Here is a 56,474-nt window from a genome sequence, read left to right as displayed (position 1 = left end):
ACTTCGTCGCGCATCAGGATGGTGCGGGCGCGGGCCAGACCCACGATGCGCGGCAGCAGCCAGGACATGCCGCCGTCCGGGGAGAGGCCGATGCCCGGGTAGGCGGGGCGCAGGTGGGTGCCGGGCTCGCCGACGGCGAAGTCGGCGTGCAGGGCCAGGCTCATTCCGGCACCGGCGGCCCAGCCGTGGACGGCGGCAACGGTCGGCAGCGAGGTGGCGTACAGCGCGGAGACGAAGCTGTTGAGGTCGTGGGCGAGGCCGCGCAGAAACTGGCGACGGTCGTCGGCCGCCCCGAAGTGGGCCACGTTGCCGCCGGCGCAGAAGTTGCGGCCCTTGCCGGTCAGCAGGATCGCGCGGGCTTTGCGGTGGCCGCGCATCACCTCGTGCAGGGCTTCGGTGCCCGCCACGATGGCGCCGCCGTCGAGGGAGTTGCCCGCGGACTCGAGGGAGACGGCGATCTCGAGGACGCCGTCGTCGTGAAGGGTGGTCAGTTCATCGCTCATAACCGACACTCTAACGGCGTGGGCCGAGCGGACGCTCGGGACGGGGGAGGGGTGATCGGTCGCGGGCGGTACCTGCCCGGTCCGCAGACGACGAACCGCCGCTCGGCGCGAGGCCGAGCGGCGGTGGTCGTGCTTCGTGCGGCGGTTACGCCGAGACGGCCTTACCTGCCTTCAGGCACGAGGTGCAGACGTTCTTGCGGGTCTTGTTCCCGGAGGCAAGCGCAACGCGGACCGACTGGATGTTCGGGTTCCAGCGACGGTTGGTACGGCGGTGCGAGTGCGAGACCGACTTGCCGAAGCCGGGGCCCTTGCCGCAAATGTCACAAACGGCAGCCATGTCGAACTCCCTTGGTTGTAAATGTCTAGTGGTACTCACCTGTCGCATGCGCAGCGAAGAGCCGCGGTGACAGGCAACCCACCAAGATTAACCGTCCGACGGGCTCGGTGACAAATCGCGACGCCACGGCCTCGCGGCGTGGGCCGGTCGGCCGACAGTGCGGCCGCGGATGGTCCGTGTCACCGGGGCCGCGTAATCTCAGGGACGAACACCGTCCCGGTCGACCGTAGATTGCGGGCCGGTGACGGGGACTCCGGTGCGGTGCCGGACGCCGGGTGGTGAGGAAGGGGTCGTGCCGTGCGACGGATCGGGGAGTCGGTGCCGGTGAATCCCGGGCTGATTCGGGACTGGGCGTATGCCTGCGCGACCGGTTTGGAGGCGCAGCGCGCCGAGATCAACGATCTCAACGTCTTCCCGATCCCGGACGCCGACACCGGCAGCAACATGGCCTTCACCATGGCCGGGGCCGCCGCGGCTCTGGACTCGGTGGACGCCGACGCCGCCTTGAGCATCGTGACGCGCTCGCTGGCCGACGGCGGCGTCGCCAACGCACGCGGCAACTCCGGGATCATCCTGTCGCAGATCCTGATGGGACTGGCCGACGCGTCCGATCTGGCCGCCGCCGAACAGGACGCCAGCTTCAACCGGCTGGTGATCAACGGCCTGCGGCTGGCCTCGCTGTCGGCGCGGCGCGCGGTCAGCGAGCCGCGCGAGGGCACGGTCCTCACGCTCCTGCAGGTGGCCGCCGACGTGGCGGCCGCGGAGGTGGCCAGTCCGCCCGCCGATCTGGTGCGCGCGGTGGCCGACGAATGCGCGGTGGCGCTGGAGGCGACCACCGACCAGATGATCGAACTGTCCAAGGCGGGCGTCGTCGACGCCGGCGCGCGCGGCTTCCTGGTGATGCTGGATGCGATGGTGCTCGTGGTGACGGGAGTGGCGAACCGTCGTCGGGCTTACCGCGGATCGATGGCCCACGTCGGTCACGGCGACGAAGAGTGCAGCGGCTCGGGTGACACCGACTTCGAGGTGATGTACCTGCTCACCGCCGCCGATGGCGCCCGTATCGGCGCGCTCCGCACCGAGCTGGACGACCTGGGCGATTCGGTGGTGATCGTCGGCGACAGTTCGACGGCGGCCGAGCAGTTCTCGGTGCACGTGCACACCGATGAACCGGGCGCCGCGATCGAAGCCGGTCTGCGGTTGGGGGAGGTGCGGGAGATCCGCATCAGCTGCTTCCTGCTCGACGACCACCGCAGCAGGCCCGGGGCCAACGAGCCGCCGCCGCGGAACAAGCGCGCGGTGCTGGTCCTGGCGCAGGGCGACGGCTCGCAGGAGTTGTTCACCGCCGCCGGCGCCGCGGTGGTCCGCACCGATCACGGCGTGCACCCGGCGATGGTCGCCGAGGCGATCCGCTCCGCCGACAGCGCGCACACGATCGTCATGGGCAACGGCATGATCGCCTCGGCCGATCTGGTGTCGGTCGGCGCCAAGGCGCGGTCGGCGCTGCGGTCACTCGTGTTCATCCCGACGTTGTCGATGGTGCAGTGCCTGTCGGCGCTGGCCGTGCACGATCCGGGAGAGTCGCCGGACGTGGATGCGTTCGCGATGGCCGAGGCCGCCGCCGCCACGCGCTGGGGGTCGTTACGTCGCTCCAACAGCAAGATGATGACCCTGGCCGGCACCTGCGAGATCGGCGACACGCTGGGCCTGATCGGCTCCGACGTCCTGGTGATCGCCAAGGAGCAGGCGGAAGCCGCGACCGCGCTGATCGACCTCATGCTCGCCACCGGCGGCGAGATGGTCACCATCCTGGCGGGCGCCGAGCTGAGCGACGACGCCCGCGACCGGATCGGGGACCACCTGCGCCGGGAGTATCCGGGCATCGAGCTCGCGCTCTACCACGGCGGTCAGTCCAGCCAACTGCTGCAGATCGGCGTGGAATAGCGTCATGGCCGAAAGCGAGACGGCGCGCGCCGACGGGGTGCCACTGACGCTGACCACCCCGCTGTCGAAGACGGCGCTGGATCCGGCCCTGGTGGCCAAGCTCGCCGACCTGGAGTTGGCGACGGTGGGCGAGCTGCTGCGCTACGTGCCTCGCCGCTACCTGGCCCGCGGCGACACGTCGGACCTGGAACTGCCCGAAGCCGGCAGCTGGATCAACGTGATGGGACACGTGGTCCGCACCGAGATGATCCCGATGAAGCGCAAACCGGGCAGCTTCCTCAAAGTGGTGGTCGAAGACGGGCGCCGCGAATACGAGGTCAGCTTCTTCAACGCGAAGTGGATGAAGAGCAAGCTGACGCGCGGGACGCGCATGGGGCTCGCGGGCACGGTGAAGTACTTCCGCGGTCAGATCCAACTGTCGCACCCCGAGTGGCTGATCCTGCCCGACCTGGACCACGCCGACCCGATCGGCACCGGACTGCTGGCCGACATGTACGTCGAGCAGGCCGAGCAGGATCCCGACCGCGTCGCCACCGCCGAGGACATGGACTCCTTCTCGCGCGACGTGGTGCCGATGTATCCGGCCACCAAGAAGGTGCAGACCTGGGAGATCTGGCGGGCGGTGCGACAGATCCTGGGCGCGCTCGGGCCGACGCCCGACGCGCTCACCGAACAGCAGCGGACCAGTCGCGGTCTGATGACGAGCGACGAGGCGATCCGCCGCATCCACCTGCCCGATTCGATGAAGGACGTCGCTGCCGCCGCCGAGCGGCTCAAGTTCGACGAAGCGCTCGCGGTGCAGACGGCGTTGGCGCAGAACAGGATCGCCGCGGGCACCGAATCGGCGCACGCCTGCCCGCACGTGCCCGGCGGGCTCGAGGATCAGCTGCTCGAGCGACTGCCGTTCGAGCTGACCGTCGGACAGCGCGCGGTGATCGACGAGATCGCCGCCGACATCGGCGCCGCGCACCCGATGAACCGGCTCCTGCAGGGCGAGGTGGGTTCGGGCAAGACGCTCGTCTCGCTGCTGGTGATGCTGCGGGTGGTGGACAACGGCCACCAGTGCGCGATTCTGGCGCCCACCGAAGTGCTTGCCGCACAGCATCATCGGACCGTCCTGACCATGCTGGGCGATCTCGCGCGCGGCGGTCAGCTGGGTGCCGCGGACGGCGCCACCCAGGTGGCGCTGCTGACCGGCTCCCAGAAGACGGCCGAACGCAAGCAGAACCTGCTCGACATCGTGACCGGGCAGGCCGGGATCGTCATCGGCACTCACGCGCTGCTGGAGGACAAGGTCGACTTCTTCGATCTCGGCATGGTGGTGGTCGACGAACAGCACCGGTTCGGCGTGGAGCAGCGAGACGTGTTGCGCGCCAAGGGCAGAATCAACCGGCCGCACTTCTTGGTGATGACCGCGACGCCCATCCCACGGACCGTCGCGATGATCACCTTCGGCGACCTGGAGACCTCGGTCCTCACCGAGCTGCCGCGCGGTCGGCAGCCCATCGCCACCACCGTCGTTCCGATGTCCCTGGAGAAATGGGTCGACCGAGTTTGGCAGCGCGCCGCCGAAGAGGTGGATCAGGGGCGCCAGGTGTATGTGGTGTGCACGCGGATCGGCGACGAGAAGTCCAACCCCGACGCCGACGAGGTCTCGGTGCTCGACCAGTGGCAGGAGCTCTCCGAGTCCGGACCGCTCGCACACCGGTCGATCGACTATCTGCACGGCCGGATGCCCGGCGACGAGAAGAACGAGGTGATGGACCGGTTCACCCGCGGGGAGCTGGACGTCCTGGTCTCCACCACCGTCATCGAGGTGGGTGTAGACGTGCCCAACGCGACGATGATGGTGATCGTCAACGCCGAACGCTTCGGTGTGAGCCAGCTGCACCAGCTCCGCGGTCGCGTCGGTCGTGGTCGGCACGCCGGTCTGTGCCTCCTGATGACCACCGCGACACCCGGCAGCAGCTCGCACACGCGACTGAAGGCGGTGGCCGACTCCAACGACGGTTTCGAGCTGGCGCGGATCGACCTGGAGGCGCGGCGCGAAGGCGACGTCCTCGGTTCACTGCAGTCCGGCGGCAAGTCGTCGTTGCACTTCCTGTCGCTGCTCGACGACGCCGACGTCATCGCCGATGCGCGTGAACTCGCCACCGAGATCGTGCTCGCCGACCTGCCGCTGGCCGAGCATCCGGCGCTGGCCGCGCTGGTCGACGGCGTGTTGCTGCCCTCCAAGCTGGGATACCTCGAGAAGTCCTGAGGTGCGGCCGCGGGTGTCGCGGGAACCGGAGCGGCGGCCGCCGCGTCTAAATCCCGGGGCCCACTATGCGCGCACTACGGCAGGACATCGCTCGACGGATCACCACCGCGAGCCGTCGGCGCCGCGACGGCCGGATTCCGCTGACCGGGCGGCACTGGGCACTGCTGGTCGGGTTCGCGCTGACCGCGGTGCTCGTCGCCGTCGGCCTCGGTCTGCCGACGCCGCGGCAGGCGCCGTCGGTGCCTGCCGAGCGGGTCGCGCAGGCGCGCGCGGCGTTGGCCGGACTGCACGTGGTGGCCGCTCGGCTGCGACCGCCCGTCGATTATCAACGCTCGGCGTTCGGCCAGGCATGGACCGATCACGGAGGCGTCGGCGCGGCCGGCAACGGCTGCGACACCCGCAACGACATTCTTCGGCGCGATCTCGCGGTCACGAAGTCGGTCGCGACGACCAGCTGTCCGGCCGCGGTCGCCGCCGGCCGCCTGCGCAGTCCGTACAGCGGACGCGAGATCGCGTTCGCGCGAGGAGCGGGCTCCGCGCAGGTGCAGATCGACCACGTGGTGCCGCTGGCCTATGCATGGGACATGGGCGCGTGGGCCTGGCCGGCGCCGCGGCGGATGGCGTTCGCGAATGACCCGGCCAATCTGCTGGCCGTCGACGGGCCCAGCAATCAGGCCAAGTCCGACCTCGAACCGGGCCGGTGGATGCCCGCACTCCGCGGCTTCTGGTGCCAGTACGCGATCGGCTTTCTGACCGTCTCGGCGGCCTACCGGCTCGCGGTCGACGAAGCCTCGCGCCGCACGCTGGCAGCAGCGTTGGGGGAATGTTCAGCGGGGTGACGCCCGGCGGGGCCGCGCGCCTACGGGTTGGTCGGCGGCTGCTCGTCGGGCGTGTGGGGCCGGTAGGCGTCCGGTGCGCCGGGCTGATAGCCGGGCTGGTTCGGGTACTGCTGGCCGGGGTATTGCTGGCCGGGGTATTGCTGGCCGGGGTATTGCTGGTTGGGCTGTCCGGGGTAGCCGCTCATCGGGTACTGCTGCGCGTCGGGCTGCCAGGCGATCGGCGGAGCGTTCTTGGCGCGGCTGGCGCCGACGGCCCACAGGATCACGCCGATCACCAGGAGCAGGCCGCCGAGTCCGCCGCCGAACACGGCGAGCAGGATCCCGCCCGCGCCGGTGACGATGCTCGACGCCGAGATCTCAGGTCCGGCGACCACGCCGGCGGTGTCGCAGTCGATCGTGTAGGTGCCGGCCTCGGGGAAGTGCAGCTTCCCGAACATGGTCACCCTGTCGCTGTTGAAGTCGAAGGACGTATCGCTGGACGCCGTGCTCTGTTGGACCGTGGCGGGACCGGCGGCGGAGCAGCTCGGAACAACGCTGCCGGTGCCGGAGGCGTAGAGCCACAGGCTCGAATTCGCCTCGGCCACGTGCGTGGTCGGGCCGTCGACCCGAAACGACTCGTTGACCGTGTCGGCGACCTTGCCGAGGCCGATGACCGCGAGGACGATGCCGACGATCACCGACACCACGGCGATAGCGAGGCCGGACCAGGTGAGCCATTTACCGATCTTCTTCACCCCGCGATCATGTCACGAAGGCGGCCGTCGGACGTGTCGATCACGTCCTCCAGCCCCGCAGCTGAGGGCGTGCCCGGAGGCGTTGACGTGCCTCGACGGGTGGGTCGGCGGCTGCTGGTCGGGTGGTGGGGGCGCCGGCGCCGGCGAGAACGCTCGACGTGCGGATCGGCCCACCGCGGACGGCGGTCCCTCGTCGTCGACGTCTAACCTGGACGCATGAGTGTGAGCACCCCGGAGATCCGCGACGCGCAGTCCGTCGACGACGTGGTCCGCGCGCAGGCGCAGGCCGCGAAGAAGGCCGCCCGCGAACTGGCCACCCTGACCACGGCGACCAAGAACGAGGTGCTGCTGGCCGCGGCCGATGCGCTCGACGCCGCCGCCGCGGAGCTGTTGGCCGCCAACGCCGACGATGTGGCTCGCGCCGAAGCCGCAGGCACCGAGGCCTCCCTGGTGGACCGGCTGCGCCTGACCCCCGAGCGCGTCGCCGGGATCACCGGCGGCCTGCGCCAGGTGGCGGCGCTGCCCGACCCGGTCGGCGTGGTGGTGCAGGGCAAGACCCTGCCCAACGGTCTGGAACTGCGCCAGGTGCGGGTCCCGCTCGGCGTGGTCGGCTTCGTCTACGAGGCGCGGCCCAACGTGACCGTCGACGGCTTCGGCATCTCGTTCAAGGCGGGCAACGCCGTGCTGCTGCGCGGCTCGTCGTCGGCCGCCAGCTCGAACAAGGCCCTCGTCGAGGTGCTGCGTGGCGTGGTCGCCGAGCACGGCCTCAACCCGGACGCGGTGTCGCTGCTGCCCAGCGAGGATCGTGCGAGCGTCACCGCGCTGATCCAGGCGCGCGGCCTCGTCGACGTGGTGATTCCGCGCGGTGGGGCCGGCCTGATCGCGGCCATCGTCGAGAACGCGAAGGTGCCGACCATCGAGACCGGCTCGGGCAACTGCCACATCTATGTCCATTCGGCCGCCGATCTGGACACCGCGCGCAGCGTCATCGTGAACGCCAAGACGCGTCGACCCAGCGTGTGCAACACCGTCGAGACGGTGCTCATCGACAAGGCCATCGCCGACGTCGCCCTCGCACCGATCGTCACCGCGCTCACCGAGCAGGGCGTCACCGTGCACGGCGAGGAGCCCGGCATGGTGCCGGCCACCGAGGACGACTGGCACGCCGAGTACCTGTCGCTGGACGTCGCCGTGAAGGTGGTCGACGACCTCGACGCGGCTGTCGAGCACATCGAGACCTACGGGACCGGTCACACCGAAGCCATCATCACCGGTGAGTCGTCGGCGGCCCGCGACTTCACCGCCCGCGTGGACGCCGCCGCCGTCATGGTCAACGCCTCCACCGCGTTCACCGACGGCGAGCAGTTCGGCTTCGGCGCCGAGATCGGCATCTCGACGCAGAAGCTGCACGCCCGCGGCCCGATGGGGCTGCCCGAGCTCACCTCGTCGAAATGGATCGTGTGGGGCGACGGACAGGTTCGTCCGGCATGACCGCCGCCGCGGCAGAGGCCATCGTGCCGAGCTTCACGAGCACGACCGACGTGGTGGCCAAGCTCAAGACCACCGGCTACCTCGCCGACGAGGCGACCGCCACCGCCACCTACCTGGCCGACCGGCTCGGCAAGCCGCTGCTGGTGGAGGGGCCGGCCGGCGTCGGCAAGACCGAGCTGGCCCGCGCCATCGCCGCCGCCACCGGCGCGGACCTGGTGCGCTTGCAGTGCTACGAGGGCATCGACGAGGCCCGCGCCCTGTACGAGTGGAACCACGCCAAGCAGATCCTCGCGATTCAGGCGGCCGGTCAGCGCGACTGGGACGCCACCAAAGACGACATCTTCTCCGAAGAGTTCCTGCTGGCCCGCCCGCTCCTCACGGCGATCTCTCGTACCGAGCCGACCGTGCTGCTGATCGACGAGATCGACAAGGCGGACGTCGACATGGAGGGCCTCCTGCTGGAGATCCTGTCCGATTTCGCGATCACCATCCCGGAGATGGGGACCGTCGTCGCGCAGCGTCGTCCTATCGTGTTGCTGACCTCCAACGCCAACCGGGAGCTCTCCGAAGCCCTCAAGCGGCGCTGCCTGTACCTATACATCGACTTCCCCGACGCCGACCTCGAACGCGAGATCCTCGCCTCCCGGGTGCCGAATCTGCCGGAGAACCTGGCCGCCGAGGTGGTGCGCATCGTGGGTGTGCTGCGCGGCCTGGACATCCGGAAGAAGCCGTCGGTGGCCGAGACCATCGACTGGGGCAACACGTTGCTGGCCATGGTGACCGGCACGCCCGAGGAGCACGACGGCCGGGTCTCCGACTCGCTGCTCAAGCGCACGCTCGGCGTGGTCCTCAAGCACCGCGCCGACGTGCTCACCGCGGTGCGCGAGCTGAAGCTGGACTGACGTGGCCGACTCCGCCAGGCCCGCCTCCACGGCTCTCCCACAGGCGGCTTCCGCCCAGGAACTGGTCGACACCCTCACCGGGTTCGTCGAGGACCTGCGCGGACGGGGCATCGTGGTGGGGCCGTCGAACCTGATCGACGCCGGGCAGGCGATGGAAGTGCTCGACCTGCTCGACCGCACCAGCCTGCGGGAGGGGCTGGCCGCGACGCTGCTGTCCGATCACCTGCACCGCGACACCTTCGACCTCTGCTTCGAGCTGTGGTTCCCGTTGGGGCACAGCGCACGGGCCGGCGCGGTCGACGTGCCGCGCACCGACGACGGCGAGGTGGACGTGGCGGCGCTGCGCGAGCTGACCGCCGAGATCCTGGCCGACGAGGAGGCCGTCGCCGACGGCCGTTTCGATCAGCTGGTGGCTGCCATCGTCAACGAGGTGGGCCGATATGAGTCGGCGCGCGGCGAGAGTTTCTCGGTGTACCAGGCGATGTCGGCGATCTCGCCGCAGACGCTGATCGCCCGGATCGCGGCCGCCATGGCGGCCGGCATCCCCCGCGAGGAGGGGGAGCGGGCCGGCACGGACGCGTTGACCCGTCGGGCCGCGCGGGATGCGACGCTGGCGCTGCGGGCGGCGGTGGAGACCGAGGTGCAGCGTCGGATGTCGGCGCTGCGCGGGCGCGACGAGGTGGCCGCGTACGCGGTGCCGAAGCTGCCCGAGCAGATCGACTTCTTCTCGGCCAACCCCCAGGACATGGTCAAACTGCGGCGCACCATCGACCCGATCGCCCGGCTGCTCGCGGCGAAGCTGGAGTTCCGTCGACGACGCAACAACCGCGGCGCCGTCGACATCCGTTCCACGCTGCGGGCGTCGATGTCGACCGGCGGCGTGCCGATCGACCTGCGGCGCCGCAAGCCGCGTCCCGGCAAGCCCGAACTGGTGGTGATCTGCGACGTCTCCGGTTCGGTCTCCGGGTTCAGTTCGTTCACCCTGCAGCTGGTTTACGCACTGCGCCAACAGTTTTCGAACGTGCGGGTGTTCGCGTTCGTCGACACCGTCGACGAGGTGACCGACTACTTCGACCGGTCCAACGCCGACGACCAGTTCGGCGAGCGGATGACCACCATGCTCAGTGAGGCGCGGATCAGCACGCGCGACGGTCATTCGGACTACGGGCACATGCTGCGCGGCTTCGTGGAGCACTACCTCGACTCGCTGACCCATCGCGGCGCCCTCCTGATCCTGGGCGACGCGCGCAACAATTACGCGCTGTCGAGCGTCGATGCGCTTGCGGCGCTGCGGGATCGGGTGCGCAACGCGTACTGGCTCAATCCGGAGCGCCGAGAGAACTGGGACACCGGCGACTCCATCGCCGGCCGGTACGGCGAGGTGATCGAGATGTACGAATGCCGCAATGCCGAACAACTCGGTCAGGTGATCGGAAAGCTGCTGCCGGTGTGATGCCCGGCGCGGGGGCGCATCCGGCCCGCGTAAGCTCTGCATCCATGTCCGACGTGCCGTACACCCCGCGCCGCATCGGTGTCATGGGCGGCACCTTCGATCCGATCCACAACGGACACCTGGTCGCGGGCAGCGAAGTGGCGCACCGGTTCGGCCTCGACGAGGTGATCTTCGTGCCGACCGGACGACCCTGGCAGAAGGAAGGCACCGAGGACGGCGGCGTCTCCCGGTCGGTGTCCCCGGCCGAGCACCGCTATCTGATGACGGTCATTGCGACCGCGTCGAACCCGGACTTCACCGTCAGCCGGGTCGACATCGACCGCTCCGGCATCACCTACACCGTGGACACCCTCGGCGACCTGCGCCGCGAGTACCCGGACGATGAACTCTTCTTCATCACCGGAGCCGATGCGCTGGAGACCATTCTGACCTGGCAGAATTGGGAAGCATTATTCGAGCTGGCGAACTTCATCGGGGTCTCGCGACCCGGATACGCCCTCGACGCTTCGCATTTGGACGACTATCTGGCGACCAAGCCGGCCGACGCGCTGCAGACCATGGAGATCCCCGCTCTGGCGATCTCGTCCACGGACTGTCGTGCTCGGGCCCGGGAGGGCCGCCCGGTCTGGTATCTGGTGCCCGACGGGGTGGTCCAGTACATCAGCAAACACGGCCTGTATCGAAAGGAAACCACGTGACCGCTACCCAAGAGGCACGCGCGCTGGCGACGATCGCCGCCCACGCCGCCGCCGCCCGCAAGGCCGAGAACGTCGTCGTCATCGACGTCTCCGAACTGCTGGTGATCACCGACCTGTTCCTGATCGCCTCGGCCGACAACGAACGTCAGGTCAACGCGATCACCGAGGAGATCGAGGATCGCCTCCGCGAGGCCGGCCACCAGCCGCTGCGCCGCGAAGGCACCCGCGAGGGTCGCTGGGCGCTGCTCGACTACGGCGATGTCGTGATCCACGTGCAGCACGGTGATGAGCGCGAGTTCTATGGCATCGAGCGACTCTGGGCCGACGGCCCGATCGTGGAGATCGAGGGCCTCGAGCAGGCTGCCGCCGGTGGTTCCGACACGGACGAGGCATGAGTTTCGGGCCCGATGAGGGAGACACCAGCGTCGAGCGCCTCACGCCGATCGTGCGGCGGCTCGTCCTGTTCCGCCACGGGCAGACTGAATACAACGTCGCCCGTCGCATGCAGGGACACCTGAACACCGAACTGTCCGAGGCCGGCGTGGCGCAGGCCGCCCGCGCGGCCAAGGTCCTGGCGGCCCGCTCGCCGCGGATGATCCTGTCGTCGGATCTCAACCGCGCCTACGACACCGCGCTGGCGCTCGGCGCCGAGACCGGTCTGGACGTCATCACCGATTCGCGCCTGCGTGAGACGCACCTGGGCTACTGGCAGGGCTTGACGCATCACGAGGTCGACGCCGCCATGCCGGGGGCGCGCCGTATCTGGCGCGACGACGCCACGTGGACCCCGCCCGGCGGGGAGAGTCGCGTCGACGTCGCCGCCCGCGCCGTGCCGGTGGTGACCGAACTCGTCGACGAGATCCGCGACTGGGGCCAGGGCGACCGCCCGGAATCGCCCGTGGTGCTGGTGGCGCACGGCGGCGTGATCGCCGCGATGACCGCCCGCCTGCTGGATCTGCCGGTCGCCAACTGGCCGGTGCTCGGGGGTCTGGCGAACACGAGCTGGGTGCAGTTGTCCGGCCACAGCTTGCCCGGCGAGAAGCCGACCTGGCGGCTGGACGTCTGGAACGCCCTGGACGTGTGGAACCACGCGCCCGACACCGCCGATCCGGGCGTGCAGTGAGCCCGGAGACCGCGCCGGGCTGCGAACCCGGATCGATCCTGGTGCTCGCGGACTCACTGTCGTTCTATGGGCCGGTCGGCGGGCTGGCCGCGCACGACCCGCAGATCTGGCCCAACCGGGTCGGTGCCGCGCTGGGGCGCCACGTGGAGCTGCACGCGCGCATCGGGTGGACCAGCCGCGACATCTGGTGGGCGGTGACCCAGGATCCGCGCCTGTGGTCAGACCTGAGCACGGCCGACGTGGTGGTGCTGGCGTACGGCGGGATGGACTCGTTGCCGTCGCCGCTGCCGACGGCGCTGCGCGAACAGATCCGCTACGTGCGGCCCGCGAGCCTGCGCGAGCGGGTGCGCGGCGCGTACGGCTGGCTGCAGCCGCGCCTGTCGTCGCTCGGCTGGCCGATGGCGTTGCCGCCCGCGGTGACCGTCGGCTACTACGAGAAGGTGCGCGCCTCCCTGGCGCACCTGCGTCCGGAGTTGCCGATCGTCGTCGCGCTGCCGCCCACGCATGCGAGCCCGTACTACGGCTACGCCCATCCGGGGCGCGTGCCGACCAGTGCGGCCATCGAGCGGTGGGCGCACGAGCATGACCTGGCGGTGGTCGACTTCTTCCCGATCACCTCCGTCGATTTCACCGACGCGCCGGAGACGATGAACCCCGACGGCATCCACTGGGGCCTGCGCACCCACGCGGCGATCGCCGAGCTGGTCGCGCCCGCGGTGGCCGCACAGCTCCCGGGCGGCGCGAGCGAGGTTGAGCGCTCCGGCTAAGTTGTAGGGGTGCCTGTCATCGTCGTCACCGACTCGTCGTCGCGGTTGCCCGCGTCACTGGCCGACCGCTACGGAATCGTGCAGGTCCCGCTGCATGTGAGCATGCCCGACGGCACCGAGTATCTCGAAGGTGTCGACGACATCTCCAGCGACGTGATCTCCACGCCGGGCGCCACCACCTCCGGTGCGAACCCACAGGACCTCATCGACGCCTACCGCGAGGCCCTCGAACGCAGCGACGGCGACGGCGTGGTGGCCGTGCACATGTCCCGTCGACTGTCGGGCACGTGGGCGGCAGCGCGGTTGGCGGCCGAGGAGTTGGGTGACGTGCTGCGGGTGGTGGACTCCCGCGCCGCCGGGGTGTCCGTCGGGCTCACCGTGCTGGCGGCCGCGCAGGCGGCCGAGGCCGGCGCCGACCGCGATGCCGTGTACGAGGCGGCGGTGCGCGCCGCGGCGACCGCCGAGTCGTTGATGTGCGTGCAGACCCTGGAGAACCTGCGCAACAGCGGCCGGATCAGCACCGCGGGCCATCTGCTGGCGTCGGCGCTGTCGATCAAGCCGATCCTGCAGATGTCCGACGGCGTGCTCGCCCTGCTCGAGCGGCAGCGGACCATGACCAAGGCCGTCAAGAAGATGGTCGACACCATCGTCGAGTCGGTGGGCTCCGACGAGGTGACGGTGGCGATCCAGCACTGCCACGCGCCCGAGCTGGCGGTGCAGGTGCACCAGAGCGTGGTGGATCGGCTGCCGAACGTGACGTCGTCGCTGGTGGTGGAGTTGGGCCCGGTGCTCGGCATTCACGTCGGCCGCGGCGCCGTCGGCGTCACGGTCGGCCGCGGTCTGCAGCCCCTCGACTGACTCTCGCGCGACTTCACTGGCACAGAGCGACCCTCCTTGGTCATATTGACCACGGAGGGTCGCTCGGTGCCAGTGAACTCCGAAGTCGACTAGCCCGCGGGTGCTCGGGCGGGGAAGTACGCGCCACCGGTGGGGTCGGGACCGTGTGGACAACGGCGGCTGTCCACAGGAGGCCCCGTGACGGCCTCGTAGCGGCGGCTGGGGCGGTCTACCGTCGCGGCATGGCCAGGCGATCTTCCACCGCAGCGAACAGTCCACTCGATCGGGTGCTGCCGCGTCCGCGCCTCGTCCCGGGACCGCGTACCGAACCGGTCGAGTCGTCCGCGCGCCGGTCCGACGATGAGCAGTCGGCCGAAGAATGGGGTGCGGACGAGTGGGGCGCCACCGCGATTCCGGCCTGGTTGGACACGCCGGCGGGCCGTCGGGCGTGGGCCGGGCGCGGCGATCCTAGCGGAGGCGCGGAGGCCTGCGACGAGAACTCCAGCGCGGCGAGCGAGAGCGGCTGGAGCGAAGTGCTCGACGCGCGCGACGGGGACGCGGAGTACGACGGGAACGGGGACGATCTCGACGAGCGCGAACTCGTTGGGGAGGAGCCCGATGAGGACGATGAGGACGACTGGGGTGCACCGCCGAAGCGGCGGTTGACCATGCTCCCGCCCGCGGCGCTCGCCCTGATCGGTCTCGGGGTCATTGCCTGTGTCATCGCGGGCTTCACCCTGCTGCGGAACACCGAGCCCGCGGCGCCGCTCGTGAACTTTCCGGCGTCGGCCGGGCCGACGCCCACCGCGGAGTCCGGCGGATCGCCCGGCGCGGAAGGCAGCCCGTCGGCGAGTAGTGCGCCCTCGAGCGCCGCGGCGACCGAGATCGTGGTGAGCGTCGCCGGTCTGGTGCACAAGCCGGGGCTGGTCCGGCTGGCGCCCGACTCTCGGGTGGCCCAGGCGCTGGAGCAGGCCGGGGGCGCACGCGCGCAGGCCGACGTGCTGAGCCTGAACCTGGCGCAGATCCTGCACGACGGCGATCAGGTCCTCGTCGGCACGCGCGATCCCGCGGTCGGCTCGGTGCGCAGCGCCGTGGTGTCCTCCGGCGCGGGACCGGTGGCCGGCGACGGTGCGAGCGCCGGCCGCTCGCCTGTCGCACCCGGGGCCGGCGGCGCCGCGGCGAAGGTCGACCTCAACACCGCCACCCTCGCCGAGCTGGACACCCTGCCCGGCGTCGGACCGGTCACGGCGCAGGCGATCATCGCCTGGCGGGAGCAGCACGGGGGCTTCACCTCGGTGGACCAGCTCGCCGACGTGGACGGCATCGGCCCCGCACGACTGGCCAAGCTCCGCGACGCGGTGACCGTGGGCTGATGGCCGTCGACCTGCGCCTCGCGGGACCGGCCGCGGCGTGCTGGGGCACCTGCGCGATCGCGCTCGCCACACCGCTGCCTGTCACGCTGGTGCTGACCGCGACGTGGACGGTCGCCGCGGCCGCGGGGTGGTTCGGCTGGCGTCACCGGCGGGCGGCGCTCGCGGCCACCGTCCTGGGCGTGTGCGGAGTGGCCGCTGCCGCCGGTGCGGTGTGCGCGATCCGGATCGCACTGGTGGAGTCGTCGCCGGTCCGGGACCTGGACGGCAAACCGCCGGTCGTGCTGCAGGTGTCCGGCGATCCGCGGGTCTTCGCCGGCAACGGGGGAGCCGCGCTGCCGGTACGGGTTCTGGAGGCGGGTGGGCGGCAGTTGCGGGCCGTCGACGCAGTGCTCCTGACCCGTGCCACGCAGCTGCCGGAAACTGTTCCGGGACAGCGCCTTTCGGTCCGCGTGCGGGTGCGACCACCGCCGCCGGGGCCCGCGAACCGATTGGTGGCGGCGCGCCTCACCGCCGTCGACGAACCGCGGGTGGTGGCGCAGGCGCCGCCGTGGCAGCGGTGGGCGGGTCAGGTCCGCTCCCGGTTGCGCGAGCTGTCGGCGCGAGCCCTGCCGCCGCAGGCGGCCGGTCTGTTTCCGGGACTGGTGCTCGGCGACACGGGGCTGCTCGATCAGCAGTTGCGCACCGACTTCTCCGCGGCCGGCCTCACCCACTTGACCGCGGTCTCCGGTGCCAACTTCTCCCTCGTGTGCGGTGCGGTGGTGCTCGCGGTCCGACTCGCCGGGGCGTCGACGCGGCTGACGGTGGCGGTGGGCCTGGCGACCATGTTCGGCTTCGTGATCCTGGTGCGGCCCACCGACAGCGTGCTGCGGGCGGCGGTGATGGGCGGGGTCGGCCTACTCGGGGCGTTGGCGGCGCGGCGCGCGCAGGCGCTGCCCGCGCTGGGGGCGGCGGTGGTCGTGGTACTGCTGTTCTGGCCGCAGATGGCGGTGGGGCCGGGTTTCGCGCTGTCGGTGGTGGCCACGCTCGGGCTGGTGCTGTGGGCGGCACCGCTGCGGCAGTGGTGGATGGTCCGCCGCGTGCCCGAGCCGGTGGCAGTGCTGTTGGCGATGACGATGGCGGCGCAGATCCTGACCACACCGCTGGTGATCGCGATCTCCGACCGCGTCAGCCTGGTGTCGCTGCCGGCGAATCTGCTCGTGGCCCCGGTGGTGGGGGTGATCGCGTTGCTCGGGACGGTGGCGGCCCTGGTGGGGGCGATCGGTGCGATGTCGGGGGTCGGCGCGCTGGTCGCCGAGTGGCTGATCCGGGCGACCGGACCGGAGATGTGGTGGCTGGTCGCCTGCGCGCAGGGGCTGGGCGGGCACGCGTGGTCGGCGCCGCAGGTGCCGGGGTGGCAGGCGGCGATCGTGGTGACGCTCATCGGGATCTTCGCCGCGCTGGTCTGGCGGGCCCGCGAGCGCGCCGGGGAGCGACTGGGCGGCGCTGCCGTCGGGGGTGCATGGCACGATGGTCGACGTGAGCGATCGGCTGTATCTGCTGTTGGGCGACGACGACTTCTTGACCGGTCGGGTCATCAAACAGGTCGCGGCGCAGCAATCCCGGGACACCGGGGAGGACGTGCCGGTGACGCGCGTGCGGGCCGGCGAGGTGACCGGGCCGGAACTGGCCGAGCTGCTGAGCCCGTCGCTGTTCGCCGAGGACCGCATCGTGGTGGTGGAGTCGGCGGCCGAGGCGGGTAAGGAACCCGCCGGGCTGATCACCGCCACCGCGAAGTCGCTGCCCGAGGGCATCACGATGATGGTGATCCACACCGGCGGCGGCCGACAGAAGGCGATGGTCGGGGAGCTGCGCACGGCGGGCGCCGTCGAATTCGAGTGCGCCGCCCCGAAGTGGCCGTCCGAGCGCGTCGACTTCGTCCGCACCGAGTTCCGCGGCCTGGGCGTGCGGGTCAGCGCCGACGTGGTGGAACTGGTGACCGATCTGGTCGGCTCGGACTTGCGCGAGTTGTCGGCGGCCTGCCACCAGCTGGTGTCGGACACCGGCGGCAAGGTCGACGAGGCCGCGGTGCGGACCTATTACGTGGGGCGCCCGGAAGTGACCGGTTTCGAGGTGGCCGACAAGGCGGTGACCGGCGACCTCGCCGGAGCACTGGAAGCGCTGACCTGGGCCCAGCACCGCGGCACCGCACGGGTGCTGCTGGCCGACGCGCTCGCCGAGGCCGTGCACGCGATCGCCCGGGTGCGTTCGTTCGGGCCGGGCGACAAGTACTCGATCGCCTCCGAGCTCGGCATGCCGCCGGGCCGGGTGGGGAAGGTGCAGACGCAGGCGCGCGCCTGGGACTCCGCGTCGATCGGTCAGGCCGTCCTCGTCGTCGCCGATCTCAACGGCGCGGTCAAGGGCCAGGCCGCTGACGCCGACTACGCGCTCGAGCACGCGGTGTCCACCGTCGCCCAGCTGCGTCCTCGCCGCGGTCGCTGAGCCGGTCCCGGCGCGCCGGAGGCCGTCGGGACACCATCGCGTCTGTCCCGGAGACGACGAACACCCCGACGACCGCGTGGATATCGTCGGGGTGAACGCAGGAAGCTATGCGAGACCGCGGGGGCCTCATGCAGGGTGCGGCGTGAGCCGCGGGCCGATCAGAGCTTGTTGACTGCCACAGCCATGGCCGACTTCTTGTTGGCGGCCTGGTTCTTGTGGATGATGCCCTTGCTGGCGGCCTTGTCGAGCGCGCGGCTGGTTGTGACCAGCTGAGCTGCGGCCTGGTCCTTGTCGCCACCGGCGACGGTCTCGCGGAAGTTGCGGAGAGCGGTACGGAGGGCGCTGCGCACCGACTGGTTGCGCTGGCGGGCAGCCTCGTTGGTCTTGTTCCGCTTGATCTGCGACTTGATGTTTGCCACGCGTATTTCCTTACATCCTTGGTCAGCCGCGTCTGCGACTGCGCTTTTTCTCGTTTGACGTGCGGTGGGAGATCGCCGAACGACCTGCCCGATCGGACCGTTCGCCAGGCTCGCGGTCCGATGTCACTGCAACAGCGTTCTAGATTACCAGCGGGGTAGGGCCGCCCCAAATCCGCCGGTGCGCGCCCGCCGGCGCGCGGCGGGTCCGTCGGTCGACGCGGTGCGCCGCGACCTATGCTGAGCAGCATTATGTCGATTGTCTACGTCCACGTCGGACTGCCCAAGACCGGGACCACCCACCTGCAGGATCGGCTGTGGGTGAATCGCGACCTCGCGCTGGAGAAGGCCGACCTGCTCTACCCGGGCGTGACGATGGAGGACCACTTCCACGCGGCCGCCCACCTGCAGCCCGAGCGCTACCTGGCGTGGGCCACCCCGGAGCGGGCCGGCGCCTGGCCGCGGATGGTGGCGCAGATGAAGGCCTGGCCCGGGAAGTCGGTGGTCTCCCACGAGCTGTACGCCAACGCCAAGGATCAGCACATCGCGACGCTGATGGACGATCTGTCGTTCGCCGACGAAGTGCACATGGTCCTCACCGTCCGGGACCTCGCGCGCCAGCTGCCGTCGGTGTGGCAGGAGAACGTCAAGAATCAGCGACCGGCGTCGTTCGACGACTTCCTGGCGTCGGTGGCGCGCTACCGGCACGCCGATCCGGTGGCCGACGGCTTCGCCGAGGAGCCGTTCTGGGAGTACCAGGACTACCTGGCCGTGGTGGAGAAGTGGGCGAAGGTGCTTCCGCCCGAGCGCATGCACATCGTCACCGTGCCGGCCGCCGGTACCGCGCAGCCGGGCGACGGCCTGTGGGAGCGGTTCCTGTCGGTGCTGGGCGTCGACCCGGCGGTGCTGCCGAAGGTCGGCGAGCGCGACAACACGTCGCTGTCGGCGGCGCAGACCGAGTTCCTGCGCCGCCTCAACAGTCGGATCCAGCCCGCCGACATCGACTGGTGGCGCTACGAGGGCATCGTCAAGCGCCGCTTCATCGGTGAAGCGCTGCGGGCGACCAGCGCCGGCAAGCCGCTCGGGCTCACCGCGGAGCAGCGGGTCTGGGCCGCCGAGCAGTCCAACGACATGATCGCCACCCTGGAAGGTGCGGGCTACGCGGTCACCGGGACGCTCGACGACCTGCGCGTGGATCTGTCCGTCGACGTCGACGAGGCTCCGCCGCCCACCCCCGAGCAGGCGCTGGAAGCCGGACTGGACGCCCTTGCGTACTGGATCAAGACGATGCCCAACCCGGAGCCGCGGCCCGCGCTGAAGACGCAGGCGCGCGACGTGGCGCGACGGGTCAAGCGTCGTGCGATCGGATTGCGCGATCGCCTGCAGCAGCGCTGAGCGGCCGAGCGTTCAGCCCCAGTTGTAGCGCGACCGGAGTTGGTCGGCGACTGCCTCGAACGCGTCGCGGGAGCAGATCGCGCCTTCGCGACGGATGCCGTGTTCCTCGACGACCAGCACGCGGTCGAGACGGACGAAGCTCTCCCGCTCGTTGCGGTCCCAGGCGCCGGAGCCGACGCTGAGCCAGTCGTCGTCGTTCCGGTGGTAGTCCTGCGAGGACAGCATCAGGCCGAGCAGTTCCGGACCCTGCCGTCCGACGACGAGGACCGGTCGGTCCTTGCCCTGCGTGGCGTCCTCTTCGAACGGCACCCACGTCCACACGATCTCGCCCGGGTCGGCGGCACCGTCCAGGTCGGGGGCGTAGACGATCTCGCGCGCGAGGTCGCCGGTGGGCCGGGTGGCGAGCGGGCCGCGGCGCTGCGTGGTCACGCGTGATCCTCCTCGAGTTCGGAACGGGGGAAGAACTCGTCGACCGCGACGGCGGTCAGCTCGCCGACGCCGCTGCGTTCGGGTTTGAGGCCGTGATCGGCGCGGTCGACCTCGACGACGCGCACCGGGCCCGCGAAGAGTGTTGCCGCGGCGGCGATCTCGTCCGAGGTGGCGAAAGCATCGCTGCGGCCGTGGATGATCAGCGTCGGCGTGGTGATGCGCGACAGGTGCTCGGTGCGGGCCTTCTCCGGCTTGCCGGGCGGGTGCAGCGGATAGGACGTCAGCAGCAGACCGGCGGCCACCGTCGGATCCTCCGCCAGCAGCATGGAGGCCTGCCTGCCGCCGTACGACTGCCCGCCCACGATGAGTGGGCCGTCGGGCACCGACGGGCGGAGCGCGGCGACGGCGGCCCGGATGCCCTCGCGGTCGGCGGCCGCCTTGGACGGCGACGGCGGACCCTTGGGGCGCTGCTGTCGATACGGCAGGTCGATGCGGGCGACGGCCCACCCGCGGGCGGTCAACGCGTCCGACAGTGTGCGCAGCAGCACCGAGTCGCGGTCGCTGCCGGCTCCGTGCGCCAGGATCACCAGGCCGCGCGGACTCTTCGGGCAGGCCAGGGCAGCGGCCACTCCGTCAGCGTGGACGAGCGCGTCGGGCGTAGTCATGGCGTTCACCCTATCGGCGCCCAGACCTCCATCGGTGCCGCGTCGAGCGCGGCGCGGCCGGTCCGCTGCTGACGCTGGTCGGGGTCCGACAGTTCTCGTGAGAGAATGACGACGAACCTTCGCCCCAAGGAGCAGTTGCCATTTCCACCTTCGCCGACAAGACGTTCACCGATCCTTCCCGGATCCGGAACTTCTGCATCATCGCGCACATCGACCACGGCAAGTCGACGCTGGCCGACCGCATGCTGCAGCTGACCGGCGTCGTCGCCGATCGCGACATGCGGGCCCAGTACCTCGACAAGATGGACATCGAGCGCGAGCGCGGCATCACGATCAAGGCGCAGAACGTGCGTCTGCCGTGGACCATCACCGAGGACGACGGCACCAAGACCGACTACGTCATCCACCTCATCGACACCCCCGGCCACGTCGACTTCACCTACGAGGTCTCGCGCGCACTGGAGGCCTGCGAAGGTGCGATTCTGCTGGTCGACGCCGCGCAGGGCATCGAGGCCCAGACGCTGGCGAACCTGTACCTGGCGATGGAGAACGACCTCACCATCATTCCGGTGCTCAACAAGATCGACCTGCCCGCGGCCGACCCGGACCGCTACGCCGCGGAGATCGCGCACATCGTCGGCTGCGAACCCGAGGACGTCCTGCGGGTGTCCGGCAAGACCGGCGTCGGCGTCCCCGAGTTGATCGACGCAGCGATCGCGCAGATCCCGGCCCCGGTCGGCGACGCGGACGGCCCCGCGCGCGCCATGATCTTCGACTCGGTCTACGACACCTATCGCGGCGTGGTGACCTACGTCCGCGTGGTCGACGGCAAGATCCTGCCGCGCGAGAAGATTGCGATGATGTCGACCGGCACCACCCACGAGCTGCTCGAGGTGGGCATCGTCTCGCCCGAGTCCAAGGCGTCGGCCGGCCTGGGTGTCGGCGAGGTGGGCTACCTCATCACCGGCGTGAAGGACGTGCGCCAGTCCAAGGTCGGTGACACCGTCACCACCGCCCGGGGCGGCGCCCCCGAGCCGCTCACCGGCTACCGCGAGCCGCAGCCGATGGTCTATTCGGGCCTGTACCCGCTGGACGGCTCGGACTATCCGGTGCTGCGCGAAGCGCTGGAGAAGCTGCAGCTCAACGACGCGGCGCTGACCTACGAGCCGGAGAGACGTCGGTGGCCCTGGGCTTCGGCTTCCGCTGCGGCTTCCTCGGCCTGCTGCACATGGAGATCACCCGCGAGCGCCTGGAACGCGAGTTCGGCCTCGACCTGATCTCCACCGCCCCCAACGTGGTGTACCGCGTGGTGCTCGACGACGGTTCCGAGCGCATCGTCACCAACCCGTCGGACTGGCCGGAAGGCAAGACGCGCAGCATCTTCGAGCCGGTCGTCAAGACCACCGTCATCGCGCCGAGCGAGTTCATCGGCGCCATCATGGAGCTGTGCCAGTCGCGGCGCGGCGAGCTCGGCGGCATGGACTACCTGTCCGAGACCCGCGTGGAGCTGCGCTACACGATGCCGATGGCGGAGATCATCTTCGACTTCTTCGACGCGCTGAAGTCGCGCACCCGCGGCTACGCCAGCCTCGACTACGAGGAGGCCGGCGAGCAGGAAGCCGATCTGGTGAAGGTCGACATCCTGCTGCAGGGCGAAGCGGTCGACGCCTTCAGTGCGATCGTGCACAAGGATGCCGCCTACGCCTATGGCAACAAGATGGCGCTCAAGCTCAAGGACCTGATCCCGCGTCAGCAGTTCGAGGTGCCCATTCAGGCCGCCATCGGCGCGCGCATCATCGCCCGCGAGAACATCCGCGCCATCCGTAAGGACGTGCTCGCCAAGTGCTACGGCGGCGACATCAGCCGTAAGCGCAAGCTGCTGGAGAAGCAGAAGGAAGGCAAGAAGCGGATGAAGACGATCGGCCGCGTCGACGTCCCGCAGGAGGCCTTCGTGGCGGCGTTGAGCACCGAGGCGGGCGACAAGCCGAAGGGCAAGTAGTCCCCGGCGCGGCGGTCCCCGCGCGAATGGCAGAGTGGGGCGTATGAGTGATTACGCCGCCTCGCCGGTGCTGGCCGACTCCGGACTCCCGTACGACCTGCCGGACTTCGCGCGGATCTCCGACGACGACTTCCTGCCCGCCTACGACCTCGCGCTGCCCGCGCACCTGGCCGAGGTGGCGGCGATCGCCGAGGATCCGGAGCCGCCGACGTTCGCGAACACGGTCGGCGCGCTGGAGGCGACCGGTCGACTGCTGGCCCGCGCCAACGGCATCTTCTTCAATCTCGAAGGGGCCGACAGCAATCCGCAGCGCGCGCGGATCGCGCAGGAACTCGCGGTGCGCCTCACCGAGCACCACGCGACGATCGCGATGAACCCGGCGCTGTTCGCGCGCATCGCGGAGGTCTACGACCACCGCGACGCACTCGGGCTCAGCGAGCCGCAGCGGCGCCTGACCGAACGCAAGTATCGCGACGCGGTGCGGGCCGGGGCGGCGCTCGATGCGGCGGGGCAGGCCGAGATGCGCGCCATCGCGGCGCGGTTGGCCACGCTGACCACCGAGTTCTCCCAGAAGCTGCTCGACGATACCAACGCCTCCGCGGTGCAGGTGCTCCAGGCCGCCGACCTGGACGGGCTGTCGGCCGGGGAGATCGCGGCGGCACGACGGGCCGCCGAGCAGGCGGGCGTCGACGGCCACCTGATCGCCCTGGAACTGCCCACCAGCCAGTCGTCGGTGGCCAAGCTGACGGTGCCGGCGGTGCGCGCCCGCGTCTTCCAGGCATCCATCGACCGGTGTGCTCGCGGCAACGAGAACGACACGCGCGCAATGATTCTGGAGATCGTGCAGCTGCGGGCCCGGCGGGCGCAGTTGCTCGGCTACGCCAACCACGCGGAGTTCGTGATCGCCGAGGAGACCGCGCCGGATCCGGCGGCCGTCGCCGATCTGCTCCGCGACCTGGGGACGGCGGCGATGGCGGCATCCGAGCGAGAGCTGGCCCGGCTGACGCAGCGGCACGGCGCAGCGCTGCGCCCCGAGGACGTGACGTTCGCACTGGCCGCCGAACAGCGCGCCACAGCGGACGCACCGGGCGCGGCGGCGGCGGGCGGCGTCGACGAGTTCGAGCAGTACTGCGAGCTCGACGCCGTGCTGAACGACGGCGTGTTCGCCGCGGCCGGTGCGCTGTACGGCCTGGCGTTCACCGAGCGCCCCGACCTGCACGGCTACCACCCCGACGTGCGGGTGTGGGAGGTGTCCGACGCCGACGGCGCCGGGATCGGCCTGTTCGTCGGCGACTTCTTCGCCCGACCGTCCAAGCGCGGCGGCGCGTGGATGAACACGGTGGTGGACCAGTCCACGCAGCTCGAGACCCGGCCGATCGTGGTCAACGTCCTGAACCTGACCAAGCCGGAGGCGGGGGAGCCGTGCCTGCTGTCGTTGGACCAGCTGGTGACCGCCTTCCACGAGTTCGGGCACGCGGTGCACGGTCTGCTGTCGGCGGTGGAGTTCGTGTCGCAGTCGGGCACGTCGGTGCCACGGGACTTCGTCGAGTTCCCCTCGCAGGTCAACGAGATGTGGGCCCTCCACCCGGACGTCGTGACGCGGTACGCGCGGCACGCGGAGACCGGTGCACCCGCTCCCGCCGCACTGCTCGACGCGGTGCGGGCGGCGGGCGACGTCGACTCGGCGCACTCGACCATCGAATACCTCGCGGCCGCGGCCCTCGACCTCGCCTGGCATCGGCTCGGTGTCGACGAGGTTCCCGCCGACGTGCTCGCCTTCGAGGCGCAGGCGCTCGCCGATGCCGGTCTGGCGTCGCCACTGATCCCGCCGCGCTACCGAAGCAGCTATTTCAATCACATTTTCGGCGGCGGGTACTCGTCGGCGTACTACAGCTACATCTGGTCCGAGATCCTGGATGCCGAGACCGAGCAGTGGTTCCTGAAAAGCGGTGGGCTGCAACGGGAACTGGGCCTGGCCTTCGCCGATGCGGTGCTGTCGCGCGGCGACAGCGTCGACCCGGTGGCCGCGCACGCCGGGCTCCTGGGGCAGCCGGCGACGATCGAGCCGCTCCTGCGTCGGCGCGGGCTGGTCGCCGCGACCGAGTAGCCTGGTTTAAGTCAGCGTGGGATTAAGTGGACGGGCAAGGCGGAGGTGGCGGTGAGCGGTTTCCTGTCGTGGTGGGACGGCATCGAGGAATGGCTGACCGGACTGTCGTTCGTGCCGCAGCTGCTGGTGACGCTCGTCGTCCTGATCCCCCTGGCCACCGGAGTCGCCTGGGTCGTGAATCTCCTGGTCGTCTGGGTGTTTTCGCAGTTCGATCGGCGCGATGTGAGCGACGATCACGGAGTAGGGGTCTGACGCATGTTTCGTTCCAAAGTCACCTGGGCGCTCGCCGGGCTGATGGTGCTGGTGCTGATCGCCTGGCTCTTGACCTGACCTAGCACAAGGCAGCGGGTACGCCGGACCAGTGTGACGCCGCACTTCGTCGTTCGTTGAGCGACCCCGCGGCGGTTGCTAGCTTTTCCAGGTGTCCTCAATCGGTATGCGCCAGCGCCTTCGACAGGCGAGCGCCCTCGCCCTCGTCGTGACGCTGGCCGCGGTCCTGACCGCCTGCGGCGGCGGATCCACCGACACCCCCGGCGGCGTCGACATCTCGTCCGGTGACCGCCATGTGAACCTGGTGGCCTACGCGGTGCCCAAGACCGGCTACGACAGCGTGATCCCGGCGTTCCGGGAGACGCCGCAGGGCCACGGCATCGGCTTCTCTCAGTCGTACGGCGCCTCCGGCGACCAGTCGCGCAAGGTGGCGCGCGGACTGCCCGCGGACGTCGTGAACTTCTCCGTCGCCCCGGACATCACCCGCCTGGTGAAAGCCGGTGTGGTGGACCAGGATTGGGCGCAGCAGGCCCCCAACGACTCGGTGCCCTTCGGTTCCGTGGTGGCCCTCGTCGTCCGTGCGGGCAACCCGAAGAACATTCACGACTGGTCCGACCTGCTGCAGCCGGGGATCTCGGTGGTGACGCCGAACCCGGGCAGCTCGGGCGCGGCCAAGTGGAACCTGCTGGCCCCGTACGCGGCGGCCAGCGCGGGCGGCACAAGCCCCGCCGCCGGCCTCGACTACGTCCGCCAACTGGTCCGCGACCACGTGCAGGTGCTGCCCAAGTCGGGCCGCGAGGCGACCACCGCCTTCGAGCAGGGGCAGGGCGACGTGCTGATCAGCTACGAGAACGAGGCGATCATGCTGAGCCGCCACAACGCGAGCGCGCCCGCCGAGCAGCGCGTGGAGTACGTGCTCCCGCCGCAGACCTTCAAGATCGAGAATCCGGTGGCCGTGGTGAACACGTCTCAGGACAAGGCCGCCGCGCGCTCGTTCATCGACTTCCTGTTCACCTCGGAGGCCCAACGACTGTGGGCGCAGGCCGGTTTCCGGCCCGTCGATCCCGCGGTGATCGCCGAGACCGCCGGGCTGTTTCCGGGACACATCGACCGACTGTGGACGGTCGACGACCTCGGCGGCTGGCCGCTGATCGACACGACGCTGTTCGGCCCGAACGGCGCGATCAGCACGATCTACGACGAGGAGTCCCGCCGATGACGGTCGTCGAACACGCCGCGCCCGGCAGCGGGCGGCGCTGGCGCGCGGACAATCCGCTGACCCTCGGCGTCGCCGGGCTGTGGCTGACGGTGATCGTGCTGCTGCCGCTGATCGCGATCGGCTCGAATGCCTTCGACGACGGCTGGTCCGGCTTCTGGGACGCGGTGACCGCGCAGGGCGCGCTCGACACGCTGCGGATCACCGTGCTGATGTCGGTGGTGGTGGCCCTGATCAACGTGCTCTTCGGAACCATCATCGCCTGGGTCCTGGTGCGCGACGACTTCTGGGGCAAGGGCTTCGTCAACGCGATCATCGACCTGCCCTTCGCGCTGCCGACCATCGTGGCGTCGCTGGTGCTGCTGTCGCTGTACGGGCCCAACAGCCCGATCGACGTCCACCTGGCCGCCACCCAGCCCGGCGTGGTGATCGCGCTGACCTTCGTCACGCTGCCGTTCGTGGTGCGCCAAGTGCAGCCGGTGCTGATGGAGATCGACCGCGACGTGGAGGAGGCCGCGGCCGTCCTCGGCGCGGGCAACGGCGTCATCTTCCGTCGCATCGTGCTTCCGGCGCTGGCGCCGTCGATCCTGACCGGCATGGGCCTGGCCTTCACCCGGGCCATCGGCGAGTTCGGCTCGGTGGTGCTGATCGGCGGCAACATTCCGGACAAGACGCAGGTGGCCTCGCAGTACATCCAGCAGCAGATCGAGGTGGACCAGCCGGTCGCCGCCGCGGCCGTGTCGGTGGTGCTGCTCGCGATCGCCTTCATCGTGCTGCTGTTGCTCCGAGTGGCCGGCCGCACCCAGCAGCGTCGTGAGGAGGCTTCCGCATGATCGTCTCGCGCTGGACCAAGTACGGGCTCCGTACCGTCGCCCTGGTCTACCTGACCATCCTGCTGGTGATCCCGGTGGGCCTGATCTTCTGGCGCTCCTTCGAACCGGGCCTCGGCCAGTTCTGGGAGTGGATCACCACGCCGGCGGCCATCTCGGCGCTGCAACTGTCACTGATCATCGTGGCGATCGTGGTGCCGCTCAACGTCGTCTTCGGTGTGCTGACCGCCCTCGCGCTGGCCCGCGGCCGATTCCGCGGCAAGGGCCTGATGCAGGCGGTGGTGGATCTGCCGTTCGCGGTGTCGCCGGTGGTCGCCGGCGTCGCGCTGATCGCGCTGTGGGGGAGCCAGGGCTGGTTCGGCGGGATCGAGTCGCTCGGCTTCCGGGTGATCTTCGGGGTGCCCGGCATGGTGCTGGCGACGCTGTTCGTGACGCTTCCGTTCGTGGTCCGCGAGGTGGAGCCGGTGCTCCACGAGATCGGCACCGAACAGGAGGAGGCGGCCGCGACGCTGGGCGCCAGCGCCTGGCAGACCTTCTGGCGGATCACGCTGCCCGCCATCCGGTGGGGCCTCACCTACGGCGTGGTGCTCACCATCGCGCGGTCGCTCGGCGAATACGGCGCGGTGACCATGGTGTCGTCGAACATGCCGGGGGTGTCCCAGACGCTGACTCTGCTGGTGCATTCGCGGTACACCGACGACTACAACGAGTACGGCGCCTACGCCGCGGCCACGCTGCTGATGATGGTGGCGATCGCCGCACTGGTGATCATGACGCTCATCGAGCGACGCTCCCGCGGCCGCGTGGTGGACGCCGGTGCACTGATGGCGCCGGAGGCGATCGTCGAGGCCTCGTTGCCCCACGACGAGGCCGTCGACCACACTGATGACGAACGCCCCGTGGGCGAGAAGAGGTAGTCGTGTCCATCTCAGTTCGAGGCGCCAACAAGCACTATGGAGACTTCGCCGCGCTCGACGACGTCTCGATCGACATCCCGGCCGGATCGTTGACCTCACTGCTGGGCCCGTCCGGGTCCGGCAAGTCGACGCTGCTGCGCGCCATCGCCGGCCTGGACGGGCTGGACTCGGGGACCATCGAGATCAACGGGCGCGACGTCTCCAAGGCCTCGCCGCAGCAGCGCGACATCGGCTTCGTCTTCCAGCACTACGCGGCGTTCAAGCACATGACCGTGCGCGAGAACATCGCCTTCGGGCTCAAGATCCGCAAGCGGCCGAAGGCCGAGATCGACAAGAAGGTCGACGAGCTGCTCGAGATCGTCGGCCTCGGGTTCGTCCAGAAGCGGTATCCCGCACAGCTGTCCGGCGGTCAACGCCAGCGCATGGCGCTGGCGCGCGCCCTCGCGGTGGATCCGCAGGTGCTGCTGCTCGACGAGCCGTTCGGCGCCCTCGATGCCAAGGTGCGCGACGATCTGCGCCGTTGGCTGCGTCAGCTGCACGCCGAGATGCACGTGACCACCGTCCTGGTGACGCACGACCAGCAGGAGGCACTCGACGTCAGCGACCGCATCGCGGTGCTGAACAAGGGGCGGATCGAGCAGGTGGGCACACCCGACGACCTGTACGACCGGCCGGACAACGTCTTCGTCGCTTCGTTCCTGGGCTCGGTGTCCCGCCTGAACGGACAGCTGGTGCGCCCGCACGACATCCGCATCGCGCGCACCCCCGAGATGACCTATCCGCCGACCGACGTCTCGCTCGACACCGGTGTGGTCCGGGCGTCCATCAAGCGCGTCGTGAACCTGGGTTTCGAGACGCGCATCGAACTGATCGCCGCGAACACCGGCGAGGAGTTCATCGCGCAGATCACCCGCGGCGACCAGAACGCCATGGAACTGGAGGCCGGGCAGACGGTGTACGCCCGCGCCACCGCGGTCCCGCATCTGGCCGCGGACTGAGTTCGGGGTCGGTCGCCGCCGCCCGTCGCAGCAGGCGAGCCGTTGGTCGCAGATCCAACTGATGACTGGTGTGGCACGTAGTGCCACGGCTACTGTGATGAGGGATACCTTCTCGCCTCGCTCACAGAGAGAATCACGCCGATGACTCAGCCCGCCCGCTCCGGACTCAACACCGCACTCACCCCCCTCCACTTCCTGGAGCGAGCCGCACAGGTGCACCCGAACAAGCTGGCGGTGATCGACGGCGGTCGTCGTCTGACCTACGGTGAGCTGGCCGCCGACGTGCAGCAGCTGGCCAGTGCGCTGCAGGCGTCCGGCGTGACGCCCGGCGATCGCGTCACCTACCTCGCGAGCAACTCGCTGGAACTGCTCGAGGCGCACTTCGCGGTGCCGCTGATCGGCGGCGTGCTCGTCGCGGTCAACACCCGCCTCGCCCCCGAGGAGATCCGCTACATCTGCGACCACTCGCAGTCGGTGCTGCTGGTCGGCGAAGGCCCGCTGCTCGCCGCGCTGAACGACGTGACCTTCGAGAGCGTGCGCGAGATCGTGGAGACCCCGAGCCAGGACGGCGAGTACGAGGGCATCGCGGTCCGCTACGACGAACTGGTGGCCCGCGGCAGCGCCGACGCGACCTTCGCCTGGGAGGTCGACGACGAGGACACCGTCATCTCGATCAACTACACCTCCGGCACCACCGGCCGGCCCAAGGGCGTGATGTACACCCACCGCGGCGCGTACCTCGGCTCGCTGGGCAACATGGTGACCCAGAAGTTCTCCATCGACACCAACTACCTGTGGACTCTGCCGATGTTCCACTGCAACGGCTGGTGCGGACCGTGGGCCGTGACCGCGGCCGCCGGCACCCACGTCTGCCTGCGTGCGGTGCGCGGCGACGACATGTGGCGCCTCATCGACACCGAGAACATCAACCAGATGTCCGGCGCCCCGACCGTGTTGAGCACGCTGGCGACCGCGCCGGAGGCGCACCGCATGGAGAGGCCGATGGCGATCGCCACCGCAGGCGCCCCGCCCAGCCCCACCATCATCAAGGCGATCCACTACCTCGGCATCGAGATCATCCACGTCTACGGCCTCACCGAGACCTACGGTCCGTACGCGGTGTGCGAACCCGATCCCAGCTGGTCGTCGCTGTCGGCCGACGAACTGTCGGTCCGCATGTCCCGCCAGGGCGTCGGTATGCTGACCGCTGATCGTCTGCGAGTGGTGCTCCCCGACCTGCAGGACGGCGAGCTCGTCGACGTCGCCGCCGACGGCGTCCAGATGGGCGAGATCGTGATGCGCGGCAACGTCGTGATGAAGGGCTACCTCGACGATCCCGAGCGCACCGACGAAGCCTTCGAAGGCGGCTGGTTCCACTCCGGCGACCTCGGCGTGATGCACCCGGACGGCTACGTCCAGCTGCTCGACCGCGCCAAGGACGTGGTGATCTCCGGCGGCGAGAACATCTCCACCATCGAGGTGGAGCAGGCCGTGGTGAGCCACCCGGACGTGCTCGACGTCGCCGTGATCGGCGTGCCCGACGACAAGTGGGGCGAGCGCCCCAAGGCCTACGTGGTGATCGCCGACGGCTCCGCTCTCACCGAGGCCGACGTGATCGCCCACGTCAAGACCAAGATCGCGTCGTACAAGGCGCCGCGCGAGGTGGAGTTCCTGGCCGAACTGCCCAAGACGTCGACCGGCAAGATCCGCAAGAACGAGCTGCGCGACGAGGCCTGGGGCGACACCCGCACCCGTATCCAGGGCTGATCGTCGCTGAATCGCGCGTCACTTCGGATCCGCGCACTCTGCCGAGTGCGCAGATCCGAAGTGGCGCGCGTTCTGCTTAGGTGCCGGGCGCGGGGGAGTGACGCAGGGAGCGCAGCAGCGGGAGGCCGAAGGCCACCGAGGCCACCAGCGCGCCCAGGGAGAACCACGCCACGGAGCTGTACCCGGCCTGCTGGGCGAGCAACGACGGCACGATGGCGCCGATGATCGCGCCGGCGGCGACCCCGCTGTTGAACAGGCCCATGGCGGCGCCCTCGCCGCCGGGGGCGATGTCGGCGGCGAGCAGCGTCGCACCCATGTACTGCGCCGGGTACAGACTGGCGATGGTGACCAGGCACAGGCTGCCGAGGACGGCGCCGACCTCGCCGCGCTCGAAGGTGGCCAGGGAGAGCACCAGGAACGCGCACAAGGTGCCGACGATGCCGATGCCGAGCACGCGCGCCGAGCCCCAGCGTCGCGCGAGCGTGCCGCACACCGGATACAGCACGGCGCCGATGGCCGAACCGATCAGGAAGACCAGCGACGTGGTGCTCGGATCGATGTCGAAGGTCTCGTGCAGGATCAGCGGGACCACGTTGTAGAAGGTCATCAGGCCGATCATCGCGAACAGCCAGCAGCCGAGGAACACGCCGAACCGGCTGAGCAGCAGGGAGCGCAGATCGGCGTCGATGCGGGCCCGTCGGGTCTCGCCGGGCTCCGGGGCGGGCGGCGTGTGCGCGATCCTCGGGAGGTGGATCCAGCCCAGGAAGGTGCCGACGAGCATCAGGACGCCGACCACGATCCAGCCGGTCTCCAGTTGGTGCGCGAAGAAGATCGCCACGCCCAGGCCGAGGACCTGTCCGGCACCGAACGCCAGCCGCAGCCATCCCATGCGCGACGGCCACTCCTGTTTCGGGCGGCCTTCGACGATGAACATGCTGGCCGTGGTCTGTGCGGCGCCGGCCGAGGCGCCGACCAGCAGCATGCAGAGAAACATCGCCCATGTCATGCCGGCGAAGGCGAACAGCACGGAACCGGCCGCGGCCGTGGGGAAACTGGCCAGGAAGACCAGCCGCTGCGTTCCGGTGCGGTCGGCGACGGAGCCGAAGAACGGCGCCATCAGCATGCCGAGGTAGAAGCCGGCCACCACGAGGCCGACGGCGATCGGACCCTTGGCCGTGACGCTCAGCGGGAGCAGGACCGGAACGATGCCGCTGACCACCAGGCCGACCATCGAGTAGCCGCCGAACCACGGCGCCAGATAGCCTGCTCGCCACCAGGAACGCAAGGCTGAATGGGTGCCCGGCGGGGGCGGGGAAGTGTGATTCACCGCTACATTCTGGACGACGCCCAGCCGGAGAAGTCGGACAATCGCCCCACTCCGCGGCCCTCCACGGAGGACTGGACCAGGCGGGTGATCGCCGAGATCAGCGCGGGATGATCGGCGAGGGGTCCGGCCACCAGGGAGCCCGGAGCGATCTCGTCGAGCTGCCGTTCAACGCGTTCGGTGAGCAGGCCCGCGGACAGGAACAGCGGGGACGCCGCGATCCGTTGCGCGCCGCGTGCGGTCAGAGCGTCGACGGCCGCGCGCACCACGGCGCCCTCGGTCCCGAGCCGGGTGGCGAAGACCGTCTCCACCTGGACGCCGAGCACCGCAGACAGTTCGCGACCGCGTTCGACGATCGACGCGTCCGAGCCCGGATCCGAGGAGCCGACGGCGTACATCAGCACGCCGTCGCCGGCCCGGAGTCCGGCCTCGGCGAGGCGGTCGATCAGGGCGGGCACCGGGGAGTAGCGGCCGAGCACCGGGGTCGCGGCGGGGCGCAGACGCGGGCTCTGCTCGACGGCGCGCGCCAGGAGCGCAGGCAGATCCACCTTCGAGTGGAAGCCGTCGCCGAACAGCAGCGGGACCACCGTGACCGCGCCGCGGAGCTCGGCCAGGACGTCGTCGAGCAGCGGCTCGTTGAGGTCGAGGTAGGCCAGGTCCACGTGCGCGTCGGGCAGGGCCCGCCGAGTGGCGGCGGCCACGCGCCGGGCCGTCGCGGCGAACCGCGGGTCCCGGCTGCCGTGCGCCGCCAGTACGACCTGCGCAGCAGACGACATCAGCTCAGATTGAGACTGGTCAGCACGTCGCCGACCAGACCCGCACCCAGGGTGTTGCCGCCGACCGGGTCGATCAGCAGGAAGCTGCCGGTCTCCCGGTTCACCCGGTAGTCGTCGGCCGCGATCGGCTCGGCGGTGGTCAGCGAGATCCGGCCGATCCGGTTGAGCTCCACCGACTCCGGCGCGTCGACCAGGGCGAGGTCCTGTTCGTCGAACAGCGTCTCGAGGCCGCCGATGATCACCGGGGTGGTCTTGGTGCCGTGCTTGAGCAGCAGCCGGGCGCCGGCGCGCAGCGGCTTGTCGCCGAGCCAGCAGACGGTGGCGGTGAACTGCTGGATCGGTTCCGGGGCGTCGCCGGCGGCGGCGATCAGATCACCGCGGGAGACGTCGATGTCGTCGGCCAGCAGCAGCGTGACGCTGCGGCCGGTGTGCGCGGTCGCGAGCTCGCCGTCGGGGGTGTCGATGGTGACCACGCGGGAACGCTGACCGGACGGCTGCACCACGATCTCGTCGCCCACCGACACGCGGCCGGCGGCGATCTGCCCGGCGTAGCCGCGGTAGTCGGGGTACTCCGGGGTGCGCGGACGGATCACGTACTGCACCGGGAAGCGCAGACCCACCTCGCGGCGATCCGGCTGATTCGGCACCGATTCCAGGTGCTCGATCAGCGTGGGGCCGCTGTAGTACGGGGTGTTCTCGCTGCGGCGGGCGATGTTGTCGCCGTGCAGGGCCGAGACCGGGATGGGCAGCACCTGATCGTCGGCGTAGCCGAGCGACCGGGTGATCTCGCCGAACTGCTCGGTGATCTCGGCGAAGACGGCCGCCGGGTCGTCGACCAGGTCGATCTTGTTCACGGCCAGCACCAGGCGGGGCACCCCGAGCAGCGCCATCACGGCGGCATGCCGCCGCGTCTGGGCGACGATGCCGTTGCGGGCGTCCACCAGCAGGATCACCAGCTGGGCGGTGGACGCGCCGGAGACGGTGTTGCGGGTGTACTGCACGTGTCCCGGCGTGTCGGCCAGCACGAAGCTGCGCGCCGGGGTGGCGAAGTACCGGTAGGCGACGTCGATGGTGATGCCCTGCTCGCGTTCGGCGCGCAGGCCGTCGACCAGCAACGACAGGTCGGGGGTGTCCATGCCGCGATCCACCGACGCCTTGGTGACGGCGTCGATCTGATCGGCGAGCACCGACTTGGTGTCGAACAGGAGGCGTCCGACGAGGGTGGACTTGCCGTCGTCGACGCTGCCCGCAGTCGCGATGCGCAGCAGGTCGGCGCCGGTCGCGGTGGCGGGGGAGTCGAGGGTGGGGGTGCTCATCAGAAGTATCCTTCGCGCTTGCGGTCTTCCATGGCGGCTTCCGAGACGCGGTCGTCGCCGCGGGTGGCGCCGCGTTCGGTGAGGCGGGAGGCGGCGACCTCGGCGAGGACCGCTTCGTTGTCGCGGGCTTCCGACAGCACCGCGCCGGTGGTGGAGCCGTCGCCGACGGTGCGGTACCGCACCGTGCGGGTCTCGACCGTCTCGTCCTCGCGGGGACCGCCCCACGAGCCCTCGGTCATCCACATGCCGTCGCGCTGGTACACCTCGCGCTCGTGGGCGTAGTACAGCGGTGCCAGCAGCACCTGCTCGCGAGCGATGTACCGCCAGATGTCGAGCTCGGTCCAGTTGCTCAGCGGGAACACGCGTACGTGCTCGCCCGGCGCGTGCCGCCCGTTGTAGAGATTCCACAGTTCCGGGCGCTGGCGCTTTGGGTCCCACTGGCCGAAGGCGTTGCGCAGCGAGAAGATCCGCTCCTTGGCGCGGGCACGCTCCTCGTCGCGACGTGCGCCGCCGAAGACCGCGTCGAAGCGGTTCTCGGCGATGCCGTCGAGCAGCGGGATGGTCTGCAGCGGATTCCGGATGCCGTCCGGGCGCTCGGCCAGGCGGCCGTCGGCCAGGTAGTCCTCCACCTTCGCCACGTGCAGGCGCAGGTTGTGGCGCTCGACGATCTCGTCGCGGAACTCGATGATCTCCGGGAGATTGTGGCCGGTGTCCACGTGCAGCAGCGCGAAGGGCAGCGGCGCCGGCCAGAAGGCCTTCAGCGCCAGGTGCAGCAGCACCGTGGAGTCCTTGCCGCCGGAGAACAGGATCACCGGGCGCTCGAATTCTCCGGCCACCTCGCGGAAGATGTGGATGGCCTCGGACTCGAGGGCGTCGAGGGTGGTGAAATCGTCCCGCTCGACGGGCACCGGCCGTGCGGTCTCGGCGGCGGTGATGTCGGTGTCGTTGATGATGCTCATGAGGCGTGCAACCCGCATTCTGTTTTGGCGCTGCCGGCCCAACGGCCGCTGCGCGGATCGGCTCCGGCGGCTGGTTTGACGGTGCACGGTGCGCACCCGATCGACGGATAGCCGTCGTCGACCAACGGATTCACCAGGACTCCGTGGGCGTCGATGTAGTTCTGGAACTGCTCGTCGGTCCAGGCCGCGAGCGGATTGATCTTGACCAGGCCGAACCCCTCGTCGAACGAGATGAGGGGAGCGTTGGCACGGGTGGGCGCCTCGACGCGGCGGATCCCGGTGACCCAGGCGCGGTACGGTGCGAGCGCCGCCTTCAGCGGAACCACCTTGCGCAGACGGCAGCATTCGGCCGGGTTCGTGGCGAACAGGTCCTTGCCGAGCGCGGAATCCTGTTGCGCCGGAGTCTGATCCGGCTGCACGTTCACCAGGTCGAGGTCGTAGATGTCGACGACGGCGTCCCGGGTGCCGAGGGTCTCGACGAAGTGGTAGCCGGTGTCGAGGAACAGCACCTTGAGCTTGTCGTGGTCGACGGCGGCCGGCTCGATCGCCTTGCTGGCGACGTCGACCAGCACGGCGTCCTGCATGTTGGCGGCGATCAGGAAGTCGCTGCCGAAGGTGGCGGCGGTCCACGCCAGCAGGTCCTCGGCGGTGGCGTCCGGGCCGAGGTCGGCGGCGCCGGTCTCGGCGATCTCGCGCAGTGCGGCGAGGTCTTTGGCGGTGGTGGTCATTGCTACTGCCCCCCTCACTGCAGTTGGGCGTCGTCGGCGCGGACGGCCCACTCGGCGAAGCGTTCGCCCTCGTGGCGTCCATCGATGAAGTTGCGCACGAGGCGTTCGATGTACGTGGTGGCGTCGTCGGCGAGGATCTTGTGCTGGCGCAGCTTGCGGCCGAACCCGCTGTCGAAGCCGAGGGAGCCGCCCAGGTGCACCTGGAAGCCCTCGACGGCGTTGCCGTCGGCGTCGTTGATCAGCTGACCCTTGAGACCGATGTCGGCCACCTGCACGCGGGCGCAGGAGTTGGGGCAGCCGTTGAAGTTGATGGTGATCGGCACGTCGAGCTGCTCGTTCAACTCGGCCAGGCGGGACTCCATCTCCGGCACCAGCGCCTGCGAGCGGCTGCGGGTCTCGGTGAAGCTGAGCTTGCAGAACTCCAGGCCGGTGCAGGCGATCAGATTGCGGCGCCACCGGGACGGACGCGACGTGAGGCCGACGGCCTCCAGGTCGGCGTCCAGGCCGGCCAACTTGTCGTCGTCGACGTTGACGATCACCAGCTTCTGGTACGGCGTGAAGCGCACCGAATCGCTGCCGGCGCGCTCGGCGGCGTCGGCGAGGGCGAACAGCACCGTGTCCGACAGTCGGCCGGACACCGCCGAGAAGCCCACGGCGTTGCGGCCGTCGACCTGCTTGGTGACGCCGACGTGGTCGATCGGGTGCGTCGGCGGCACCGGGGCCGGGCCGTCGAGCAGCGGACGCTCGAGGTACTCGCGCTCGAGGACCTCGCGGAACTTCTCCGGGCCCCAGTCCTTGATCAGGAACTTCAGGCGCGCCTTGGAGCGCAGGCGGCGGTAACCGTAGTCGCGGAAGATGGCGATCACGCCCTCCCACACGTCGGGCACCTCGTCGAGCGGGATCCACGCGCCCAGGCGCTGCGCGAACATCGGGTTGGTGGACAGTCCGCCGCCCACCCAGAGGTCGAAGCCCGGGCCGTGTTCGGGATGCTCGACGCCGACGAACGAGACGTCGTTGATCTCGTGCACCACGTCCTGCTGGCCGGAGATTGCGGTCTTGAACTTGCGCGGCAGGTTGGAGTACTCGGGGTTGCCGATGTAGCGGCGCTTGATCTCCTCGATCGCGGGGGTCGCGTCGATCACCTCGTCGGCCGACAGCCCGGCCAGCGGCGAGCCGAGCATGCCGCGCGGGCAGTCGCCGCAGGCCTCGGTGGTCTGCAGCCCGACTTCGTCCAGGCGACGCCAGATCTCCGGCACGTCCTCGATCCGAATCCAGTGGTACTGCAGGTTCTGGCGGTCGGAGATGTCAGCGGTGCCGCGCGCGAAGTCGCGGGAGATACCGGCCAGGGTGCGCACCTGGTCGAGGGTGAGCTGACCGCCGTCGGTGCGGACCCGCATCATGAAGTACGGGGCCTCGAGGTAGTCGATGTTGTCGTCGTGCGTGTGCGTGCCGTCGTACCCTTCGGCGCGCTGCGTGTACAGACCCATCCAGCGGAAACGGCCCCGCAGGTCGGCCTTGTCGATCCCGTCGAAGCCGATCTTCGAGTAGGTGTCGATGATCCGGGCCCGGACGTTGAGCGGGTTGTCGTCCTTCTTGATCTGCTCGTTCGGATTCAGGGGCTCGCGGTAGCCGAGCGCCCACTGGCCCTCGGTGGCCTTCTTCCGCGGCGCCCTCTTGCGCGGTGCGGGCGCGGCGACAGCGGGTTCGTCGGTCTGCGGGGCGGGGGTGGTCAGAGTCATGGTTCTCCTCGCGCATCGAGGGTGCGATGCGCCACGGGGGCTGGCGGAAATGCGAAGGGATCAGCGCTGCGGCAGGCACCGCGGGGCGTCCGGAAAGGCATACGGAATCGACGAACGGGGGGAGAGTCAGGCTCGACACGATGCGCTGTCGCAGCGCATGAGGTCGATGTGCCGCCGTGCGATGAGGCGGACTCCCGTCGTGGTCATGCCGACCATGGTGGCACGGGCGGGGGCCGTTCGCCTAGTCCGCGGGCCAATTATCTGCACCGTGATTTTAACTTCGCGCCGCGGTGGTGAGCCATGATGGAGGCATGAGTCTGCGTGTGCCCCCGACGGTGTTGCCCAGTGATGCGGCCGCTCGTCTGACCGCCGTGGACCCGGAGCGGCCGCTGAGTCTGTACCTGCATGTGCCGTTCTGTGCGACGCGCTGCGGCTACTGCGACTTCAACACCTACACCGCCGGTGAGCTGGGGTCTTCGAGCTCCCCGGAGTCGTGGGCGCAGGCGGTGCGCCGGGAACTGGACGCTGCGGCCGCGCTGCTCGCGCCGGACCGACCGGTACAGACCGTGTTCGTCGGCGGCGGCACGCCGTCGCTCCTCGGTGCGGACGGTCTGGCCGATCTCCTCGGGGCCGTCCGGAACTCCTTCGACCTGGCGCCCGGCGCCGAGGTGACCACCGAGTCCAACCCGGAGTCGACGTCGCCGGAGTTCTTCGCCGGACTCGCCGACGCCGGGTTCACGCGGATCTCACTCGGCATGCAGTCCGCCGCGCCGCACGTGCTGCAGATCCTGGATCGACGGCACACGCCGGGCCGGGCGCTCGCGGCGGCGCGGGAGGCGGCCGAGGCCGGGTTCGCGCACGTGAACCTCGACCTCATCTACGGCACGCCGGGGGAGACCGATGACGACCTGGCCGCCTCGCTCGACGCGGTGCTGTCGGTGCCGGTGGACCACGTGTCGGCGTATGCGCTGATCGTCGAGGACGGCACGGCCTTCGCGCGGAAGGTGCGCCGCGGCGAGGTCCCGATGCCCGACGACGACGACCTCGCCGCTCGCTACGAACAGATCGACGCGCGCCTGTCCGCGGCCGGACTGCACTGGTACGAAGTATCGAATTGGGCTGCGGCAGAAGCAGATTCGATTCCGACGGAGACGGCCTGCCGACACAACGAGGCCTACTGGCGCAGCGACGACTGGTGGGGCATCGGTCCGGGCGCGCACTCGCACGTGAACGGCGTGCGGTGGTGGAACCAGAAGCACCCCGCCACCTACGCCGACTCGCTGACCGCCGGGGCGCTGCCGGTGGGCGGCTACGAGATCCTGACCGACGAGGACGCGCACACCGAGACGGTGATGCTGCGGCTGCGCATGCGGACCGGACTGCCCGCCGACGAACTGTCCGCGGAGGAGGCCGAACGGGCGGGGCGCGCCGTCGACAGCGGACTGCTGACCCTGCGCGACGAGGCCTACGTCCTCACCGACCGCGGTCGGTTGCTGGCCGACGGTGTGATCCGCGACATCCTCGTCGACTGAGCGGCTCTACTCGCCGGCGCGGTGGGCGCCGCGGCCGACGCGCCGCGGATTCACCGGACGGGCGGGCACCGGGGCCAACTGGTCGGTGCTCTCCATCGGTGTCGCGAGGGCCGGATCGGCGTCGAGGTCGAGGAGCCGGGCGTGGATGATCGTGCGATTACGCAGGGCGGAGCGGACGGCGCGGTGCAGCCCGTCCTCCAAGTACAGCTCCCCGCGGTACTGCACCACGTGCGCGAACAGGTCGCCGTAGAAGGTGCTGTCCTCGGACAGCAGCTTGTCCAGCGCGAGGACGGTGGTCACCGTGGTGAGTTGATCCAGGCGGAATTGGCGCGGCGGAATCTGCGCCCACTCCCGTGTCGACAGGCGCTGTTCCGGATACGGCCGACCCTCTCGCACGCCCTTGAAGATCATCGTTGCCGGTTCTTCCTGTCGAACTACTAGAATTGGGGGAGCACCATCGTCGATGGTTCCGATCCACTTTATGCACAAGTCTGTTCAGGAGGCGCCCGAGTGTCGAGCACAGACGACCGCCGCTTCGAGATCTTGCGCGCGATCGTGACCGACTTCGTCGCCACGCAGGAGCCGATCGGCTCCAAGGCTCTGGTCGACCGGCACCAGCTCGGCGTCTCCAGCGCCACCGTCCGCAACGACATGGCGGTCCTGGAGGCGGAGGGCCTGATCATCCAGCCGCACACCAGCTCCGGGCGGGTGCCGACGGACAAGGGTTACCGGCTCTTCGTCGACCGCATTCACGACGTGAAGCCGCTGTCGAAGCCGGAACGCCGCGCCATCCTGTCGTTCCTCGATCACGCCGTCGACCTCGACGACGTGCTCCGCCGGTCGGTGAAACTGCTCGCCGAACTCACCCAGCAGGTGGCGGTGATCCAGTACCCGGTGCTGTCGACCGCGCGCGTGCGCCACCTCGAAGTGGTCGCGCTGACGCCGCAGCGACTGCTGCTGGTGGTCATCACCGACACCGGCCGGGTGGAGCAGCGCATGGTGACGCTGCGCGAACCGCTGGCCGACGAGTCGCTGGCGAAGGTGCGGAACCTGTTCGGCGCGGCGCTCGACGGCAAGCGGCTGGACGAGGCGACCGCGGAGGTCTCCGCCCTCACCGAGGACTCACCGCCGGAACTGCAGCGCCCCATCCTGGAGATCGCGACCGTGCTCATCGAGACCCTGGTGGAGCGGCCGGAGGATCGGCTGGTGCTCGGCGGGACGTCGAACCTGGCGCGCAGCGCGGGCGACTTCGCGCTCGCGAGCAGCGGAATGGACACCGTGCTCGAAGCGTTGGAAGAGCAGGTCGTGGTCTTGCGTCTGCTGGCGCATGCCCGCGAGAACGACAGCGTCACCGTGCAGATCGGTGAAGAAACGCTGGTGGAAGACCTGCGTGGCACCTCCGTGGTGTCGACCGGGTACGGTGCTTCGGGCACCGTTTTCGGCGGCGTGGGCGTGGTCGGGCCGACCCGGATGGACTATCCGGGCACCATGGCTTCGGTCGCGGCGGTGGCGCGATACGTCGGCGAAGTGCTCGCCGGCCGCTAGTTGGAAGTAAGTAAAGGACTGTCTGCACGTGGCTCGTGATTACTACGGCATTCTCGGTGTGTCCCGGGATGCCTCCGACCAAGATCTCAAGCGCGCCTACCGGCGTCTGGCCCGGGAACTGCACCCCGACGTGAACCCGGACGAGGAAGAACGCTTCAAAGAGGTCACGACCGCTTACGAGGTGCTCAGCGATCCGCAGAAGCGCAGCATCGTCGACGCCGGCGGCGATCCGCTGTCCTCGGGCATGGGCGGCTTCGGTGGCGGCGGCGCCGCCGACTTCGGCGGCCTCGGCGACATCTTCAACACTTTTTTCGGGGGCGGCGGCGGTGGCTTCGGCGGCAGCCGTGGGCCGCGTGGCCGCGTCCGCCCCGGTGAGCCCGCGCTAGTCGGACTGACACTCGATCTCGACGAGATCGCGGCGGGCGCCGATCGCGAGATCACCGTCGACACCGCGGTCCTGTGCGAGCTCTGCGAGGGCGCGGGCACCCGCGACAACTCCCGACCGGTCACCTGCGGCACCTGTAAGGGCCAGGGCGAGATCCAGTCCGTGCAGCGGTCCTTCCTCGGCCAGGTCATGTCGGTGCGCGAATGCCCGGAGTGCCACGGCGCGGGCGAAGTGATCCCCGATCCGTGTACCAAGTGCGGCGGCGACGGCCGCGTCCGCGCCCGGCGCACCCTGACCGTGAAGATCCCGGCAGGCGTGGAGCAGGGCATGCGCGTCCGGTTGGCCGGACAGGGTGAGGTGGGCCCCGGCGGCGGCCCCGCGGGCGACCTGTACGTGGAGATCAGCGAGAAGCCGAACGACGTCTTCATCCGCGACAAGGACGACCTGCACTGCACCCTCCGGGTGCCGATGGTCGACGCCGCGCTCGGCTCGGAGATCGAGGTGGACACCGTTCTCGGCAGTACCGCGAAGATCACCATCGAGCCCGGCACCCAGCCCGGCACCGTCGTGACCGTGAAGAGCCGCGGCCTGCCGCACCTGAACACCGGTCTGCGCGGTCACCTGCACGCCCACCTGGAAGTGGTAGTGCCGAGCAAGGTCGACAGCACGCAGGCGGAGCTGCTGCGCAGCCTCCGGGACAGCACCGACGACTCCGTGGAACTGGTCACCGCCGGATCCAAGGGGGCAGGCAAGGACGGACTGTTCTCCCGCCTCCGCAACGCGTTCGCAGGCCGATGAGCCCGCCGGTCTTCTGGGTCGACGAGGTGCCGCGCGCCGGAGAGAGCGTGCTGGTCACCGGCCCGGAAGGCCGCCATGCGGTGACCGTGACCCGGCTGAAGGTCGGGGAGTCGGTGGTACTCGGCGACGGTCGCGGCACCACGGTGGCGGGTACCGTCAGCGAAGTGAGCGGCAAAGATCGGCTCACCGTGCGTGCCGGTCAGGTCGAGTTCGTCGCGCGACCCACGCCCATCGTCACTATCGTGCAGGCACTGCCGAAGGCCGAACGCTCCGAGCTGGCCGTCGACCTGATGACCGAGGCCGGAGTGGACGTGATCGTGCCCTGGCAGGCCGCGCGCAGCATCGCCCGCTGGTCCGGGGTGAAGGCCGCCAAGGGCGTCGAGAAGTGGCGCACCGTCGCGGCCACCGCCGCCAAACAGGCCCGCCGCCCGTGGATTCCCGAGGTGCGGGAATTGTCGACCACCATCGACGTCCGGGAGCTGTGCGGGCGGGTGCACGCCGCCGGCGGCGTGGTGGCGATGCTGCACGAGGACGGCGCCACCCCGTTCGGCGCCGTCGACTTCCGCGGTGCGCCCGAAGTGGTGCTGGTGATCGGACCCGAAGGCGGCCTCACCGACGAGGAAGTGGCCGACCTGTCCGCGCTGGGCGCCCGCTCGGTGGTGCTCGGCCCGGAAGTGCTGCGCACCGCGGCGGCCGGGGCGGTGGCGCTCGGTGCGCTCGGCGCGGTGACCGACCGGTGGGCACGTCGACGATGAAGCGTCGCAAGATCGCCTACGGTGAGCACGCGTCCCAGTTCGGCCACCTGTACCTGCCCGACGTCGAAGCAGGCGAATGCGTACCGCTCGTGGTGATGATCCACGGCGGCTCGTGGTCCACCGAGTTCGGTCTCACCATCGCCGGCGCCGTCTCCCGCGATCTCGCGAAGCGTGGCGCGGTGGTCTGGAACATCGAGTACCGCCGGGTCGAGGAGGGCGGCGGCTGGCCGCAGACCGGACAGGACGTCCTCGCCGCGCTGCGCCTGCTCGACGGCCCGATCACCGAGGAGCTCGCGTTGGCGGGCATCACCGTCGACCGGCAGCACGTCGCCGTCGTGGGCCACTCGGCCGGCGGTCAGTTGGCCGTCTGGGCGGTGGCGAATCTCGGCGCGCGCACCGAGCGGTACCGGATCACCACGGTGATCCCGCAGTCGGCGGTGCTCGACCTCACGATTCCCGGTCTCCACGACAAGCCGTCCGTGGTGCGCTTCCTCGGCACCTCCTACGACGAGGCGCCGCAGCGCTTCGCCGCCGCCTCCCCGGCGCAGGCTCCGGTGGTCGACGCGCTGATCGCCGTGGTGCACACCACCGAGGATCGCGCGGTGCCGGTGGAGTTGAGCAGACACTACGTCGAGGTGATGCGCGAGCGCGGGCAGCGCGTGACGCTGGCCGAGGTGCCCGGCGACCACGCGGCCTTCCTGGATCTGTCCAGCCGTGCACACCGGCAGACCCTGCGTGAGCTCGGCCTCTGACCGCGTCGCGGCCCGCTTCGTCGGGCTAGGATCAAAGCAACCACCAGCGATTTCTCAGGAGTGAATACCTTAGTGAGCGACGACGACCGGCCCGGCCGCCCGGTGACTTCGAGCATGGAGATCGGCCAGCAGGAGATGCTCGGCCTGCTGGGTCCCGCGGACGTCAACCTGCGGACGCTGGAATCGCAGCTGCCCGCGTCGATCCATGTCCGTGGCGACCGACTCTCCCTGAGCGGTCCGTCGGCCGAGGTGGCCGCCTCCGAGCGGGTGATCGCCGAACTGCTGGCGCTGGTGCGCACCGGCACCGAACTGACTCCCGACCTGGTGCGGCAATCGATGTCGATCCTCTCCGACGACGAGGTGGAGGCGACGCCGGCGCAGGTGCTCAGCCTGGACATCATCGCGCGCCGCGGTCGCGCGATCCGGCCCAAGACCCTGAATCAGAAGCGGTACGTGGACGCGATCGACGCGAACACCATCGTCTTCGGACTCGGCCCGGCCGGTACCGGCAAGACCTATCTCGCGATGGCCAAGGCCGTGCAGGCCCTGCAGCGCAAAGAGGTCAGCCGCATCATCCTGACCCGTCCCGCGGTGGAAGCCGGCGAGCGTCTGGGCTTCCTGCCCGGCTCGCTGAGCGAGAAGATCGATCCCTACCTGCGGCCGCTGTACGACGCGCTGCACGACATGATGGATCCCGAAGCCATTCCCAAGCTGATGGAGGCCGGGGTGATCGAGGTGGCACCGCTGGCCTACATGCGCGGCCGCACCCTCAACGACGCGTTCATCATCCTCGACGAGGCGCAGAACACCACGGGCGAGCAGATGAAGATGTTCCTCACCCGACTCGGTTTCGGCGCCAAGATGGTGGTCACCGGCGACACCACACAGGTGGATCTACCCGGCGGCAAGCAGAGCGGCCTGCGGACCGCCACCCGGATTCTCGACGGTATCGACGACATCTACTTCGCCGAACTGACGAGTGCCGATGTGGTGCGGCATCGATTGGTGGCCGACATCGTCGACGCCTACGGCCGCGCCGAAGAAGGCGACGTGCTCGCGGGTAACCGCGCCCAGCGTCGTGCCCAGGGCGGACAGACAGGTCGTCGTCGATGAGTATCGAATTGTTCAACGAGTCCGGCATGGATGCGCCGGAAGGCCAGATCATCGAGGTGGCGCGTTTCGCCCTCGGTGCGATGGACGTGCACCGCGCCGCGGAACTGTCGATCCAGTTGGTCGACAACGACACCATGGCCGACCTGCACATGCAGTGGATGGACCTGCCCGGTCCCACCGACGTGATGAGCTTCCCGATGGACGAGCTCACCCCCGGCGGCCGTCCCGACGCCGACGATCCCGGTCCCGCCATGCTCGGCGACATCGTGCTGTGCCCCGAGTTCGCGGCCGAACAGGCCAAGACGCAGCGCCACAGCTACGAGCACGAACTCGCGGTGCTGACCGTGCACGGCGTGCTCCACCTCCTCGGCTTCGATCACGCCGAGCCGGAGGAGGAGAAGGAGATGTTCGGTCTGCAGAACCGGATTCTCGCCGACTGGTACGACGCCCGGGAGCTGCGGGTGCGCACCGAGCGGCAGGCGGAGAAGGACGCGCGGCTGCTGCGCAACATCGGCTTCGACGCCACCGGCGACTCCGCCGACGATCGCTGACGCATGGTCCTCGACATCATCTTTCTGATGGTCGCGGTGCTGTGCACCGTGGTGGCCGGAGTCCTCGCGGCCACCGACTCGGCGCTGAACACCGTCTCGGTGGCGCGCATCGACGAGATGGTCAAGGACGAGCGGGGCGGCGCGAAGCGGCTGGCGCAGGTGGTGCGTCAGCGCCCCACCTACGTCGGCTTGTCGGTACTGCTGCGTATCGGCTTCGAAACGGCCTCCACCGTGCTGGTGGCGATCGTCGCGGTCGACGGTCTCGGCCTGACCTGGGGCATCGTGGTGGCGATCCTCGCGATGATGGTGGTCTCGTTCGTTGCCGTCGGCGTCGGGCCGCGCACGATCGGCCGCCAGCACGCCTACTCCATCGCGTTGGTCGCGGCGCCCTTCCTCACCGGTATCGGCGTGCTGCTGCGGCCGGTGACCCGCCTGCTGATCCTGCTCGGCAACGCGATGACACCCGGCCGCGGCTACCGCAACGGGCCGTTCGCGACCGAAGTGGAAGTGCGCGAAGTGGTGGATCTGGCGCAGGTGCAGGGCGTCGTCGACGACGATGAGCGGCGGATGATCCAGTCGGTCTTCGAGCTCGACGAGACCAACGCCCGCGAGGTGATGGTGCCGCGCCCGGAGGTCGTCTGGATCGAGTCGGACAAGTCGGCCACCCAGGCGCTGAGTCTGGCGGTGCGGTCCGGGCACTCGCGCATCCCGGTGATCGGGGAGAACCCCGACGACATGGTGGGCGTGGTGTACCTCAAGGACATCGTCGAGCACATGCTGCCGCGCGGCACCGTGCAGAACGAGTTGACCGTCGCCGACGTGATGCGCGCGCCGTGGTTCGTGCCCGACTCCAAGCGGCTCGACGACCTTCTCGAAGAGATGCAGGCGCACCACAATCACATGGCGCTGCTGGTGGACGAGTACGGCGGTATCGCCGGGTTGGCGACCATCGAGGACGTGCTGGAGGAGATCGTCGGGGAGATCGCCGACGAGTACGACACCGACGAGGTGGCCCCGATCGAGGAGGTCGAGCCGGGTGTGTACCGCGTGTCGTCGCGGCTGCCGGTGGAAGACCTCGGTGAACTGTTCGACGTCGACCTGCGCGACGACGAGGTGGAGACCGTGGGTGGGCTGATCGCCTGGAAGCTCGGCCGCGTGCCGTTGCCGGGCACCCGGGTGAAGACGGCCGGCCTGCGGATGACCGCCGAGGGCGGGCCCAATCGCGTCGGTCGCCAGCGCATCACGACCGTCCTGGTGCGGCGCGAGGACGCGGACAAGGCGAAGGCGCAGGGCGATCAGGCCCGGGGCGAGAAGGCCCCGGGGGAGAAGTCCCGGGGCGAGAAGAAGAGCGGCGGCGCCGCGCGACGAGGAGACCAGCAGTGACCGACACCGAGTTCCGTTCCGGATTCATCTGCCTCGTGGGGCGCCCGAACACCGGCAAGTCGACGTTGACCAACGCGCTGGTGGGCGACAAGGTGGCGATCACCTCCAATCGGCCGCAGACCACGCGGCACGCGATCCGCGGCATCGTGACCCGACCGGACGCGCAGCTCGTGCTGGTCGACACCCCGGGCCTGCACCGGCCGCGGACCCTGCTCGGTAAACGGCTCAACGACCTGGTGCTCGACACGCTCTCCGAAGTGGACGTGATCTGCCTGTGCATCCCCGCCGACGAGCCCATCGGCCCCGGCGATCGGTGGATCATCGAGCAGATCAAACCGCTGTCCCGACGCACCAAGGTGGTCGGCATCGTCACCAAGCTCGACAAGGTGGGGCCGGCGAAGATCGCCGAACAGCTGATCGCCCTGGCCGACGTGCTCGGTCCGGAGGCCGAGGTGATTCCGGTGTCGGCCAAGTCCGGCAAGCAGCTCGACGTGCTCGCCGACCTCCTCGTCTCCCTGTGCGAGCCGGGGCCGGCGTTCTACCCGGACGGTGAACTGACCGACGAGCCCGAGCAGGTGCTGATGGCCGAGTTCATCCGCGAGGCCGCCCTCGAAGGCGTCCGCGACGAGCTGCCGCATTCGCTCGCGGTGACCATCGAAGAGGTCATCGACCGGGAGGGCTCGGATCCGCCGATGGTCGACGTCCACGCGGTACTGTACGTGGAGCGCGACAGCCAGAAAGGCATCATCATCGGGCACCGCGGGGCACGCCTGAAAGAGGTCGGCACCGCGGCGCGCGCGCAGATCGAGAAGCTGCTGGGCTGCCGCGTCTATCTCGACCTCCACGTGAAGGTGGCCAAGGATTGGCAGCGCGATCCGAAACAGCTGGGGCGTCTCGGCTTCTGATCGGCGCGTCGGCAGGCATGATGTGAGACGAACACTCACGCGAACGCGACGCGCGGTCGGCGAAGAAGTGTCGTCCTAGAAGGAGAATTGTTGTGATTCGGTTCCTCTTGAGCATCGCCGTCAACCTGGTGTCCGCGGCGATCGCCTTTCTGATCTGCTACCTCGTGGTCGGCGGATTCCACATCTCGCTCGGCGGCTTCTTCATCGCCGTCGCCATCTTCACCGCGCTGCAGTCGCTGCTGGGGCCGTTCATCTTCAACATCGCGCGCAAGTACGCGTCGGCCATGCTCGGCGGCATCGGTCTGCTGTCGACGTTGGTGGCGCTGTGGATCACCACGCTGATCTCCGGGGCGTTGCGCATCGACGGCTTCAGTTCCTGGTTGGCCTCGACCGTGGTGGTCTGGTTCGCCAGCGCGCTGCTGACCTGGTGCCTCGGCTTCCTGATCCTGCAGCGCTGGTGGGACCGCAAGCAGGAGGCCGCGGCGAAGAACAGTGCCGCCGACGCCGCACTGGTCCGCCGGGAGGCGAAGGGCCGCAAGGGCAAGAACTGAGCCCCGCGCCGGCGGTCGGCGTCGGGGGCGCGCGTCGGGGTGCGCCTCTGTCGTCGTTCGGTGAGAGAATGCAGCGGTGAGGAACTATCAGGACGAAGCGGTGGTGATCCGCCAGCACAAGCTGGGCGAGGCCGACCGCATCATCACCCTCCTCACCGCCGAACACGGGCTGGTCCGTGCTGTCGCGAAGGGCATCCGACGTACCCGGTCCAAGTTCGGGGCCCGGTTGGAACCGTTCGCGCACGTGCACGTGAATCTCTATCCCGGCCGCAATCTGGACATCGTGACGCAGGTGCACACGCTCAACGCCTTCAGCGAGGCGATGGCGCGCGACTACACGCGGTACACCACGGCCTGCGCGGTACTGGAGACCGCCGAACGCCTCGCCGGTGAGGAACGGGTGCCCGCGTTGCAGCTGTACCGGCTGACCGTCGGCGCGCTGACCGCGCTGGCGGAGGAGCGGCGGGAGCAGCAGCACATTCTGGACGCCTTCCTCCTGCGCGCCATGGGCGCGGCCGGCTGGATGCCGTCGCTGGACGCCTGTGCGCACTGCGCGAACCCGGGGCCGCACAAGGCTTTCCACGTCGCGGCCGGCGGGGCGGTGTGCGTGTACTGTCGTCCGGCCGGGGCCGCGACCCCGTCGGTCGGCGTGCTGGAGCTGATGGAGGCGCTCGCCCAGGGGCACTGGGACCACGTCGCCACCACCACCGCGTCGCAGCAGCGGCAGGCCACCGGTCTGATCGCCGCGCACCTGCAATGGCACCTGGAACGACGACTCCGGACACTGCCGTTGATCGACCGGTCCGTTACCGCCGACCGCCTCGGCCCGGCCGCAAGCACGGTCACCACGGCCACCACTGCCTGACCCGAGATCACCGAGACACGCCACCGACACCATGGGAGAGGCCCCCGATGGCACGACTGACCCGCCGCTCGCAGCCCGCCGCCGCACCGCGCGCGATCCGGCCGCCGGATCCGCACCCCTCCGGGGCCACCCCGCCGGCGATCCCGGCGCAGTTCGTGCCGAACCACGTCGCCCTGGTGATGGACGGCAACGGCCGGTGGGCGCAGGAGCGCGGCCTGCCGCGCACCGAAGGCCACAAGCGGGGCGAAGCCGTCCTGATGGACTCGGTGTGCGGATCCATCGAGATCGGCGTCAAGTGGCTCTCGGCCTACGCCTTCTCCACCGAGAACTGGTCGCGCAGCCCGGACGAGGTGAAGTTCCTGATGGGCTTCAACCGGGACGTGATCCGTCGTCGTCGCGACGAGATGCACGAGATGGGCGTGCGAGTGCGCTGGGCCGGTCGTCGTCCGCGTCTGTGGCGCAGCGTCATCAAGGAACTCGAGGTGGCCGAAGAACTCACCAAGGACAACGACGTGCTGACCCTGGTGATGTGCGTGAACTACGGTGGCCGCGCCGAGATCGCCGACGCGGCCCGGGAGATCGCCCGGCGGGCCGCGCGGGGCGAGATCGACCCGGAACGCATCACCGAGACGTCGTTCGCCCGGTACCTCGACGAGCCGGACATGCCCGACGTCGATCTGTTCCTGCGTCCGTCGGGGGAGCAGCGGCTCTCCAACTTCCTGCTGTGGCAGTCGGCATATGCCGAGATGGTGTACCAGGAGAAGCTGTTTCCCGACTTCGACCGGCGCGACCTCTGGGAGGCGTGCCTGGAGTACGCCAAGCGCGACCGCCGCTTCGGCAGCGCCTGACGCACCGGGCGCAGTAGGACCTACTCGGCCACGTCGGGGCCGTGCCGATGTCAGTCGGCCGCGGCACAGGCGGCGCACGTGCCGAAGATCTCTACGGTGTGCGCGATGTCCCGGTAGCCGTGCGTCTTGGCGATGGCGTCCGCCCAGCGTTCCACCGGGTCGCCCTGCACCTCGACGGTCGCGCCGCAGGATCGGCACACCAGGTGGTGATGGTGCTCGGTGGAGCAGTGGCGGTAGCGGGTCTCGCCGGAGCCGTCCCAAATGGCGTCCACCTGACCCGCATCGACCAGGGCCTGGAGGTTGCGATAGACCGTGGTGAGGCCGATGGAGTCGCCGCGCGCGGTGAGCAGGTCGTGCAGCTGCTGCGCGGAGAGGAAGTCGTCGTTCTGGGTCAGCAGGTCGGCGATCGCGGCGCGCTGTCGGGTGGTGCGCTGACCGGTGACCGGTTTCGGGTCGGTCATGCCGGGACCTCGGACTGGCCACCCGCCTCGCGGTCGCCTACCCCGTGGCTGCCTTCCCCGTGGCTGCCTTCGGTGACGTGAATCAGGGCATCGGTGACGATGTGGGCGATGTGGTCGTCGACGAGGGTGTACTCCACCTCGCGGCCGCGGCGATGGCCGACGACGACGCCGGAGTTCTTCAGTACCCGCAGGTGCTGGCTCACCTGCGGCTGATTGAGGTGCAGGGTGTCGACGAGCTCGTGCACGCACATCGCCCGCTCGTTGAGGGCGAGGACGATCGCGACGCGCGCCGGGGCGGCGAGAGCGCGCAGCAGTTCGCCTGCGGCGGCATGGCCCGCGGTTGCGAGGTCTGCGGTTGCGAGGTCTGCGGTTCCGAGGTCGGGCTGCGTCACTGGGTCCCCTTCCGGACGATCTTCCGCCAGCTTATTAGCATCGGTTCCCAATTGCACGGGTCGCTGCGCGGCCGCGACGTGCTCAATAGCATGGGTGACATGGCGAGCCGGGCGTCGAAGATGCTGCACACGCGATGGCTGGTGCGGGCGCCGATCCCGCTCTTCCGTGCCGGTCTCGGCTTCGTCTTCGGCGGGCGGCTGCTCTTGCTGGAGCACCTCGGGCGCACGTCCGGCGAGCACCGGTTCGTCGTGCTCGAGTGCGTGGAACGCCCGGCCAAACACCGGGTGGTGGTCGCCTCGGGGTTCGGTGAGACATCGCAGTGGTACGCCAATCTCCAGGCCGATCCGCACTGCTGGGTGTCCATCGGCTTCGCGCGACGTCGACCGGCGATCGCCCGAACCCTGCCGCCGGAAGTCGCCGAGGGCGTCATCGAGCGGTACCGGGTGGCCCACCCGAAGGCGTACGACGAGCTGGCCGGCGTGATCGAGGAGTCCATCGGCAGCCCGCTCGAGGCGATCCCGTACGTCGAACTCATCCTGACGTGAGCGCGGGTGGTTTGCGCGGGGGAGATACCCTGTAGGTCGTGGTGCGCGTGCCGAACGGCACGGTGCGCCGCGGATGAGTCCAACCCCTCAAGCGTGGAGAACAGTAACCGTGGCTGTGCAGTCCAAAGTCGATGCCGTCGTCAACCTCGCCAAGCGTCGCGGCCTGGTGTTCCCGTGCGGTGAGATCTACGGCGGTACGCGTTCGGCGTGGGATTACGGCCCCCTCGGCGTGGAGCTGAAGAACAACATCAAGGACCAGTGGTGGCGCAGCATGGTCACCTCGCGCGACGACGTGGTGGGCCTGGACTCCTCGGTGATCCTGCCGCGCCAGGTGTGGGAGGCGTCCGGTCACGTCGAGGTCTTCACCGACCCGCTGATCGAGTGCACCAACTGTCACCGTCGTCACCGGCAGGACCACCTGCAGGAGGCGTACGCCCTGAAGAAGGGCCTCGACAACCCCGACGACGCTCCGATGAGCGACATCGTCTGCCCCGACTGCGGCACCCGCGGCGAGTGGACCGAGCCGAAGGCGTTCTCGGGTCTGCTCAAGACGTTCCTGGGACCGGTCGACGACGAGCAGGGTCTGCACTACCTGCGTCCGGAGACCGCGCAGGGCATCTTCGTGAACTTCAAGAACGTGATGACCACGACGCGTAAGAAGCCGCCGTTCGGCATCGCGCAGATCGGCAAGAGCTTCCGCAACGAGATCACGCCGGGCAACTTCATCTTCCGCACCCGCGAGTTCGAGCAGATGGAGATGGAGTTCTTCGTCAAGCCGGGCGAGGACGAGAAGTGGCACCAGTACTGGATCGACGCGCGGATGGACTGGTACACCGACCTCGGCATCGCGCGCGACAACCTCCGCCTGTACGAGCACCCGTTGGAGAAGCTCTCGCACTACTCCAAGGGCACCACTGACATCGAGTACGACTTCGGTTTCAGCGGCAACTCGTGGGGCGAGCTCGAGGGCATCGCGAACCGCACCGACTACGACCTGGCGACGCACAGCCGCGAGTCGGGCGAGGACCTGAGCTACTTCGACCAGGCCAGCGGCGAGAAGTACACGCCGTTCGTGATCGAGCCGGCGGCCGGTCTCGGCCGGTCGATGATGGCCTTCCTCTGCGACGCGTACACCGAGGAGGAGGTGCCGAACGCCAAGGGCGGCACGGACACCCGCACGGTGCTGAAGCTGGATCGTCGTCTGGCGCCGATCAAGGTGGCGGTGCTGCCGCTGTCGCGCAACGAGTCGCTCTCGCCGAAGGCCCGCGATCTCGCCGCCGAACTGCGCAAGCACTGGGCCATCGATTTCGACGACGCGCAGGGCATCGGCAAGCGCTACCGCCGCCAGGACGAGATCGGCACGCCGTTCTGCGTCACCGTCGACTTCGACACCCTCGAGGACGACGCCGTCACCGTGCGTGAGCGCGACACCATGTCGCAGGAGCGAGTCTCGCTCGACCGGGTCGCCGAATACCTCGGCGGCAAGCTGCTCGGCGCCTGACGCTCCACCCTCTACCGCACGTGTCGCGACCCTGATCCCGGGTCGACCCCGGAGCCCCGGGATCGACCCGCAGACAGCGTCGCGACACGGCAGGTCGGCGGGGTGGGCGTCAGCCGGCCAGGCGTCGCCAGGGCGGCGCCCCGCGCTCGGGACACGGAATGAAGACCGCCCGGAGGATCTCCTCGGGGCGGTCTTCGTCGTCGAGGGCGCAGATCGCCGGGTCGCAGTCGTACGGGGCGGCCCAGTAGTCGTCGTACGGGTCGTAGTCCGGCGGCAGCTGGGCGCGGAGCTCGGCGAGCAGGCGGTACACGTCGCCCGGGCTGAGTTTGCGGTTGAGTGTCATGATGATCCCCCGATCAGGGCCGCCGCCGGATGCGACGGCGCCTGAACGCAGTGAACCACCCGGGTACGACGTCGCACGCGGCCCACTTCGTGGGGCGGTCTACTCTTTGGGGCGGCGCAGCCGACTCAGCAGGTTGACCTCGGCGAGGTCGATGAGCTCGTTGCCGCGGCCGGACAGCACGGTCCGCAGCGACCAGAGCGTGAACCCCTTGGCCTGCGCGGCGGTGATCGCCGGCGGGATGGACAGCGCTTGGCGAGCCACGGTCACGTCGAGGACGGCCGGGCCGTCGTGCGCGAGGAACTCGGCGACGGCGGCGGGCAACTCCGACGACGTCGTCACCGCCCAGCCGCGGATGCCGACCGACTCGGCGACCGCCGCGAAGCTCGGATTGGTCAGGTCGGTGCCGAAGTTCACGAAGCCGTCGGCCTTCATCTCCAGCTCCACGAAGTTCAGCGACGAGTTGTTGTAGACGACGGTTTTGACCGGCAGATCGTTCTGCACCAGGGTCAGCAGTTCGCCGAGCAGCATCGCGAACCCGCCGTCGCCGGACAGCGAGATCACTTGCCGCCCAGGCGAAGCCGCCGCGATCCCGGTCGACATGGTCAGTGCGTTGGCCATGGAGCCGTGGTTGAACGAGCCGAGGAGGCGTCGGCGCCCGTTCATCGTGAGGTAACGCGCCGCCCAGATGATGGGGGAGCCGACGTCGGGGACGAAGATCGCGTCGTCGTCGGCGAGCCGATCGAGCAGTGCCGTCAGGTACTCGGGCCGGATCGGAATGTGATCGTCGGGGACGGCCAACTCGTCGAGCAACGTGCGGGTCGACGCGTAGTGCTCGATTGCCGCGTCGAGATGGGTGCGGTCGCGGTCGTCGTCGATCAGCGGGGTCAGCAGGGGGAGCGTGTCGACGACGGAACCGACCAGCGGCAGATCGACACGGGTGCGCCGGCCGAGCTGGCTGCCCCGGATATCGAGCTGGATGGTGCGCGCGTGCCGGGGCAGGAACTGGGCGTACGGGAAATCCGTGCCGAGCATCAGGAGCGTGTCGCAGCTCTCCATGGCGCGGTAGCCGGAGGAGAAGCCGACCAGGCCGGTCATCCCGACGTCGCACGGATTGTCGTACTCCAGGTGCTCCTTGCCGCGGTAGGCGTGCACCACGGGCGCCCGTAACCGCTCTGCGAGCGCGACCACGTCGTCGTGGGCGCCCGCGCACCCGGCGCCGGCGAAGATCGTCACCCGCTGGTCGGCGTTGAGCATGGCGGCGGCCAGGTGCACTTCTTCGTCGGACGGGCGGATCACCGGGCTGGTGGCGCGGATTCGGGGCACCCGCTCGGGACGATCGATCTTGGCGGTGAAGAGTTCGCCCGGAATCACCAGGACGGCGACGCCGCGCTCGGAGATCGCCGTGCGGATCGCGATCTCGAGGATCCGAATGAGCTGTTCGGGAGTGCGGCCCACCTCGCAGTACACGCTGCACTCGCGATACAGGTTCTCCGGGTGGGTCTCCTGGAAGTAGTTGGTGCCGATCTGGTCGCCGGGGATGTGCGATGCGATGGCCAGCACCGGGACGCGGGAACGGTGGGCGTCGTACAGACCGTTGAGGAAGTGCAGGTTGCCCGGCCCGCAGCTGCCGGCGACGACGGCGAGTTCACCGGTCATCGCGGCCTCGCCGCTCGCCGCGAACGCTCCGGCTTCCTCATGCCGCACATGCATCCACGGCAGTTCCGGATGGGTGCGGAGCGCGTCGGTGAAACCGTTCAGCGAATCACCGGGAATGCCCCAAACTCGTTGTGCCCCAGCCTCTCGGATGGTTTCCACGATCAGATCGGCGACGGTGTACGCCATGGTTTCCTCCAGTCAACGACGCTGGCCTCCACCGTAGCGGCGCGCGGCTACTCCTTCACCTCGTCGCCTACTGCACGTAGTCGCTGCCGTTCCAGCGATACCTGGTCTTGGTGATGGTGCCGCCGGCGCAATCCGGGGCGCAGTCGTTGCTGCTCTGCTCGATGACGTACTGGCCGTTGGCGCCCGGCCCGATCAGCTCGGCGCCGTAGAAGTTGCGGACACCGGTAGAGGGTTCACCGAACTTTTGCGGTGTGAGGGGCTGAAAACCGGAGTCGGTCGGCACCAGGATGAGAACGCCGTTGTACCGGCCGGGGTTGTAGTTGACGAAGGCGTTGCCGGTGGAGTCGGAGACCGGTTCGGCGAGCGTCAGCTCGTCTTTGTAGACGGACATCTTGTCGACGACGATCGGTGCGCGGTCGGCATCGGCGGGGACCGCCACGACGCAGCTGTTCCCGTCCCCGCTGGAGGCGCCGCGAGTGAGGGTGAACAGCCGCATCAGGCCGAGCCGAGGATGCGTGTAATCGGCCTGGCTGGTCACATGATTCGCCGAGCACAGGCCGGTGGGCGGGGTGCTCGGCAGGTCGGCCGCGGTGGTCGGCAGGCAGCGGCAGACGACGATCCGGGTGATGACGGCGGAGCCGTCGGTACCGGACGCGGTGACCTGGTAGGCGGCCTTGTCGCCGCCCGCGTCGAAGGTCAGCGTGTACGTGCCGTCGGACTCTTTCACCGTCGCCACCGGTGGGCCGTAGAACCGCTGCGCATCGCCCACGGTGCTGCCCGCGCCGACGCCGTCGATGGTGCGGACCTCCTCGGCCGGGCGGATCTGTACCAGCTGCTGGGAGCGGTCGAAGGCCCAGTCGCAGTCGTGCCAGTGCACAATCGTGAGGTCGTCCTCGACGATGCCGGTGTTCGGGAAGTCGGGGTGCTGCCGCCGGATGTCGGTGAGGGACTGGCCGAGGTCGATGCCCTCGAACGCGGCGCCGTTGACCGTGGCCGCCGCGCTCCCGTTCTGGGTGGCGAGAAGACGCGCGGCCAGTTGCGCCTCGTTCGCGGCTTCCACGAAGAGGCCGCCGGTGACGTCGGCAATGCACCGGAGCTGATCGGACGCGGCGCCTTCGGTGCGGAAACCGACGGTGGAGATCTGCAACTGCGCGTTGGCCCGCTTGAGTTCACCGGCGACGTCGCACGGCGGGGTGCCGCAGGTGTCCTCGCCGTCGGAGATCAGGACGATGGCCGCGGCGCTGTCCGCGGGCAGCAGTGCCGCGGCGCGGCGCAGGGATTCGGCGATCGGGGTGAATCCGCGGGGCGTGATCGCCTCGATCGCGGCGGTCATCGGGGCGCGGTCCAGCGGCCCCAGCGGCACCAGGGTGGTGACATCGCGGCAGCCCGCCGCCGCCTCGGCGGGCGTCGTGCCGGTGCCGGTGCCGTACGAGAGAAGAGCCAGGTCCGAGCCGTCGGGCAGGGCGTCGATCAAACCGGTCGCGGCGCGTTTGGCCGCCGCTATGCGCGGTCCGGGGGCGTCGTCGCTCGTCATCGAGTCGGAGGCGTCGAGAATGATCGCTGTGGGGGCGATCGCGGTGATCGCGGGTGCCGTATTCGACGAGCGCGATGGGGTGCCGTCGACGGAGGTGCAACCGGCGACGACGAGGGCGGTCGTGAGCGCGACGACGAGGCCCGCAAGGTGAGCGGCCGATCGACGCGAGACGGGGCTCAGCATTCGTCGAGCCTAGGCATGAGCGCGAGCGTCCCAGGTGGGGAATCGCCGCAGACGACACGAATCCGCCCGTACGGAGGAACGTCACGGCGGGGTCGCCCG

Annotated in this window: 54 protein-coding genes and 2 pseudogenes (1 of these 56 only partly in view); 37 read left to right on the top strand and 19 right to left on the bottom strand. The window is 69.7% G+C overall.

Translation table 11 applies throughout. The annotated features are described in order from the left end of the window. Nucleotides 1–503: the 5' portion of an enoyl-CoA hydratase/isomerase family protein gene (locus MUG78_RS00550; RefSeq protein ID WP_246991234.1), read on the bottom strand. It extends 292 nt beyond the left edge of the window; only the first 503 of its 795 coding nucleotides appear in the window; the start codon lies at nt 501–503; its stop codon lies off the left edge, out of view. Nucleotides 504–648: 145 nt separating this feature from the next. Next, the gene (gene rpmB / locus MUG78_RS00545; protein WP_246991232.1) at nt 649–840 is read right to left on the bottom strand and encodes a 50S ribosomal protein L28; all 192 of its coding nucleotides are present in this window, start codon (nt 838–840) and stop codon (nt 649–651) included. A 297-nt stretch (nt 841–1,137) separates the two neighbouring features. Between rpmB and MUG78_RS00540 the strand changes: the two genes are divergently transcribed. The 3 genes from MUG78_RS00540 to MUG78_RS00530 all read left to right on the top strand — a co-directional run bounded on the left by MUG78_RS00540 (nt 1,138) and on the right by MUG78_RS00530 (nt 5,883). Then, nucleotides 1,138–2,784 carry a DAK2 domain-containing protein gene (locus tag MUG78_RS00540; RefSeq protein ID WP_246991230.1) on the top strand — a complete coding sequence of 549 codons (1,647 nt, stop codon included), beginning with the start codon at nt 1,138–1,140 and terminating at the stop codon, nt 2,782–2,784. 4 nt (nt 2,785–2,788) lie between these two features. After that, nucleotides 2,789–5,044 (top strand): ATP-dependent DNA helicase RecG, encoded by a 2,256-nt coding sequence (locus MUG78_RS00535; protein WP_246991227.1) that lies wholly within the window; start codon nt 2,789–2,791, stop codon nt 5,042–5,044. A gap of 65 nt (nt 5,045–5,109) precedes the next feature. After that, a complete protein-coding gene (locus tag MUG78_RS00530; RefSeq protein ID WP_246991224.1) occupies nt 5,110–5,883 on the top strand; it encodes an HNH endonuclease family protein in 774 nt (257 codons plus the stop codon). A gap of 20 nt (nt 5,884–5,903) precedes the next feature. On the opposite strand, the gene MUG78_RS00525 is transcribed toward MUG78_RS00530, so the two are convergent. After that, entirely contained in the window at nt 5,904–6,617 is a 714-nt protein-coding gene (locus tag MUG78_RS00525) for a hypothetical protein (protein WP_246991221.1), read from the bottom strand. 216 nt (nt 6,618–6,833) lie between these two features. Here MUG78_RS00525 and MUG78_RS00520 point away from each other — a divergent pair, with 216 nt between their 5' ends. The 11 genes and pseudogenes from MUG78_RS00520 to holA all read left to right on the top strand — a co-directional run bounded on the left by MUG78_RS00520 (nt 6,834) and on the right by holA (nt 17,739). Beyond that, nucleotides 6,834–8,108, top strand: a complete 1,275-nt coding sequence (locus tag MUG78_RS00520) for a glutamate-5-semialdehyde dehydrogenase (protein ID WP_246991218.1) — start codon at nt 6,834–6,836, stop codon at nt 8,106–8,108. Then, nucleotides 8,105–9,010: an AAA family ATPase gene (locus tag MUG78_RS00515; protein WP_246991215.1), complete on the top strand. Its 906-nt coding sequence runs from the start codon at nt 8,105–8,107 to the stop codon at nt 9,008–9,010. Before MUG78_RS00520 ends, MUG78_RS00515 begins: the two co-directional genes overlap by 4 nt. 1 nt (nt 9,011) lies before the next feature. Further along, nucleotides 9,012–10,463, top strand: coding sequence for a VWA domain-containing protein (locus MUG78_RS00510; protein WP_246991212.1), 1,452 nt, complete (start codon nt 9,012–9,014; stop codon nt 10,461–10,463). 44 nt (nt 10,464–10,507) lie between these two features. Further along, nucleotides 10,508–11,161, top strand: a complete 654-nt coding sequence (gene nadD, locus MUG78_RS00505; protein ID WP_246991209.1) for a nicotinate-nucleotide adenylyltransferase — start codon at nt 10,508–10,510, stop codon at nt 11,159–11,161. Further along, nucleotides 11,158–11,556 (top strand): ribosome silencing factor, encoded by a 399-nt coding sequence (gene rsfS / locus MUG78_RS00500; protein ID WP_246991207.1) that lies wholly within the window; start codon nt 11,158–11,160, stop codon nt 11,554–11,556. The genes nadD and rsfS overlap by 4 nt, the downstream gene beginning before the upstream one ends. Further along, entirely contained in the window at nt 11,553–12,284 is a 732-nt protein-coding gene (locus MUG78_RS00495; protein ID WP_246991203.1) for a histidine phosphatase family protein, read from the top strand. Before rsfS ends, MUG78_RS00495 begins: the two co-directional genes overlap by 4 nt. Further along, nucleotides 12,281–13,051, top strand: coding sequence for a diglucosylglycerate octanoyltransferase (octT, locus tag MUG78_RS00490; protein ID WP_246991200.1), 771 nt, complete (start codon nt 12,281–12,283; stop codon nt 13,049–13,051). Before MUG78_RS00495 ends, octT begins: the two co-directional genes overlap by 4 nt. 9 nt (nt 13,052–13,060) lie before the next feature. Beyond that, a complete protein-coding gene (locus MUG78_RS00485) occupies nt 13,061–13,909 on the top strand; it encodes a DegV family protein (RefSeq protein ID WP_246991189.1) in 849 nt (282 codons plus the stop codon). Between the two features lie 221 nt (nt 13,910–14,130). Next, nucleotides 14,131–15,261 carry a helix-hairpin-helix domain-containing protein gene (locus MUG78_RS00480; protein ID WP_246991188.1) on the top strand — a complete coding sequence of 377 codons (1,131 nt, stop codon included), beginning with the start codon at nt 14,131–14,133 and terminating at the stop codon, nt 15,259–15,261. Then, a pseudogene (locus tag MUG78_RS00475) lies at nt 15,261–16,694 on the top strand (ComEC/Rec2 family competence protein); the annotation flags it as partial. The gene MUG78_RS00480 and the pseudogene MUG78_RS00475, both read left to right, overlap by 1 nt. A 73-nt stretch (nt 16,695–16,767) precedes the next feature. Beyond that, nucleotides 16,768–17,739 carry a DNA polymerase III subunit delta gene (gene holA, locus MUG78_RS00470; protein ID WP_372493066.1) on the top strand — a complete coding sequence of 324 codons (972 nt, stop codon included), beginning with the start codon at nt 16,768–16,770 and terminating at the stop codon, nt 17,737–17,739. A 158-nt stretch (nt 17,740–17,897) separates the two neighbouring features. Here the strand turns inward: holA and rpsT are convergent, their stop codons facing one another. Then, entirely contained in the window at nt 17,898–18,158 is a 261-nt protein-coding gene (gene rpsT, locus MUG78_RS00465) for a 30S ribosomal protein S20 (RefSeq protein WP_246991180.1), read from the bottom strand. 249 nt (nt 18,159–18,407) lie between these two features. Between rpsT and MUG78_RS00460 the strand changes: the two genes are divergently transcribed. Next, a complete protein-coding gene (locus MUG78_RS00460; RefSeq protein ID WP_246996714.1) occupies nt 18,408–19,550 on the top strand; it encodes a sulfotransferase family protein in 1,143 nt (380 codons plus the stop codon). A gap of 12 nt (nt 19,551–19,562) precedes the next feature. On the opposite strand, the gene MUG78_RS00455 is transcribed toward MUG78_RS00460, so the two are convergent. Genes MUG78_RS00455 through MUG78_RS00445 form a run of 3 tightly spaced genes read right to left on the bottom strand, consistent with a single transcriptional unit; the run spans nt 19,563 to nt 20,862 of the window. Beyond that, the gene (locus MUG78_RS00455) at nt 19,563–19,979 is read right to left on the bottom strand and encodes a type II toxin-antitoxin system PemK/MazF family toxin (RefSeq protein ID WP_246991176.1); all 417 of its coding nucleotides are present in this window, start codon (nt 19,977–19,979) and stop codon (nt 19,563–19,565) included. Continuing rightward, nucleotides 19,976–20,644, bottom strand: a complete 669-nt coding sequence (locus MUG78_RS00450; protein ID WP_246991173.1) for an alpha/beta hydrolase family protein — start codon at nt 20,642–20,644, stop codon at nt 19,976–19,978. Before MUG78_RS00450 ends, MUG78_RS00455 begins: the two co-directional genes overlap by 4 nt. A 5-nt stretch (nt 20,645–20,649) precedes the next feature. Beyond that, nucleotides 20,650–20,862 carry a hypothetical protein gene (locus MUG78_RS00445; RefSeq protein ID WP_246991171.1) on the bottom strand — a complete coding sequence of 71 codons (213 nt, stop codon included), beginning with the start codon at nt 20,860–20,862 and terminating at the stop codon, nt 20,650–20,652. On the opposite strand from MUG78_RS00445, the pseudogene lepA reads away from it, so the two are divergent. The 8 genes and pseudogenes from lepA to MUG78_RS00405 all read left to right on the top strand — a co-directional run bounded on the left by lepA (nt 20,785) and on the right by MUG78_RS00405 (nt 30,748). Beyond that, nucleotides 20,785–22,643: pseudogene (gene lepA / locus MUG78_RS00440) on the top strand (translation elongation factor 4). The gene MUG78_RS00445 and the pseudogene lepA sit on opposite strands and share 78 nt — an antisense overlap. 43 nt (nt 22,644–22,686) lie before the next feature. Next, nucleotides 22,687–24,750, top strand: coding sequence for a M3 family metallopeptidase (locus MUG78_RS00435; RefSeq protein WP_246991167.1), 2,064 nt, complete (start codon nt 22,687–22,689; stop codon nt 24,748–24,750). Between the two features lie 51 nt (nt 24,751–24,801). After that, nucleotides 24,802–25,002 carry a hypothetical protein gene (locus MUG78_RS00430; protein WP_246991165.1) on the top strand — a complete coding sequence of 67 codons (201 nt, stop codon included), beginning with the start codon at nt 24,802–24,804 and terminating at the stop codon, nt 25,000–25,002. Between the two features lie 184 nt (nt 25,003–25,186). Next, the gene (locus MUG78_RS00425; protein WP_246996712.1) at nt 25,187–26,239 is read left to right on the top strand and encodes a sulfate ABC transporter substrate-binding protein; all 1,053 of its coding nucleotides are present in this window, start codon (nt 25,187–25,189) and stop codon (nt 26,237–26,239) included. Then, nucleotides 26,236–27,069: a sulfate ABC transporter permease subunit CysT gene (gene cysT / locus MUG78_RS00420; protein ID WP_246991162.1), complete on the top strand. Its 834-nt coding sequence runs from the start codon at nt 26,236–26,238 to the stop codon at nt 27,067–27,069. The genes MUG78_RS00425 and cysT overlap by 4 nt, the downstream gene beginning before the upstream one ends. Beyond that, nucleotides 27,066–27,983, top strand: a complete 918-nt coding sequence (gene cysW / locus MUG78_RS00415) for a sulfate ABC transporter permease subunit CysW (protein WP_246991159.1) — start codon at nt 27,066–27,068, stop codon at nt 27,981–27,983. Before cysT ends, cysW begins: the two co-directional genes overlap by 4 nt. Before the next feature lie 2 nt (nt 27,984–27,985). Continuing rightward, complete coding sequence (locus MUG78_RS00410; protein WP_246991157.1) at nt 27,986–28,981, top strand: sulfate/molybdate ABC transporter ATP-binding protein; 996 nt, start codon at nt 27,986–27,988, stop codon at nt 28,979–28,981. A 141-nt stretch (nt 28,982–29,122) separates the two neighbouring features. Next, entirely contained in the window at nt 29,123–30,748 is a 1,626-nt protein-coding gene (locus MUG78_RS00405; RefSeq protein ID WP_246991155.1) for an AMP-binding protein, read from the top strand. A gap of 76 nt (nt 30,749–30,824) precedes the next feature. Here MUG78_RS00405 and MUG78_RS00400 read toward each other — a convergent pair whose 3' ends face one another. From MUG78_RS00400 to MUG78_RS00375, 6 genes are read right to left on the bottom strand one after another with little or no spacing between them, the layout of a single operon-like run. Beyond that, nucleotides 30,825–32,075 carry an MFS transporter gene (locus MUG78_RS00400; protein WP_246991152.1) on the bottom strand — a complete coding sequence of 417 codons (1,251 nt, stop codon included), beginning with the start codon at nt 32,073–32,075 and terminating at the stop codon, nt 30,825–30,827. A 2-nt stretch (nt 32,076–32,077) separates the two neighbouring features. After that, a complete protein-coding gene (locus tag MUG78_RS00395) occupies nt 32,078–32,848 on the bottom strand; it encodes a sirohydrochlorin chelatase (protein WP_246991149.1) in 771 nt (256 codons plus the stop codon). Further along, on the bottom strand, nt 32,848–34,164 hold the full coding sequence (locus MUG78_RS00390) for a sulfate adenylyltransferase subunit 1 (protein WP_246991146.1): 1,317 nt from the start codon (nt 34,162–34,164) through the stop codon (nt 32,848–32,850). The genes MUG78_RS00395 and MUG78_RS00390 overlap by 1 nt, the downstream gene beginning before the upstream one ends. Next, complete coding sequence (cysD, locus tag MUG78_RS00385; protein ID WP_246991144.1) at nt 34,164–35,123, bottom strand: sulfate adenylyltransferase subunit CysD; 960 nt, start codon at nt 35,121–35,123, stop codon at nt 34,164–34,166. Before cysD ends, MUG78_RS00390 begins: the two co-directional genes overlap by 1 nt. Then, entirely contained in the window at nt 35,120–35,851 is a 732-nt protein-coding gene (locus MUG78_RS00380) for a phosphoadenylyl-sulfate reductase (protein ID WP_246991142.1), read from the bottom strand. The genes cysD and MUG78_RS00380 overlap by 4 nt, the downstream gene beginning before the upstream one ends. Before the next feature lie 14 nt (nt 35,852–35,865). Further along, the gene (locus MUG78_RS00375) at nt 35,866–37,590 is read right to left on the bottom strand and encodes a nitrite/sulfite reductase (protein ID WP_246991139.1); all 1,725 of its coding nucleotides are present in this window, start codon (nt 37,588–37,590) and stop codon (nt 35,866–35,868) included. Between the two features lie 311 nt (nt 37,591–37,901). On the opposite strand from MUG78_RS00375, the gene hemW reads away from it, so the two are divergent. After that, the gene (gene hemW, locus MUG78_RS00370; protein ID WP_246991137.1) at nt 37,902–39,122 is read left to right on the top strand and encodes a radical SAM family heme chaperone HemW; all 1,221 of its coding nucleotides are present in this window, start codon (nt 37,902–37,904) and stop codon (nt 39,120–39,122) included. A gap of 6 nt (nt 39,123–39,128) precedes the next feature. Here the strand turns inward: hemW and MUG78_RS00365 are convergent, their stop codons facing one another. Then, nucleotides 39,129–39,533 (bottom strand): type II toxin-antitoxin system VapB family antitoxin, encoded by a 405-nt coding sequence (locus MUG78_RS00365; protein WP_246991134.1) that lies wholly within the window; start codon nt 39,531–39,533, stop codon nt 39,129–39,131. A 99-nt stretch (nt 39,534–39,632) separates the two neighbouring features. Here MUG78_RS00365 and hrcA point away from each other — a divergent pair, with 99 nt between their 5' ends. The 11 genes from hrcA to MUG78_RS00310 all read left to right on the top strand — a co-directional run bounded on the left by hrcA (nt 39,633) and on the right by MUG78_RS00310 (nt 49,573). Beyond that, the gene (hrcA, locus tag MUG78_RS00360; RefSeq protein ID WP_246991131.1) at nt 39,633–40,667 is read left to right on the top strand and encodes a heat-inducible transcriptional repressor HrcA; all 1,035 of its coding nucleotides are present in this window, start codon (nt 39,633–39,635) and stop codon (nt 40,665–40,667) included. A gap of 28 nt (nt 40,668–40,695) precedes the next feature. After that, nucleotides 40,696–41,850 (top strand): molecular chaperone DnaJ, encoded by a 1,155-nt coding sequence (gene dnaJ / locus MUG78_RS00355; protein WP_246991128.1) that lies wholly within the window; start codon nt 40,696–40,698, stop codon nt 41,848–41,850. Continuing rightward, entirely contained in the window at nt 41,847–42,605 is a 759-nt protein-coding gene (locus MUG78_RS00350) for a 16S rRNA (uracil(1498)-N(3))-methyltransferase (protein ID WP_246991125.1), read from the top strand. The genes dnaJ and MUG78_RS00350 overlap by 4 nt, the downstream gene beginning before the upstream one ends. Beyond that, on the top strand, nt 42,587–43,357 hold the full coding sequence (locus MUG78_RS00345) for an alpha/beta hydrolase family protein (RefSeq protein WP_308221313.1): 771 nt from the start codon (nt 42,587–42,589) through the stop codon (nt 43,355–43,357). Before MUG78_RS00350 ends, MUG78_RS00345 begins: the two co-directional genes overlap by 19 nt. A 114-nt stretch (nt 43,358–43,471) precedes the next feature. After that, a complete protein-coding gene (locus tag MUG78_RS00340; RefSeq protein WP_246996708.1) occupies nt 43,472–44,470 on the top strand; it encodes a PhoH family protein in 999 nt (332 codons plus the stop codon). Beyond that, entirely contained in the window at nt 44,467–45,021 is a 555-nt protein-coding gene (ybeY, locus tag MUG78_RS00335; RefSeq protein ID WP_246991122.1) for an rRNA maturation RNase YbeY, read from the top strand. The genes MUG78_RS00340 and ybeY overlap by 4 nt, the downstream gene beginning before the upstream one ends. Nucleotides 45,022–45,024: 3 nt before the next feature. Beyond that, nucleotides 45,025–46,404, top strand: coding sequence for a hemolysin family protein (locus MUG78_RS00330; protein WP_246991120.1), 1,380 nt, complete (start codon nt 45,025–45,027; stop codon nt 46,402–46,404). After that, nucleotides 46,401–47,309 (top strand): GTPase Era, encoded by a 909-nt coding sequence (era, locus tag MUG78_RS00325; protein WP_246991117.1) that lies wholly within the window; start codon nt 46,401–46,403, stop codon nt 47,307–47,309. The genes MUG78_RS00330 and era overlap by 4 nt, the downstream gene beginning before the upstream one ends. A 92-nt stretch (nt 47,310–47,401) precedes the next feature. After that, the gene (locus MUG78_RS00320) at nt 47,402–47,860 is read left to right on the top strand and encodes a phage holin family protein (protein WP_246991114.1); all 459 of its coding nucleotides are present in this window, start codon (nt 47,402–47,404) and stop codon (nt 47,858–47,860) included. 76 nt (nt 47,861–47,936) lie between these two features. Continuing rightward, nucleotides 47,937–48,725 (top strand): DNA repair protein RecO, encoded by a 789-nt coding sequence (recO, locus tag MUG78_RS00315; protein WP_246991111.1) that lies wholly within the window; start codon nt 47,937–47,939, stop codon nt 48,723–48,725. 47 nt (nt 48,726–48,772) lie between these two features. Then, nucleotides 48,773–49,573, top strand: coding sequence for an isoprenyl transferase (locus MUG78_RS00310; protein WP_246991108.1), 801 nt, complete (start codon nt 48,773–48,775; stop codon nt 49,571–49,573). A 50-nt stretch (nt 49,574–49,623) separates the two neighbouring features. Here the strand turns inward: MUG78_RS00310 and MUG78_RS00305 are convergent, their stop codons facing one another. Further along, on the bottom strand, nt 49,624–50,034 hold the full coding sequence (locus tag MUG78_RS00305; protein ID WP_246991105.1) for a Fur family transcriptional regulator: 411 nt from the start codon (nt 50,032–50,034) through the stop codon (nt 49,624–49,626). Next, on the bottom strand, nt 50,031–50,426 hold the full coding sequence (locus tag MUG78_RS00300) for an ArsR/SmtB family transcription factor (protein ID WP_246991102.1): 396 nt from the start codon (nt 50,424–50,426) through the stop codon (nt 50,031–50,033). Before MUG78_RS00300 ends, MUG78_RS00305 begins: the two co-directional genes overlap by 4 nt. A gap of 99 nt (nt 50,427–50,525) precedes the next feature. Between MUG78_RS00300 and MUG78_RS00295 the strand changes: the two genes are divergently transcribed. Continuing rightward, complete coding sequence (locus tag MUG78_RS00295; RefSeq protein WP_246991100.1) at nt 50,526–50,972, top strand: nitroreductase family deazaflavin-dependent oxidoreductase; 447 nt, start codon at nt 50,526–50,528, stop codon at nt 50,970–50,972. A gap of 109 nt (nt 50,973–51,081) precedes the next feature. Further along, entirely contained in the window at nt 51,082–52,473 is a 1,392-nt protein-coding gene (locus MUG78_RS00290; protein WP_246991097.1) for a glycine--tRNA ligase, read from the top strand. Between the two features lie 109 nt (nt 52,474–52,582). On the opposite strand, the gene MUG78_RS00285 is transcribed toward MUG78_RS00290, so the two are convergent. From MUG78_RS00285 to MUG78_RS00275, 3 genes are all read right to left on the bottom strand, one after another. Then, nucleotides 52,583–52,816: a hypothetical protein gene (locus MUG78_RS00285; RefSeq protein ID WP_246991095.1), complete on the bottom strand. Its 234-nt coding sequence runs from the start codon at nt 52,814–52,816 to the stop codon at nt 52,583–52,585. 99 nt (nt 52,817–52,915) lie between these two features. Continuing rightward, entirely contained in the window at nt 52,916–54,658 is a 1,743-nt protein-coding gene (poxB, locus tag MUG78_RS00280; RefSeq protein WP_246991092.1) for a ubiquinone-dependent pyruvate dehydrogenase, read from the bottom strand. A gap of 67 nt (nt 54,659–54,725) precedes the next feature. Further along, nucleotides 54,726–56,375, bottom strand: a complete 1,650-nt coding sequence (locus MUG78_RS00275) for a vWA domain-containing protein (protein ID WP_246991090.1) — start codon at nt 56,373–56,375, stop codon at nt 54,726–54,728. Nucleotides 56,376–56,474 lie beyond the last annotated feature (99 nt).

Source organism: Gordonia alkaliphila (genome assembly GCF_023017165.1).
GTDB lineage: Bacteria > Actinomycetota > Actinomycetes > Mycobacteriales > Mycobacteriaceae > Gordonia > Gordonia alkaliphila.
The sequence above is the reverse complement of the archived record's forward strand: the minus strand, read 5'-3'. Positions and strand labels throughout refer to the sequence as shown.

Bases quoted from the DNA above. Each gene is read 5' to 3' on its own strand.
- rpmB (WP_246991232.1), bottom strand. From the start codon at position 840: ATGGCTGCCGTTTGTGACATTTGCGGCAAGGGCCCCGGCTTCGGCAAG.
- MUG78_RS00535 (WP_246991227.1), top strand. From the start codon at position 2,789: ATGGCCGAAAGCGAGACGGCGCGCGCCGACGGGGTGCCACTGACGCTG.
- MUG78_RS00530 (WP_246991224.1), top strand. From the start codon at position 5,110: ATGCGCGCACTACGGCAGGACATCGCTCGACGGATCACCACCGCGAGC.
- MUG78_RS00520 (WP_246991218.1), top strand. From the start codon at position 6,834: ATGAGTGTGAGCACCCCGGAGATCCGCGACGCGCAGTCCGTCGACGAC.
- MUG78_RS00515 (WP_246991215.1), top strand. From the start codon at position 8,105: ATGACCGCCGCCGCGGCAGAGGCCATCGTGCCGAGCTTCACGAGCACG.
- nadD (WP_246991209.1), top strand. From the start codon at position 10,508: ATGTCCGACGTGCCGTACACCCCGCGCCGCATCGGTGTCATGGGCGGC.
- MUG78_RS00495 (WP_246991203.1), top strand. From the start codon at position 11,553: ATGAGTTTCGGGCCCGATGAGGGAGACACCAGCGTCGAGCGCCTCACG.
- MUG78_RS00480 (WP_246991188.1), top strand. From the start codon at position 14,131: ATGGCCAGGCGATCTTCCACCGCAGCGAACAGTCCACTCGATCGGGTG.
- holA (WP_372493066.1), top strand. From the start codon at position 16,768: ATGGTCGACGTGAGCGATCGGCTGTATCTGCTGTTGGGCGACGACGAC.
- MUG78_RS00460 (WP_246996714.1), top strand. From the start codon at position 18,408: ATGTCGATTGTCTACGTCCACGTCGGACTGCCCAAGACCGGGACCACC.
- MUG78_RS00450 (WP_246991173.1), bottom strand. From the start codon at position 20,644: ATGACTACGCCCGACGCGCTCGTCCACGCTGACGGAGTGGCCGCTGCC.
- MUG78_RS00435 (WP_246991167.1), top strand. From the start codon at position 22,687: ATGAGTGATTACGCCGCCTCGCCGGTGCTGGCCGACTCCGGACTCCCG.
- MUG78_RS00425 (WP_246996712.1), top strand. From the start codon at position 25,187: ATGCGCCAGCGCCTTCGACAGGCGAGCGCCCTCGCCCTCGTCGTGACG.
- cysT (WP_246991162.1), top strand. From the start codon at position 26,236: ATGACGGTCGTCGAACACGCCGCGCCCGGCAGCGGGCGGCGCTGGCGC.
- cysW (WP_246991159.1), top strand. From the start codon at position 27,066: ATGATCGTCTCGCGCTGGACCAAGTACGGGCTCCGTACCGTCGCCCTG.
- MUG78_RS00405 (WP_246991155.1), top strand. From the start codon at position 29,123: ATGACTCAGCCCGCCCGCTCCGGACTCAACACCGCACTCACCCCCCTC.
- MUG78_RS00395 (WP_246991149.1), bottom strand. From the start codon at position 32,848: ATGTCGTCTGCTGCGCAGGTCGTACTGGCGGCGCACGGCAGCCGGGAC.
- MUG78_RS00390 (WP_246991146.1), bottom strand. From the start codon at position 34,164: ATGAGCACCCCCACCCTCGACTCCCCCGCCACCGCGACCGGCGCCGAC.
- cysD (WP_246991144.1), bottom strand. From the start codon at position 35,123: ATGAGCATCATCAACGACACCGACATCACCGCCGCCGAGACCGCACGG.
- MUG78_RS00380 (WP_246991142.1), bottom strand. From the start codon at position 35,851: ATGACCACCACCGCCAAAGACCTCGCCGCACTGCGCGAGATCGCCGAG.
- MUG78_RS00375 (WP_246991139.1), bottom strand. From the start codon at position 37,590: ATGACTCTGACCACCCCCGCCCCGCAGACCGACGAACCCGCTGTCGCC.
- hemW (WP_246991137.1), top strand. From the start codon at position 37,902: ATGAGTCTGCGTGTGCCCCCGACGGTGTTGCCCAGTGATGCGGCCGCT.
- MUG78_RS00365 (WP_246991134.1), bottom strand. From the start codon at position 39,533: ATGATCTTCAAGGGCGTGCGAGAGGGTCGGCCGTATCCGGAACAGCGC.
- MUG78_RS00350 (WP_246991125.1), top strand. From the start codon at position 41,847: ATGAGCCCGCCGGTCTTCTGGGTCGACGAGGTGCCGCGCGCCGGAGAG.
- MUG78_RS00340 (WP_246996708.1), top strand. From the start codon at position 43,472: ATGGAGATCGGCCAGCAGGAGATGCTCGGCCTGCTGGGTCCCGCGGAC.
- ybeY (WP_246991122.1), top strand. From the start codon at position 44,467: ATGAGTATCGAATTGTTCAACGAGTCCGGCATGGATGCGCCGGAAGGC.
- MUG78_RS00330 (WP_246991120.1), top strand. From the start codon at position 45,025: ATGGTCCTCGACATCATCTTTCTGATGGTCGCGGTGCTGTGCACCGTG.
- MUG78_RS00310 (WP_246991108.1), top strand. From the start codon at position 48,773: ATGGCACGACTGACCCGCCGCTCGCAGCCCGCCGCCGCACCGCGCGCG.
- MUG78_RS00305 (WP_246991105.1), bottom strand. From the start codon at position 50,034: ATGACCGACCCGAAACCGGTCACCGGTCAGCGCACCACCCGACAGCGC.
- MUG78_RS00295 (WP_246991100.1), top strand. From the start codon at position 50,526: ATGGCGAGCCGGGCGTCGAAGATGCTGCACACGCGATGGCTGGTGCGG.
- MUG78_RS00285 (WP_246991095.1), bottom strand. From the start codon at position 52,816: ATGACACTCAACCGCAAACTCAGCCCGGGCGACGTGTACCGCCTGCTC.
- poxB (WP_246991092.1), bottom strand. From the start codon at position 54,658: ATGGCGTACACCGTCGCCGATCTGATCGTGGAAACCATCCGAGAGGCT.
- MUG78_RS00275 (WP_246991090.1), bottom strand. From the start codon at position 56,375: ATGCTGAGCCCCGTCTCGCGTCGATCGGCCGCTCACCTTGCGGGCCTC.